Origin of the sequence: Bradyrhizobium sp. MOS003, assembly GCF_003020125.1 — a bacterium.
Taxonomy (GTDB): domain Bacteria; phylum Pseudomonadota; class Alphaproteobacteria; order Rhizobiales; family Xanthobacteraceae; genus Bradyrhizobium.
On the sequence record NZ_PYFW01000001.1, the window covers coordinates 1,803,680 to 1,861,350 of the forward strand.

Consider the following 57,671-nt stretch of genomic DNA (forward strand, 5'->3'; position numbering starts at 1 on the left):
GCGTCAGCGAGGACCCGCGCGCGGCCGGGCTCGTGCGCTACACCAAGCGGCTGGCCGACCGGCTGCATGCGCCGTTCACCGCGGTCTCGATCGAGACGCGGCGATCCCTGCAATTGTCCGACGAGCAGCGCGACCGGCTGGCCGATACGCTGCGTCTCGCGGAATCGCTCGGCGGCGAGGCGCTGACCATTCCCGCGGTCGGCCGCCGCATCGCCGACGATGTCGTCAGCTTCGCTCAGGGCAACAACGTCACCCAGATCGTGATCGGCAAGTCCACGCGCTCGCGCTGGTTCGAGATGACGCGGGGCTCGGTCGTGCACGACCTGGTGCGTCGGGCCGGCAATATCAGCGTTCACGTCATTCCAGGTGACGAACTGACGAGCGAGCCGGCGCCGAAGACGACGGTACAGACCGCTGCACGGTCCGAGCCATTCGACGCGGTTCCTTACCTGAAGGCGCTCGGGATCACCGCGCTCGGCCTTGCCGCAGCGGTGGCCATCAAGCCGTATTTTGGCATCGAAAACGTCGATCTCATGTTCCTCACCGCGGTGGTTGCCGTGGCCGTCCGCTATGGGTTATTGCCGTCGCTGCTGGCGAGCCTTGCGGCGTCGCTGGCGTATAATTTCTTCTTCCTGCCGCCGGTCTACACCTTCACCATCACCGATCCGACCAACGTCGCGGCGTTCTTCTTCTTCATGCTGATCGCATTCCTGGTGTCCAATGTCGCCGCGCGCGTGCGCACCCAGGCCGATGCCGCCATCGGCCGGATCAGGATGAGCGAGCAGCTCTACGCCTTCAGCCGCAAGCTCGCCGGCACAGCGACACTCGACGACGTGCTGTGGGCGAGCGCCTACCAGATCGCCTTGATGCTGAAAGTCCGGGTGGTGCTGCTGCTGCCGGAAGAAGGCCTCCTTACGGTGAAGTCCGGCTATCCGCCCGAGGACGAGCTCGATCAGGCCGATCTTGCCGCCGCCAACTGGGCCTGGAGCAACGACCGCCCCGCCGGCCGGGGCTCGGATACGCTGCCGGGTGCCAAACAGCTGTTCTTGCCGATGCGCACCGGGCGCGGCCCGATCGGCGTGATCGGCATCGACAACGATCGCACCGGGCCGCTGCTGACGCCGGACCAGCGCCGGCTGCTGGATGCGCTGGTCGACCAGGGCGCGCTGGCGATCGAGCGCGTGCTGCTGGTCGAGGACATGGACCGTGTCAAGCGCACGGTCGAGTCCGAGCGGCTGCGCTCCGCGCTCCTGACCTCGATCTCGCACGATTTGAAGACGCCGCTCGCCTCGGTGCTGGGGGCGGCTTCCACCATGCGCGATCTCGCCGGGGCGCTTTCCGACACCGAGAAGCGAGATCTGCTTGCCACCGTGATCGACGAGTCCGAGCGGCTCAACCGCTTCATCGCCAATCTGCTCGACATGACCAAGCTCGAATCCGGAGCGATCGTGCCTAACACGGCGCTGCACGATCTCGGCGAGATCGTGGGCAGCGCGCTGCGGCGCGCCAGCAAGATCCTGACCGCCCACAAGGTGGAGCTGCTGCTCGCGGCCGATCTGCCGATGCTTCAGCTCGATGCCGTCCTGTTCGAGCAGGTGCTGTTCAACTTGCTGGACAACGCGGCAAAATACTCACCGCCGGACACCACGGTCTCGATCAAGAGCAGGCGCGAGCGCGATCAAATCGTGCTTGATGTCGCCGACGAAGGCGGCGGCATCCCGCCTGACGAGCTTGAGAGCGTGTTCGACAAGTTCTACCGCGTGCAGAAGGGCGATCACGTCCGTCCCGGCACGGGGCTCGGCCTCGCCATTTCCCGCGGCTTCGTCGAGGCGATGCGCGGCACGATCTCGGCCGCCAACCGCCGCGACCGCAGTGGCGCCGTCCTCACCATCCGTCTTCCCGTTCCGGCAGACAGCCGCGCATTGGATACCGCCGCATGAGTGCTGCCCCGATCAAGGTCCTGGTCATCGACGACGAGCCGCCGATCCGGAAGTTGCTGCGGATGGGGCTGACGACGCAAGGCTATGAAATCCTGGAAGCGTCGAACGGCAGGATGGCACTGGAGAAGCTGGTCGAGGAGCCGGCGCTGATCATCCTCGATCTCGGCCTGCCCGACGTGCAGGGACACGAGCTGTTGCGCACGATCCGCGCCCGCAACGAAGCCGTGCCGATCGTGGTGCTGTCGAGCCGCGGCGACGAAGCCGGCAAGGTGCAGGCGCTCGATCTCGGCGCCGACGATTATCTGACCAAGCCGTTCGGCATGGAAGAGCTCCTGGCTCGCCTGCGGGCGGCGCTCCGGCACCAGCTCCAGATCCAGGGCGAGCGGCCGGTGTTCCGCACCGGCGATCTCTCGGTCGATCTCGTCCGCCGCATCGTCAAAGTCGGCGAGCGTGATGTGAAATTATCGCCCAAGGAATACGACCTGTTGCGCGTGTTGGTGCAGCACGCCGGCAAGGTGCTGACGCATCGTTTCCTGTTGAAGGAGCTCTGGGACGAATTGACCGACGCTCAATATCTGCGCGTCTATGTCCGCCAGCTTCGCCAGAAGATCGAGGCCGATCCGGAGCGGCCGCAATTTGTGCTGACCGAGACGGGGATCGGGTATCGGTTGAAGGCGGGGGATTGACGCTTACAGGGCCGTAGGGTGGCAAAGGCGCAGAGCGCCGTGCCCACCATTTTCTCGTTCCGATCAAGTGGTGGGCACGCTTCGCTTTGCCCACCCTACGATATCCCGTGCCGGGCGAGCAGTTAGCCCGCCTTGCGATGCCGCGCCGTTGAACGAGTCGATTTTTTCGCGGCCTGCCGCCGCCCGGTACCACGGCGCGCGTGCGGCTTCGCCGCCGCCTTCTTGCCGCCGCGTCCCTTCAGGCTTTGCTTCAGCGCATCCATCAGGTTGACGACATTGCTCGGCCGCTCCTCGGGCTTCGGCAGCTCGATAGTCTTGCCGCTGGCCTTACGCTTCACCAGCGCCTTCAGCGCGGTCTCATATTCGTCCTTGAATTTGCCGGGATCGAAATGTGCCGCCTTGGTGTGGAGGATGTGGCCGGCGAACTCGACCATGTCCTTGGTGATCTTCGGGCTCTTGATGTCGTCGAAGAACTCGTCCTCGTCGCGCAGCTCGTAAGGAAAGCGCAGCGTGGTGCCCAGCAGGCCCTTGCCGAGCGGTTTGATCGCGATGATGTGCTCGCGGTTGGTGAGCACGATCTTGGCAAGCGCCACGCGGTCCTGGTCCTTCATGGCGTCGCGGATCACTGCGAACGCATCCACCGCGGCCTTGCCGTCGGGCGCGACGTAATAGGGGTGGTTGAGGTAGCGCTCGTCGATCTCCTCGCTCGGCACGAAGCTCTCGATGTCGATGGTGTGGTTGCTCTCGATCTGCACCGCCTTGAGCTCCTCCGGCTCGATCTCGACATATTTGCCCTTGCGCAATTCGTAGCCGCGGCCCTTCTGGTCACTCTCGACGACGTCGCCGGTCTCGGAATCGATCATCTGCTGCTTGAGCCGGTTGCCGGTCTCGCGATTGATCATGTGAAACCGCGTCTTCTCGGCCGACGTGGTCGCCGGATAGAGCACGACCGGGCAGCTGACCAGCGACAGCCTCAACGTTCCCTTCCAGTAGGCGCGCGGTGCCATTCCATTCTCCGGTGTTTGCAGGGCGAATTGGAACCCCAACCGCCCCGTGGGGTTTTGGTTCCGGATGGGACTTGGGCCGTGATAGGCTTGAATCCCCGAATGAAAAGCGGGACAGGCCGTGCTGCAGAAGCTCTCAACCTATCGAAAGAAGCGTGACTTCGAGAAGACACCGGAGCCGTCGGGCAAGACGGCGGTGACGCCCTCAAAGCAGCGACGCTTCGTGATCCAGAAGCACGATGCCACCCGGCTGCATTACGATCTCAGGCTCGAATTCGACGGCGTGTTCAAGTCCTGGGCGGTGACCAAGGGTCCCTCGCTCGATCCGCACGACAAGCGGTTGGCGGTCGAGGTGGAAGACCATCCCTTGGACTATGGCGATTTCGAAGGCACGATCCCGGAAGGCCAGTACGGCGGCGGCACGGTGATGCTGTGGGATCGCGGCACCTGGGAGTCGGAAGATCCCGAACGCGGCTTCAAGAAGGGCGATTTGAAGTTCACCCTGCATGGCGACAAGCTGCACGGAAGCTGGGTCCTGGTCCGCATGCGCAACGACCGCACCGGCGGCAAGCGCACCAATTGGCTCCTGATCAAGCACCGCGACGAATTTGTCCGCGAAGGTGCCAAGAACGACATTCTCGATCAGGACAAGTCAGTCGCCTCCGGCCGAGCCATGGAGCAGATCGCCGAGGGCAAGGGACGCGCGCCAAAGCCGTTCATGCTGGCCAAGGGCGCCAAGACCAAGGCCGATGCGGTCTGGCAATCCAACCGCTCCGAGGAAACGAAGGGGCAGACGGTCAAGCCGGCGCCGCGCAAGGCGTTGAAAGGCAGCAATATCGTCAAGACAAGGGCGGCGAAGAAGAAGGCCTCGACAGCGACGAATGCCAAGAAGGTCGCCGAGATGCCGGACTTCGTGCCGCCGCAGCTCTGTACGCTGGTCGAACGGCCGCCGGCCGGCGAGGGCTGGTGCCACGAGATCAAGTTCGACGGCTATCGTGTGCAGCTCCGGGTCGAGGATGGCAAGGCGACGCTGAAGACGCGCAAGGGTCTCGACTGGACCGGGAAGTTCGGCTCCATCGCTGAGGAGGCCGCCGCGCTGCCGGACGTGGTGATCGACGGCGAGATCGTCGCACTCGACCACAATGGCGCGCCGAACTTCTCCTCGCTTCAGGCTGCGTTGTCCGATGGCAAGACTGACGACCTGATCTTCTTCGCGTTCGACCTTCTGTTCGCCGAGGGGCAGGATTACCGGCGGCTGCCGCTTGCCGAGCGCAAGGCGCAGCTCAAGAAGCTGCTGGAGAAGCGCAAACGGAAATCGACCCAGATCCGCTATGTCGAGCATTTCGAGAGCGGCGGCGATGCGGTGCTGCAATCGGCCTGCAAGCTCGAGCTGGAAGGCGTGGTCTCGAAGAAGCTGGACGCGCCCTATGGTTCCGGCCGCTCCGAGAGCTGGGTCAAATCGAAATGTCGCGCCGGCCATGAGGTCGTGATCGGCGGCTACAAGACGACCAACGGCAAATTCCGTTCCCTGATGGCCGGCGTTCAGCGCGGCGATCATCTCGCCTTCGTCGGCATGGTCGGCACCGGCTTCGGCGCCGACAAGGTCAAGCGGCTGATGCCGTCGCTGAAGGCGATGGCGGCCAAGGCAAGTCCGTTCGGAGGCAAGAACGCGCCGAAGAAAGGCCGCGAGGTGTACTGGCTGAAGCCGGAGCTCGTCGCCGAAATCGAGTTCGCCGGCTTCACCGCCGACGGCAATATCCGCCAGGCCGCGTTCAAGGGCTTGCGGCAGGACAAGCCGGCCGAGGAGGTCGAGGCGGAGACACCTGTCGATACCGAGCTCGCCAAGCCCACAACCGGTAAGCGCGCGGCAAAGACGGCGAAGCGATCGAAGGACTCCGGCCCGGCCGAGGTGATGGGCGTCGTCATCTCCAAGCCGGACAAGGAGCTGTGGCCGGACGGCGGTGACGGCGCGGGCGTGACCAAGCTGGATCTCGCGCGCTATTTCGAGGCGGTCGGGAGCTGGATGATCGAACACCTGAAGGGGCGTCCGTGCTCCATCGTGCGTGCGCCCGACGGTATCGGCGGCGAGACGTTCTTCCAGCGTCATGCCATGCAGGGCACCTCGAACCTGCTCGAACTCGCCAAGGTCTCGGGTGATCGCAAGCCGTATTTGCAGATCGATCGCGTCGAAGGGCTTGCCGCGGTGGCACAGATCGGCGGCGTCGAACTGCATCCCTGGAATTGTGCGCCTGATGCCTACGATACACCGGGCCGGCTGGTGTTCGATCTCGATCCGGCGCCGGATGTCGGATTTGCCGATGTGGTCGAGGCCGCCAAGGACATGCGCCAGCGGCTCGTCGACCTCGGCATGGAGAGCTTCTGCAAGACCACGGGCGGCAAGGGCCTGCATGTGGTGGTGCCGCTGCTTCACGGCGCGCGCGACAAGGTGAGCTGGAAGGAGGCCAAGGCCTTTGCCCAGGGCGTCTGCCAATGGATGGCCGACGACGATCCGGAGCGCTATCTCCTCAACATGTCGAAGAAGCTGCGCGAGGGAAAGATTTTCCTCGACTATCTCCGCAACGACCGGATGTCGACCGCGGTGGCGCCCCTGTCGCCGCGGGCGCGGGCCGGTGCCACGGTCTCGATGCCCGTCACGTGGGCCCAGGTGAAGAGCGAGCTCGATCCGAAGCGATATACGGTGCGAACCGTGCCGGGCCTGCTGGCGCGCTCGAAGGCGTGGGATGGCTATGACGAGGCGGCCGCCTCGATCAAGGCGGCGATCAAAAAGCTTGCGGCGAAAACGAAGTAGGGTGGTTTCCCGAGACCGCGATCTTTTCCTCACGACGAATAGGTGGGCGCTGGCGCAAAAGCGCTTTTGCCCACCTACAAGCCCAAGCGGTCGTGCTTGCTAGATGCGTCCCATCAGGAGCAGGATCAGCAGGATGATGATGACGAGCCCGAGGCCGCCGCCGCCGTAATAGCCGGTGCCGTAGAACGGACCGCCGCCGATACCGCTGAAGCCGCCAAGCAGGGCGATGACGAGAATGATCAGAATGATCGTACCGATAGACATGCGAAACTCCTCCAGCCCTTCCTCAAAAGGGTCGTTACAAACCTGTCTCGTTGTGCGAGGGCAACTTGCCGCAGGTTTTAAAGTTCCATCTTTGAAACACGGCCGGCGCATCAACTTGCATGGAACCCTTGGGTACGCCGCCGGCATGACTATGTGAGTATCCGTCACCATAGGGCAGGGCCATGTCAGCACCGCTTGTTGTTTCAATTCCGCACCGTCTTGGCCGGGAGGAGGCGGTACGCCGGCTCAAGACCGGGCTTGGTCGCGCCGCCGCCAGCATTCCCGTGATGCAGGTCGAGGAAGAGCGCTGGACCGGCGACAGCATGAATTTCCGCATCCGCGCGCTCGGGCAGATCGCGAGCGGACAGGTCGACGTCGGCGATGATCAAGTCCGGGTCGAGGTGGTGCTGCCCTGGCTGCTGCAGCGTTTCGCCGAAATGGCGCAGGCCACGATCAGGAAGCGCGGGCAGTTGCTGCTGACCAAGGACGGGGGGAAGTAGCTTCAGCCGCGCACGCGCGGTCGCGAGGGCCTGATGGCGGTTGCCGTGCGAGCCTCGATGACGGCAGCGGGAAAATCACGGAAGGCCTGAGTGACCGGCAGTTCGTGGCTCTCATGGCCCGTGACGGCATAACCTGTGATATCGACGGCCGCATCAAATCCATCCAGCGCAGGCCAATCCCGGCCGGCCTCGGTGAACGGCGCGAAATGGCGCCCGACCACGACGATCGCCGCAGCGCGGCCATGGCGGCGGGCGAAAGCGATGACATGGTCGGCATGTGCGCCGCGCACCGCCAGCGGCTGATAGTCGCCTTCCGCGAAGACGTCGCCGAGTTCATTGCGCAGCTTGAGCAGACGCCGTGTCCAGGCCAGCTTGATCAGGCCGTCGGGCCAGCTCGGGGTCAGGCCACGCCAATCGGGATCGTCCAACGCGTTCAGCGCCGCGTGCCGCGCGCCAAAGTCGACCGGGCGGCGGTTGTCGGGGTCGACCAGCGACAGGTCCCAGAACTCGGTGCCCTGGTAGAAGTCGGGCACGCCGGGCAGCGTCGCCTTGAGGGTGAGCTGGCTTAGAGAGTTCAGGGCGCCGAGCAGCGCGACGCGCCGGGCCAGCGTTTGCAGTGACTCCAGGAATTCGCCTGATAGTGCGGGATCGAGGATCTTCGCGATGAAGCCGTTGACACCGTTCTCATAGGCTTCATGCGGGTTGAGCCAGCTGGACTCTTCCTTGCCCTCGCGCGCCGCCTTCAGCGCATAGGCCTGGATGCGTTCGACGAAGCCGGCATCGACCGGCCCCTGCAGCGGCCAGGCCCCGAGCAGGGTCTGGTAGAGCATGTATTCGAACGTCGCCGACGGCGCGCGGTAATTGCCGTGAAGCGTGAGGTGTGGCGCGTTCAACACCTTCCAGCGCGAAACCGCGCTGGTCCACTCGCCCGAAATCTCGCTGAGCGCGGCGATACGGGCGCGGGCGTCCTCGCCGCGCTTGGTGTCATGCGTGGCGGTCGCCGTCATTCCAAGCGGCCATTCCCTGGCGCGGGCCTGCATGGTCTCGTGGAAGTCGGAAATCGTGAGACCGGAACTGGCGGGATCGCCGCCGACTTCGTTCAGCGCGAGCAGCCGATGGAATTGATAGAAGGCGGTGTCCTCCAGCGACTTCGCCATCATCGGCCCGGTGAATTGCTGCACCTTCAGCGCGAAGCGGCGCACGCGCGGGGCGCTGTGCGGAGGGCGGCCGGGCTTGAGCAGGTCCATGGTCAGGGCATCGCGCAAGAAGTCGAAGATGCCCTCATCCGCGGCGAACCATTCCGCTCGGGCGCGCGCGATGGTGTCGTCGATCAGCTTGCGATCGGACGCCGTCGGTCCGCTGTTGGTCAGATAGGTGCGGTACATCGGGAAGTGCAGCACATAGAGCTCGAGCGCCTGCCGCAGACTGTCCGCGGAGAAATCGCGAGTCGAGTAATGCCCGTTGGCGATGCGCGCGAGCAGGCGGGTCAACACGGTGAATTCGCTGGTGAGCAGGGTTTCCAGCACGCGCCGCTTGGCGTCCTTGACGTAAGGCGCAAGCTGCGGCGACCGGTTGCTGACCTGCCGCCAGGTCTCGTCCAGCGGCTCCAGCCCCTTTGGGTCGACGAGCACTTGCGTAATGACGTTCATCCACTCGTAGCCGGTGGTGCCCTGAACGCCGGCGAAATGCGGCAGGCGTTCGTGCTCGCACAGGATCTTCTCGATCACGGTGTAGAACGGCTTGGTGTTGCCCTGCGCGTCGCGGACCAGCCGGCGCAGCCGCTGGCAGTATTGCGCGGGGTCGCGCAAGCCGTCGATGTGGTCGAGACGAATGCCCTGCAGCTTGCCGCTGGCGACAAGCTGCTTCACCAGCCGGTGCGTGGCGGCGAAGGTGCTCGCGTCCTCCACGCGCAGGCCGGCGAGCCCGTTGACGTCGAAGAAGCGGCGGTAGTTGATATCGCTGGAGGCGAGCCGCCAGTGGCCGAGCTTGTAATGTTGACGCTCGAGCAGATGATGCAGCGCCAGCGTCTGCGCTGGCCGATCTTGAGCGGCACGATAGGCGCCAAGGCCGCGTGCGATGATTTCGGCGGCACCGGAGATTTCCCTGAGTTCGGCCTTGAACGCAGGGGCTTCCTTGCGGTTGGGACGACGCAAGCCCGTATAGCGCGCCGCAAGCGAGAGCAGGCGTTTGCCCGTGTCCGTCTCGCCGGCGTCGGCCTCCTTCACGATCATGCGCAGCATCTCGCCATAGCGCTCCGGCGCGATCGGCAAGCGATGCTCGAAATACCAGGCGGAAAAGCTTCCCTCATCGGGATCGTAGCGCAGCCCGATGTCGCCGCGCTCGAGCGCCTCGCCATAGGACGCGCCGAGGATCGGCAGAAACACGCCGCCGCGAGCGCGGTAGGGCAGCAGGTCCCAGTCGATGTCGAACGACACGGCGTGGGGCGAAGCCTGGCCCCATTCCAGCACGTCAAGCCACCAGGGATTGTCGGCGAAATGCACACCGACATGATTGGGCACAAAGTCGATGATGAGGCCGATGTCGTGCCTGGTCAGCGCTTCGCTCAGCCGGGCGAAGCCGGCTTCGCCGCCGAGCTCCGGATTGAACTGGCCGTGGTCGACAGTGTCGTAGCCGTGGGTCGAGCCCTTGCGCGCCTTCATTACCGGCGAGGCGTAGAGATGCGTGATCCCGAGCCCCTTCAGGTAAGGCACGACCGCGGCGGCCTTGTCGAAGTCGAACTCCGCGGTGAGTTGAAGCCGGTATGTCGCGAGCGGAATGGCCGGGGGCATGCTAACCTCCGAGCAGCCAGATGACCGACCAGGGCGGAAGCCGGTCGCCGGTCTCTTCGCCCCAGATCGCCGTGCCCGCGCTGACACTGAATGCGATCTCGTGGTCCGAGAGATTGGCGGTCAGGCGCAGCTCTGTGCCGTCGCCCATGCGCCAATGCGCGGTGAGCAGGCCGTTGTCGGCCGCCTCGGCCGCGCCGAAGCTCGCGCCCTTCAGTCGCGGCATGATCTCCTTGCGGCGGAGCGCGAGCAGCTCCCGGACCATTGCGAGCCTTGCGTCCTGCTGCTGCGTGCGGCCGGTCCAGTCGAGCACCGCCGATTGCAGCGTGGCTGGATCGAGCGGGTCGGGTACCTCGTCGCCGTAGGTCTCGTAGGCCCAGGCATATTCCTGCTTGCGCCCCTTGCGGACGGCGTCGGCAAGGCCGCCCTGGAAATCGCAGAAGAACGGGAATGGTACCGTCGAGCCCCATTCCTCGCCCTGAAACAGCATCGGCACCATCGGTGCGAGCAGGGTCACGGCGAGCGCCGCTTCGATCTGCCGCGGCGGTGCTAGGCTTTCGAGCCGGTCGCCGAGTGGGCGGTTGCCGATCTGGTCGTGGTTCTGCAGGAAGTTGACGAAGGTCGCCGGCGGCAGCCCGCCGCTCGGCTCGCCGCGCGGTTGCTTGCCCCAGAACTCCGAAATTTCGCCCTGATAGACGAAGCCGGAGGCCAGTGCGCGCGCGAGATCGAGGCGCGGCGTTTGATAATCCGCGTAGTAACCGGCGAGCTCGCCGGTCAGCATCACGTGCCAGGCGTGATGATAATCGTCGTTCCACTGCGCCCGATATTTCCCGTTGGGGGGCTCCTGCGCCGCGTCGAGCAGGCTGGCGCGATTGTCGCCGTTTTCCAGCACGAGATGGATGTGCCGGCCCGTCGCCTTCGAAAGCTCGCCGGCGGCAGCGCTGAGATCCTGCAGCATCGATACCTCGCCCGGGATCGCCACGATGTGGTTGGCGGCATCCAGCCGGAGGCCGTCGAAGCGATAGTCGGTGAGCCAGGACAGCGCGTTCTCCACCGCGAAGGCGCGCACCTGCGGCACGCGGTAGTCGATCGCGCTGCCCCAGGGCGTGTGCGCATCGGTGAAGAAGGCCGGCGCGTAGCGGCCGAGATAATTTCCCTCGGGGCCGAAATGATTGTAGACAACGTCGAGGAAGACCATCAGCCCGCGCAGATGCGCCTCGTCGATCAGCGTCTTCAGGTCTTCGGGCCGGCCATAGGCGCTGTCAGGCGCATACCACAGCACACCGTCATAGCCCCAGCCGCGGCGGCCTGCAAAATCAGCCAGCGGCATCAATTCCAGTGCGGTGATGCCGGTTGCGACGAGATGATCGAGCTTGTCGATCATGGCGCGGTAAGTGCCTTCCCGCGTGAACGTGCCGACATGGGCCTCGATCAGGACCGTCTCTTCCCAGGGACGGCCGCGCCAATCGCGCGCACGCCATGCAAAGGCGTCGTGATCGATCACTTCGCTCGGACCGAACACATCTTCGGGCTGGAAAGCCGAAGCGGGATCCGGCACGTCGATCTCGTCGTCGATCCTGAACTTGTAGGCGCTTCCGGCGGCGAGGCCGGAAATCTCTGCCACGTACCAGCCATCCTGCCGGCGCTGCATCGCGTGCCTTCGTTCGAGCAGGAGGTCGACGCGGCGCGCGGCAGGCGCCCAGAGGCGGAATGACACGCCGTCCTTCGTCGGCTTCGCCCCGAAGGACGGCCTCATAGCGCCCCCGCGAAGGCGAGCACGGACCGCGGCGGCGCCTTGCTGTCGCTGCCGGGCAGAAAGTCGATCGTAGTCAGCTTGGTATCCGTCGTGTTCAGGATCTGCTGCCAGCCTTTGTATTCGGTCATTTTGGGCAATTTGAATGCGATCTCTTCGGGGGCGGCGTTCAGTACGATAAAGATTGCAGCCCCGCCCGGTTCCACCGGCCCCATCACGTAGGAGAGGAATCTCCCTTCCGGGAATTTCCAGTCGTTCTCCGTCATTTCGTCGCCCGCAGGCGTGAGCCACAATGCGCCGTAGGACACGCCGTCGGCCGGGCGGCCGTCGAGCCAGCGATGGCTGCGAAGTTGCGAGAACCGGCGGCGGATGTCGGCGAGATGGCTGACGAAATCGATCATGTCGTCGCCCTCCTTGCCGAGATTGTCCCAGCCGACCCAGCCGATCTCGTTATCCTGGCAATAGGCGTTGTTGTTGCCGGACTGCGAGTTGCCGACCTCGTCGCCGGCGAGGATCAGCGGAACGCCCTGCGCCAGCATCAGACAGGCCAGCACGTTCTTGCGAAGCTGGCGGCGCAGGCTGAGGATCTTCGGATCGTCGGTCGGGCCCTCGACACCGCAATTGTTGCTGTGGTTGTCGTTGGAGCCGTCGCGGTTGTCCTCGCCGTTGGCCGCGTTGTGCTTCTCGTTGTAGCTGAAGAGGTCGGCGAGCGTGAAGCCGTCGTGGACGGTGATGTGGTTGATGCTGGCGCGCGGCCGTCTTCCGTCGTGGTTGAACAGGTCGGAGGACGCCGTCATCCGGCTGGAGATGTCGCCGATCAGGCTGCCTTCACCGCTCCAGTAGCGGCGCATGGCGCTGCGATAGCGATCGTTCCATTCCGACCATTGCGAGGGGAATGCGCCGACCTGGTAGCCGCCGAGGCCGAGGTCCCACGGTTCGGCAACCAGCTTGACTGTCGCCAGCACCGGATCCTGCCGGATCGCGGTCAGGAACGAGCTGCCTCGGTCATAACCGTTCGGTCCGCGTGCCAGCGTTGTGGCGAGGTCGAAGCGGAAGCCGTCGACGTGGCAGACCTCGACCCAGTACCGCAAGGAATCCATCACCATCTGCAGCACGCGCGGATGGGTGAGGTTGACCGACGAGCCGCAGCCGGTGAAGTCGTCGTAATAGCGCGGGTTCTCGCGATTGAGCCAGTAATAGGAGGCGTTGTCGATGCCGCGATAGCACAGCGTCGGGCCCAGATGGTTGCCTTCGGCAGTGTGGTTGTAGACGACGTCGAGCATCACCTCGATGCCGGCATCGTGCAGCCGCGCCACCGTGGTTCGGAAGGAGTCGAGCGCGTTGTCCTGGGCGTAACGCGCCTCGGGCGCGAAGAAGGACAGCGTGTTGTAGCCCCAATAATTGGCGAGCTTCTTCTCCACCAGGATGCGGTCGTCGACGAAGCTGTGCACCGGCAGCAGCTCGACCGTGGTGACGCCGAGCTTCTTCAGGTGCTCGATCATCGCCGGAGAGGACAACCCGCCATAGGTGCCGCGCAGGTTCGGCGGCACGTCGTCGCGCTTCTGGGTCAGACCCTTGACGTGCGCCTCGTAAATGACGGTGTCTTCCCATGGGATGTTGGGACGGATCTCGCGGCGGCCCCAGTTGAAGGTCTCGTCGACCACGACGCCCTTGGGCATGCCGCGGGCATTGTCGCGGCGGTCGAACGATAGATCCTCGCGCGGGCTCCCGGTGCGGTAGGCAAAATGCGCATCGCTCCAGACCAGCCGCCCGGCGAGACGCTTGGCATAGGGATCGAGCAGCAGCTTGTTGGCGTTGAAGCGGTGGCCGTGTTCGGGCTCGTAAGGGCCGTGTACGCGGTAGCCGTAGAGCTGGCCGGGCGAGACGTCGTTGAGGTAGCCGTGCCAGACGTCCTCGGTGCGCTCCGGAAGTTCGACGCGCTCGAGCTCGCGGCGGCCCTGGCTGTCGAACAGGCATAGCTCGACCTTCCGCGCGTTGGCCGAGAACAGCGCGAAGTTGGTGCCGCGTCCGTCCCAGCTTGCGCCGAGACGTGCGGGCGATCCGGCAGTCAGGCGCATGTCTCAGCTTTCCGGAACGAGGAAGATCGCGGCGAGCGGCGGAATGGTGAGACGAAGCTCGCCGTCGGCGGCCTGGACCTCGCCGATATTGCCGACATTGGTGCCGCCGTAATGGGCGGAGTCCGAATTGAACACCTCTTTCCACTTGCCGGCAATGGGCACGCGCACGCGATAGTCGCGATAGACGTTGGGTGAGAAGTTGACGATCACCAGACAACGGGAATGGTCGTCAAAGCCCTTGCGCAACCAGGCGAACACGTTGCGGTTGGCATCGTCCGTGATGACCCATTCGAAGCCGGCCTGGTCGCAGTCCATCTGGTGCAGCGCCGGCACCGCGCGATAGACCCGGTTGAGGTCGCGGATCAGCGACTGGATACCGGAATGGGGCTTGTATTCGAGCAGGTGCCAGTCGAGCGACTGGTCGTGGTTCCATTCGCGGCTCTGGGCGATTTCCGCGCCCATGAACAGCAGCTTCTTGCCAGGATGGCCGAACATGAAGCTGTAATAGGCGCGCAAATTCGCAAAGCGCTGCCACTCGTCGCCGGGCATGCGGCCGAGGATCGAGCGCTTGCCGTGCACGACCTCGTCGTGTGAGAGCGGCAGGATGAAATTTTCCGAGAAGGCGTAGTGCAGGCCGAACAGGATGTCGCCGTGGTGGTGCTTGCGGTGGATCGGGTCCTTGCTGATGTAGTTCAGCGTGTCGTGCATCCAGCCCATGTTCCACTTGTAGCCGAAGCCGAGCCCGCCGAATTCGACCGGGCGCGAGACCTGCGGCCAGGCAGTGGACTCCTCGGCCGCCGTGGTCGCCTGCGGGAAGCGCGCGAAAACCTCGGTGTTGACGCGGCGCAGGAAATTGATCGCCTCGATGTTTTCACGGCCGCCATACTGGTTCGGAATCCAGGCGCCGGGCGGCCGGCTGTAGTCGAGATAGAGCATGGACGCGACGGCATCGACGCGCAGGCCGTCGATGGCATAGCGCTCCATCCAGAACAGCGCGTTCGATACCAGGAAGTTTGTCACTTCGGTGCGGCCGTAATTGTAGATCAAGGTGCCCCAGTCGAGATGGCGGCCCTGCAGCGGGTTGGCGTGCTCGTAGACGGCGGTGCCGTCGAAGCTGCCGAGCCCGTGCGGATCGTCGGGGAAGTGACCCGGCACCCAATCCAGCAGCACGCCGACTCCTTCGCGGTGGCAAGCATCGACGAGAGCGGCAAAATCCTCCGGCGTGCCGAAGCGGCTGGTCGGCGCATAGAGGCCGGTCGGCTGATAGCCCCAGGAGCCATCGAAGGGATGCTCGCTCACGGGCAGGAATTCGAGATGGGTGAAGCCCATGTCACGGGCATAGGCCGGCAACTGTTCGGCGAGCTCGCGATAGGTCAGCCATTCATCGCCGTTCTTGCGACGCCACGAGCCAAGATGGACCTCGTAGATCGACATCGGCGCCGACAGCGCGTTGATGCCGTCAGGCGCCGGGCGTGGCCGCGGCAAATGCGCTTCGTCGAACACGATGGAGGCCGTCTTTGGACGGACTTCGCTCGCAAATGCCAGCGGATCGGATTTCAGCGGCAGCAGATGACCGTGCGGCCCGATGATCTCGAACTTGTAGTGGTCGCCGGCCTTGGCATGCGGAACGAACAATTCCCAATAGCCGGCGCCGCGCACCCGCATCGGATGGCGCCGCCCGTCCCAGAAATTGAAATCTCCGACCACGGACACGCGCCGTGCGTTCGGCGCCAGCACCACGAAGCCGATGCCGTCGACGCCTTCGAGCCGCATCGGATGCGCCCCGAGCTTGTCGTAGAGGCGCTGATCGGTGCCTTCGCCGAGGAGATACAGGTCGAAATCGGTCAGGATCGGCGGAAACCGGTAGGCGTCCTCGAACTCGACGACATTGCCCGCGAATTTCGCGCGTAACTGATAGTGCTTCGAGCCATTGGGCAGGGCCCCGATGAAAAGCCCGGCATCGTGCACGCGGTCGAGCGGAGCGACTTCGCCATGTTCGCCGACCGCCTCGACATTCGAGGCTTCGGGGAGAAAGGCACGCACCACTCTTTTTTCGCCCTCGGGATGCAGCCCAAGATAGTGGAAGGGGTCGGAGTGGCGGCCTTCGATGATCGCGTAGGCCTCGGCAGGCAGTTTAGGCATGGGCTTCGCTCCCGGTGCTGGACAGAATGCGAAGCAGTCCGGTCAGCGGCGCATGGAGCCCCTCAGGCCGGTTGGACAGCTCGTACTCTACTTCATTGAACGCTTGATCAACCAGGAAGAACCTTAACAGGCCTTCCGCGGATTTCCGATCCTCCGGCCACAGCCGTCGATCGGTCATGGCCTCGCGATAGGCGGACAGGAAGGTCGCGGCGGCCCGCTCGCGCCATTCGTCGAGCGCGGCTGTGATCCGGCCCTGCTCGTCGGAGGCACCCGTGAGCGCGCGGCTCAGTGCCGCGTTGACCGAAAGGTCGATCGAGCGGATCAAGCCGGCGACGTCGCGCGCGGCAGGCAGCTTGCGCCGCTTGTCGGCCAGCGGCAGGCGCGGATCGCCGTCGAAGTCGATGATGAAGATATCGTCCTTCACGATCAGAGTCTGCCCGAGGCGGAAGTCGCCATGATGACGGATGTTCAGCCCGCCGATCCCGGAAGGCAATAGGGCATCCAGGTGGTCGGGCAGGGATGCGCGCGCGGCGGCGAGCTGCTCGATCAGCGGCCGGTCTGCTTCCCGCAGGTCGGCGCGGCCATCGGCCAGCCGTTCGAAAACCCGCTCGGCCCGCGCCTTGAGGTCGGACACAAGTCGCTTCACGTGCGCAGGGCCGATCGGCTCCGGGGCGAGATCGTCCGGCTTTGCCGCCGCCAGGGCAACATGCAGCTCGCCGAGCCGCCTGCCGATCTGCGCGAGGAAGTGCAGATAAGGCGCTTGCTCCTGGGTCTCGCGGGGGGCTTCGCCTGCCGATAGCACGCGCTGCTCGTCGATATAGCGATCGAGATAGCCCGTGGTCACGGCCCAGCCGTCGCCCTGGTTCTCGACATAGGCATGCATCACGCCGAGCGCGCTGCGCTGGTCGCCCTCGACCAGCTCGACGCTGCCGAGCAGCGCCGGCGTATTCGCAAAGCGCGCGACCTCGGTAAGATAGTTGCCGATCTCGATCTCGGGATTGATGCCGCTTTCGAGCTGGCGATAGATCTTGGCGACGTACTGGTTGTCGACCAGCGCGGTGCTGTTCGCCTGCTCGATCGCGCGGATGCGTTCGGGCTCCTTGATGGTGTAATCGGCGAAGCGGCTGGTCGCCTTGAATTCGAGCCGCATATTGTTTTCATCCACCACCAGATTCTGCGACAGGTTGCGGAGGAATAGGCCGATGAAGATCTGGTCGGTGGCGACGTCGAGCAGCGTACCTTCGCGCGCGCCCTGGCGCACGGCGGCCAGCGCCCTCGGGTTGAAGCGCTCGCGGTCGAAGCGTACCCACTCGATCTGCATTGGCAGCACGTAGCGCGACGCGACGTCCTGCTCTGTCGCCTGAAAGAATGCGATCCAGGGCCTGTTGTCGCCGATGTCGCAGAATGGCACCGCCGAGGTCAGCGTGGTCTTGATCTGCTTGGGATTGTGTTCGGGATACCACCGTGTCCGCGACAGGAATCCCGGCAGCACGTCGCGCTCGAACACGCCGCGTTCGCGGGCGAGCGACACCCAGTTGGAATTCACAGGCACCACCAGCGTCTCGAACTCCGGCACCGCGCGCGGCGTCACCGGCTCGGACTTGTCGCGCTCCTGAAGCTGGAACCAGTAGAAGCCGTAGGGCCCCAGCGTGATCATGTAGGGCAGTTCGCCGATCGCCGGGAAGCGGGTGCGGCCGAGCATCTCCTGGGGAATGCGGTCCTTCCAGGGCGACAGATCGAGCTCGGTGGCCTGTGCTGCGCGCGACAAATTGGCGACGCAGAGGATCACCTCGTCGCGATATTGCCGGACATAGGCGAGCACGGCGCGGTTGGCCGGGCGGATGAAGGTCATGGTGCCGCGGCCGAAAGCGAGCGTCGACTTGCGCACCGAGATCAGCCGCTTGGTGGCGCTGAGCAGCGAGGACAGGCTGCGCGACTGCGCCTCCACGTTCACCGATTCGTAGCCGTAGACCGGGTCCATGATCAGCGGCGCGTAGAGGCGGGCGGGGTCGCAGCGTGAGAAGCCGCCATTGCGGTCCGGGCTCCATTGCATCGGCGTGCGCACGCCGTTGCGGTCGCCGAGATAGATGTTGTCGCCCATCCCGATCTCGTCGCCGTAATAGATGATCGGCGTGCCGGGAAAGGAGAGCAGCAGCGAGTTCATCAGCTCGATCTTGCGCCGGTCGTTGTCCATCAGCGGCGCGAGGCGCCGGCGGATGCCGACATTGATGCGGGCGCGGGGATCGTTCGCGTAAGTGGTCCAGAGATAGTCCCGTTCGACGTCGGTGACCATTTCCAGCGTCAGCTCGTCATGGTTGCGCAGGAACAGCGCCCATTGGCAGCTCGCGGGAATGTCGGGCGTCTGGCGCAGAATGTCGGTGATCGGGAAGCGGTCTTCCTGCGCGATCGCCATGTAGATGCGCGGCATCAGCGGGAAGTGGTAGGCCATGTGGCATTCGTCGCCACGGCCGAAATATTCCTGCACATCCTCCGGCCATTGATTGGCCTCGGCCAGCAGCAGCTTGCCCTTGGAGTAGGAATCGAGCTCCTGACGCAAGCGCTTGATGATCGCATGCGTCTCGGGAAGGTTCTCGTTGTTGGTGCCGTCGCGTTCGCAGAGATACGGAATGGCATCCAGCCGGAAGCCGTCGACGCCGGCGTCCAGCCAGCGCTTCATCACCTGGATCAGCGCGCTGACGACGCGCGGATTGTCGAAATTGAGGTCCGGCTGGTGCGAGAAGAAGCGATGCCAGTAGAATGCGCCGGCCTCGTGATCCCAGGTCCAGTTCGACTTCTCCGTGTCGGTGAAGATGATCCGCGTGCCCTGGTATTTCTGGTCGGTGTCGCTCCAGACATACCAGTTGCGGGCGCTCGAGCCTGCGGGGCTACGGCGCGCGCGCTTGAACCAGTTATGCTGGTCAGAGGTGTGGTTGACGACGAGCTCGGTAATGACGCGCAGGCCACGCTTCTGCGCTTCCTGGATGAAGCGCTTGAAATCCTTCATGGTCCCGAAATCGGGATTGACCGAGCCGTAGTCGGCGATGTCGTAACCATCGTCGCGGCCCGGCGAAGGATAGAACGGCAGCAGCCACAGCGCGGTGACGCCGAGCTCCTGCAGATAAGGCAGCTTCTCGGTCAGGCCGGCAAAGTCGCCGATGCCGTCATTGTTGCTGTCGGCAAAGGCCTTGACGTGGAGCTGGTAGATAATGGCGTCCTTGTACCAGAGCTCGTCCACGATCTCGGCAGCCTCGGCTTTATTGGTGTCGACGGAAGACAGAACATTCATGGCGTGAACCCTTACGCCAGGCAGCGGAACAGGAGCGCGGGATCGAGGTCGGGATCGATACGCAATTTGATCCCGCCCCATTCGATGCGGGACTGTTCGCCGGTGACAAGGTTTTCGAGTGTCGTGATAGGGTGCCGCTGACCGCTCGCGCCAACCGTGACCTCGCCGAGCGGCAGCCAGAATTCGCGCACATGGCGCGACAGAGCGATCACCACCACGACGGTGTTGGCGGGATCGGCAGCGTCCTTGACGAAGGCGATCGTCTCGCCGTCCTCGATGCCGATGAAACGCAAGTTCGCCGTTTGCTGAAGCGCGGCATTGTCGTTGCGGGCGCGGTTGAGCGCGGCGATGTAGGACTTGATGTTGCCGGGCCGGTCCCAGTCGCGATGCCGGAGCTGGTATTTCTCTGAATCCAGATATTCCTCGCGGCCGGGGATCGCCTCATGTTCCAGCAGTTCGAACCCGCTATAGAGGCCGTAACTGCCCGACAACGTCGCCGCCAGCGCAACACGCGACTTGAAGGCCCAGGCCTCGCCGCTCTGGAGATGATAGGGCAGCAGGTCGGGCGTATTGACGAACAGGTTCGGGCGATAGAAGTCGCGCTCGGGATAGCGCGTCAGCTCGCCGAGATATTGCTCCAGCTCCCATTTTGTCGTGCGCCAAGGGAAATAGGTGAAGGACTGCGCGAAGCCGAGCTTGGCGAGGCCCTTCATCAATTTCGGCCGGGCAAACGTCTTCGAGAACAGGATCACCTCGGGATGCCGGCGGCGGATGTCGCGGATCAGCCAGTCCCAAAACGGGAAGGGCGCGGTGTCGTGATTGTCGAGGGCGAAGATGGTGACACCATGGTCGATCCAGAACAGCATGGCGTCGCGAAATGCATTCCACAATCCAGCCCGATCGACCGATGCGAAATCGGGAATCACGATGTCCGAATAAGGGCCATCGCCCGCCCGCACCGAACGGTCCGGTCGCCATTTGAACCACTCCGGATGCTGCGTCAGCCAGGGATGGTCCGGCGAGCACTGCGCGGCGAAATCCAGCGCGAGTTCGAGGCCATATTCGAGGCAGGTTGCAACCAGCGCGCGGAAATCCTCGATGGTGCCGAGCTCGGGATGTAGTGCATCGTGGCCGCCCTCGGCGGAGCCGATCGCATAGGGCGAGCCGGGATCGCCTGCGGTCGCCACCGGCGCATTGTTGCGGCCTTTGCGCCGTGTTTTGCCGATCGGGTGGATGGGAGAGAAGTAAAGCACGTCAAAGCCCATCGCAGCGATATCGGGCACGCGCGCGATGCAGTCGCGCAGCGTGCCGTGCTGGCCTGCGACCTGGCTCTGGCCGCGCGGCATCATCTGATACCAGGCGCCGAAGCGCGCCTTGTCGCGGTCGACGGTCAGCGGAAAGAGCTGCGAGCGGGTCAGGTCAGACCGGGACTGGCTTTCCGCCATGGCATCGCCGAGCTCGGCCGCAAGCAGCGGGGCGACATCGCCGGTCTGAAGATAATCCTCGCACTGCCTGACGATGACCGTCGCGGCGTCCTGTCCCGCGCCATGCGCTTTGGTCAGGAGTCCGGCCCCCTCGATCGCATCGAGGCTGACGTCAGCACCCATGCGCTGCTTGCGCGCAACTCCGTGCGACCAAGTGGCGAACTCGTCGGTCCAGGCCTCGATCGCATAAAAATACTGGCCGGGCTCGACCGGCGTGAATGCGGCGGACCAGCGGTCATTGCCGTGATGGATCATCGGCTCGCTCCGCCATTCCCGGTTCTGCTCCTGTCGCCAGATCAACGCGGCTCCGACCACGGCGTCGCCGTCGCGATAGATGTCCGCCCAGACCTCGACCCGTTCGCCCGCGATCCGTTTCACGGCGAAGCGGCCGCCATCGATCAGGGGATAGATGTCTTCGATGAGGAAAGCGCTGCCGGCAGCGGCGCTCTCGACAGTTTGAATTGTCTTGTTCACGGTGATGCCATTGACAAGAAAGCAGGAGCCCGTTTCCCTTGCCGGGAACCACGCTTGGTACCACAATAGAAAGCCGCTTGTGTGTCATTGGTTCCCAAGGGAACGGCAGGCGCGGCTCGCGACTTAACCCCGACTAACCTCTTCCGCGACCTCTAGAATCGATGCCCCCGGCCAGAGAACGGCCTGCAAGCTGCGTGCCGAATGGATCTTTTAGCTCAAGCCCAGATCAAGGGCGTTCAATCCGAATTCGTCGATGCCCTCGGAAAGCTGCGGGTCACCGATCCCGTGGCCCTCAAATCCATCCTCGACGCCCTGCCGGAAAAGCGGGTCTATCGCTTCGTCGAGGGACCCGTGGTGCTTCGCGCCTTGAGGCATTCGCGGACCGAGCTGGCGGCCACCGGCCGGGTGCCCCTCAAATGGACAATCACCGGCAACGCGAAGGTGATCGCGCAAGGCGAGACGCGCGAGCCCGTGATCGCATGGCCTTCTGACCTGCCGCTCGGTTACCACCGGTTGACCTTGACCGACGCCGAAGGTGCGACGGAAGAAGTCCCGATGATCGTGGCGCCCGAGCGGGCCTACGGCGGTGATTTCGACCGTGGCTGGCTGCTCGCCGTGCAGCTCTACAGCATTCGCTCCGGCCGGAATTGGGGCATCGGAGATTTCACCGATCTGGCTGGTCTCGTCCGGCTTGCCAAGCAGCTCGGGGCGGACGGCGTCGGACTCAATCCGCTGCATGTCCTGTTCGACGACCATCCGGCTGATTGCAGCCCCTATTCGCCCAACAGCCGGCTGTTTCTCAACCCGCTCTATATCGACGTCGAGGCGATCCCCGAATTCTCGGCAGACCTCGTGCCGGATGCCGCAGCGACCGCCGCGCGGCTTCGCGAGGGCGACCGGGTCCCCTATGCCGACATGGCGGTGCTGAAATGGCGGGCCTTGCGCGCCGCCTTTGACGCTTTCGTGACAAAGGCGAGCGGCGCCCGCCGCAATCAGTTCGACGCATTCCGCGCCGACCGCGCGCCGCTGTTGTCCCGCTTTGCCTGCTTCGAGGTGCTGCGCCATCGTTTCTTGTCGCCGTGGTGGGAATGGCCGGTGGAATGGCAGCAGCCGGACGACGCCAAATGCGCGGAGCTGCGCAACGGTCCCGACAAGCGCGAGGTCGAGTTCGTCGAATTCGTGCAATGGACGGCCGACAATCAATTGCGTGCGGCCAAGGAGCTTGCGAGCCGGCTCGGTATGAGGGTCGGATTGTATCTCGACGTCGCCGTCGGCGTGCAGTCCAACGGCTTCGATGCCTGGAACGAGCAGATTGCGATCTCGCGTCATCTCGCGGTCGGAGCGCCGCCCGATGTGCTCAACACCGCCGGTCAGGACTGGGGTCTCGCCGGCTTCAATGCCGGTGGCCTGGAAGCGCAGTCCTTCGTGCCCTTTGCCGATATGTTGGCGGCCTCGATGCGCCATGCCGGCGCCATCCGGATTGACCATGTCCTCGGGCTGAAGCGGCTCTATCTGGTGCCGCGCGGCTTCAAGCCTGACAACGGCGCCTATGTGCAGATGCCGTTCGAGGCGCTGCTCGGCGCCATCGCGCGCGAGAGCGCGGCGCATAAGTGCATCGTGATCGGTGAAGATCTCGGCACCGTGCCGGAAGGTTTCCGCGAAACCATGCAGGATTTTGGCATCTGGTCCTATCTCGTCATGATGTTCGAGCGTGACGATGTCGGACATTTCCGCAGTACCGACTTCTACAGGCCGAACGCGCTGGTAACGCTGAACACGCACGATCTGTGCACTTATGCGGGCTGGCGCTCCTTCAGCGATCTCAAGGTAAAGCGCTCGCTCGGGCTCGATCCCGGCGAGAACGAGCAGGACCGCTGGGACGCGCTCGGCATGCTCGATGAGATCCTGCGCCAGAACGGCATTACCGCCAACGACCTCTATTCGGTGCTTGCATTCCTGTCGCGCACGCCGTCGCGGCTATTGGCGGTGTCAATGGAGGACCTGCTCGGCGTGCTCGACCAGCCCAATATTCCCGGCACGATCGACGAGCATCCGAACTGGCGCCAGCGTCTTCCCGTCGCGCTCGACAAGATCGCCTCGAAGGTCGACCTCACGGCCTTGCGAGCGGCAACGCGGGAACGTTCGCGGAATGGCGGGAGTTGATCGGGCGGGGATTTCCAGGCGCGAAAGACATTGACCCAGAGAATCGAAGACTATGCGCTGATCGGCGATTGTGAGACCGCGGCGCTGGTCGGGCGCGACGGCTCGATCGATTGGCTGTGCTGGCCCGCCTTCGATTCCGACGCCTGCTTTGCCGCCATCCTCGGCACCCACAAGAACGGGCGCTGGCTGATTGCCCCTGGCGAGGGCGTCACGAAGATTTCGCGCCGCTATCTCGGCAACACTCTCATCCTCGAAACACGCTTTGAAACTGAGAGCGGGACCGTCGCGCTGATCGACTTCATGCCGCCGCGCGGCAAGGCGTCCGACATCGTGCGGCTGGTCCGCGGCGTCAGCGGCACGGTGAAGATGCGGATGGAGCTCGTGATCCGCTTCGGCTTCGGCGTGGACATTCCCTGGGTGCGACGGATCGACCATTCGCTGCTGGCGGTGGCCGGCCAGGACATGACGGTGCTGCGGACGCCGGTGAAGACCCGCGGCGAGGACTTGACCACGGTCGCCGAGTTCGAGGTGAAGGCGGGCGAAACCGTGCCGTTCGTGCTGACCTACGGCCCCTCTCATCTCGATCCTCCTGAAGCGATCGACCCGGAGATCGCGCTCGAGGAGACCGAAAAATTCTGGACCGAATGGTGCAGCCGCTGCACCCACGATGGCGAGTATCAGGACCTGATGCTCCGCTCGCTGATCACGCTGAAAGCGCTGACCTTCGCCCCGACCGGCGGCATCGTCGCGGCGCCGACGACCTCGTTGCCGGAAAAACTCGGCGGGGCCAGGAACTGGGACTATCGCTTCTGCTGGCTGCGCGACGCGACCTTTACGCTGCTGGCGCTGATGAACTCGGGCTATACCGAGGAAGCCCTGGCCTGGCACAATTGGTTGCTGCGCGCGGCGGCCGGCGCGCCGGCGAACATGCAGATCATGTACGGCATCTGGGGCCAGCGACGATTGCTGGAATGGGAGGCCGGCTGGCTCGCCGGCTATGAAGGCGCCAAGCCGGTGCGCGTCGGCAATGCCGCGCATGCCCAGCTACAGCTCGACGTCTATGGCGAGCTGATCGACGCCTTCCACCAGTCCCGCATGGCCAAGCTCGAGCTCGAAAAAGAGACCTGGGCGCTGGAATGCGCCGTGCTCAAGCATCTGGCCGAAGTCTGGGATCGGCCCGACCACGGCATCTGGGAGCGGCGCGGCGAGCCGAAGCATTACGTGTTCTCCAAGGTGATGACCTGGGTCGCCTTCGACCGCGGCATCAAGAGCGCCGAGACCTTCGGCTTCAAGGCGCCGCTGCTGCACTGGCGCGCCCTGCGTGAGGCCATTCATCGCGACGTCTGCAACAAGGGATTTGACGCCGAGGAAAATGCCTTCGTGGAATCTTACGGCTCGAAGATGCTGGACGCCAGCGTGCTGCTGCTGCCGGCCGTCGGCTTCCTTCCGCCCGACGATCCGCGCATCCGCGGCACCATCGCCGCAGTCGAACAATACATGATGCGCGACGGCTTCGTGTTACGCCACGATCCGCGCGAAGTTTCCGAGGAGACCCAACCGATCGAGGGCGCGTTCCTGGCCTGCAGTCTGTGGCTCGCCGACGCCCATGTGCTGGCCGGCCGTCTCGACAAGGCACAAGTGCTGCTCGATCGCGTGGTCGGCATCGCAAACGATGTCGGGCTCCTGGCCGAGGAATATGATTCGGTCGCGCGGCGCCAGACCGGCAATTTCCCGCAGGCGCTGACTCACATCGCGCTGATCAATACCGCGCATAATCTGTCGGCGGCGCGGCAGGAGTGCGACAAGCCGGCGGTGCAGCGGTCGAAGTAGGGACGGCCGCTCAGGTCCTAGACCCCGAGCCATTCCAGGCCGCCGGGGAGCTCGCCAACGGCAAAATCGACCTGCAAAACGCGGCGATGCATCGGCGTGGCCGCTGCATCCGAAGCATGGAGAATGGTCGTCGCGTAGAGCCAGATGTCGCCAGCGTCAGCCAGGCACGCAATCGTGCCGCAACGCCTGACGACGTCCCGTACGTCATTTTCGCGAATCCGTCCCAGTTTGTGGGAGCCCCGAGCGATCAGGAGCGGCGCGTTGCTTGCCGGGACCGGATCGATATGAACCCTCAGGGTCGCCATGCCCGACAACAATGCAAAGGGCGGCTCAACATGCAGCATGCCGCACTTGACACTCCAGGTCTCAAAACCATCGATGGAGACACGCTCCTTTACGGCGATGGTCCGATCCTGATGCCAGCCGAGAGCCCAGTTTGTTGCGGCCGTCTTGTCGAACAGGATGGCTCTGACGGGGCGACAGCCGTGGCCGAGCACTGACGCGGCGCAGCGACCAACATGCCCACTTGAAACGAGGAACGGCGCGAGACCTTCGACACCTCTCAGCCTGAGTCCGGCCTGATCGGGCGGCAAATGGGACAAGGTTGCTTCAAGCTGATGGAGCTGATTGGACGTCAGCGCCTGCCGGAACAGCTGCGCACCGTCATCCTGAAAGGTCGGGTGTTCAGTCGTCATTTCGTGCACCGATTGAGGGCTGATCGCCCTAGCCCGCCCCATTCCGCTTCAGGATCATCTCCATCGCCTCGGCAAAACCGTCCTGCTCGTTGCTGGCCGTGACGTGTGTGGCCTGGTCCTTGACGCTGTCGGTGGCATTGCCCATGGCGATCGAGACGCCGCTGACGGCGAACATCGCGAGGTCGTTCTGCATGTCGCCGATGGTGGCGACCGCGTCGGTGGTAATCCCCAGGCGCTTGGCCATCGCCTGGACGAAGGTGCCCTTGTTGAAGCCTGGCGGGGTGATGTCGAGATAATAGGTCTGCGAGCGCACCGCGGTGGCCTCACTTCCGAGCGCCTGCTGCATCGCCTTCTCGCAAGCCTCCAGGCCTGCCGCATCGGCGCTGGCGCCGACGATCTTGCAGGCGCTCGACAGGTAAGGAGAAAAGTCCGTCACGATGGTGGGGTCGGAGCGGATCGTGTGCTGCTCATGCGCGACGTATTTGCCGCTGGGGTTGTCGATCAGCCATTTGTCGTAGGTGAACAGCCAGATGTCCGCGCCGAACTCGCGCAGGATCTGCAAGGCGCGCTCGGCGGCAGTTGCGGGGATCAGGTGCTGTTCGACCGGGTTCATCTCGGGATCGACGATCGAGGAACCGTTGAACGGGCCGACCGGCAGCCACAGCGCCAACGGCTCGATCAGGAAGCGCATGCCGATCGCGGGACGGCTGGAGGTGATGGTGAAGCCGATACCGGCTTGGTGCAGCCGCTGCACTGCAGACCTCGCGCGATCCGTCAGCGTCTTGTCCTTGGTCAGCAGCGTGCCGTCGACGTCGGACACCACGAGGGAGATTTGCGTCATGATAGAGCCTTCAGCTTTCCAGGTCTCAGCGCTTCGTCCCGCTTGAATTCAATTGCCGCACCACGCCGTCCACGATCGCTTCGACGGTTTCGTCGATCGAGACGGTGATGACGTGCTCGCCCGCTTCCGGCGGTTCCAGCGTGTCGAACTGGCTCGTCAGCAGCCCGGGCGGCATGAAATGGCCTTTACGCTGCGCGAGCCGCTCGGCGATCAGCTCCTTGGTGCCCTTCAGGAACACGAAGCGGACGTCGTCGCGCCCTCGCAGCAAGACGTCGCGATAGGTGTGCTTCAACGCCGAGCAGGCGATGATGACATGCCCGCCCTTGTCGCAGACCCGCGCGATCTCGTCGGCGATGGCGTTGAGCCAGGGCCAGCGGTCTTCGTCGGTGAGGGGATGGCCGGCCCGCATCTTCTCGACATTGCTGGGGGGATGGAAGCTGTCGCCGTCCTCGAAACGCCAGCCGAGCCGCTCGCCGAGTGCTTCCGCAACCGTGCTCTTACCCGAACCCGACACGCCCATCACGATCAATGCACAAGGTGCTTCAACGCGGCCCACGAATTCCCTCCGGAAGCGCGGCCTGGTCGACCAGCCAGACGGTCTCACCATTCGAGCGCGCGCGTAATGCCGGCAGAGTCTCGCCATTGAGGAGGCGCGTCAAGATCGGCTGCTTGTCGTGCCCGGCAATCTCGAACAGCATTTCGCGGCAGGAGGCGAGAGCGGGCAGGGTGAGCGAGACCCGCGGCACGAAAGGCGCGACATTGGCCTTGGGCACGCCCACGACCCAGCGTTCGGTCTCCTCGATTGCGGGGAAGCCCGGGAAGAGCGAGGCGGTGTGGCCGTCCGGGCCTGCGCCCATCAGAACCACGTCGAACAGAGGCTTGGCCGGATCCAGGCTTTCAGCACCGTAGAAGGCTTGCAGCTCGCGTGCGTAGGCTTCCGCGCTTCGGTCCGGATTGTCAGCAATGGTCGGGATCGGGTGGATATGGCCGGCGGGCGCATTGCCATCGAGAAATGTCGCGCGCGCGGCCGCCATGTTGTTGAGGGGATCACTCTCGGGCACGAATCGCTCGTCGCCGATGAACCAGTGCACGCGGTCCCACGGGATCTTGCCGCGCCAGGAATCGCTGCCGAGAAGTTGATAAAGTTTCCTCGGGCTCGACCCGCCGGTGAGGCAGATGGCGATCCGTCCGGGATTGGCCGATATCCGCGTCGTCACGCGCTCGGCTGCGGTCTGCGCCAGCGCCTCGGAATCGGCCGCGACGATCAGCTTCGGCAGGCCCGCCGTTGCCATCACGAAAATTTCCGCCAGCTTCGGCCCTCGCGCCGCAGCAACTCATCGGCGCAGGCCGGGCCGTCGCTGCCGGCTTCATAGGTCTCGATGCCGTTGGTGCCCGCCTTCTTCCAGGCGTCCAGGAACGGCTGCACCGCCTGCCATCCCGCCTCGACGCCGTCGGCGCGCTGGAACAGGATGTTGTCGCCGATCATGCAGTCGTAGATCAGCGTCTCGTAGCCCGTGCTGGGGTCCGCTCGGAAAAAATCGCCGTAACGGAACTTCATCTCGACGCCGTCGATGGTGATGCTCGGTCCCGGAATCTTGGCGTTGAACTGCAGCTCGATGGTCTCGGTCGGCGCGATGCCGATGGTGAGGAAATTCTGTGACAGGCGGTCGACATCCGTGCCCGAGAACATCGACAGCGGCGCCTGCTTGAATTTGATCGCGACCTCGGTGCGCTTGTGGCCGAGCGCCTTGCCGGTGCGCAGATAAAACGGCACGCCCGCCCAGCGCCAATTGTCGATCAGGAGCTTGAGCGCGACATAGGTCTCGGTGGTGCTGTCGGGCTTGACGTCCTCAGTCTTGCGATAGTCCGGAATCTCGTCGTCGCCGATCTGCCCCGCGAGATATTGCCCGCGCACCGAACGCCGCAGCGCTTCCTCTTCGGTGGGCTGCTGGATCGCCGAGAGCACGTCGGCTTTTTCGGAACGCACGGAATGGGCGTCGAATCGGGTCGGCGGCTCCATTGCGACCAGCGACATCAGCTGAAACAGATGGTTCGGCACCATGTCGCGCAGCGCGCCGGTCGCGTCGTAGAAGCCGCCGCGATGACCGACGCCGAGCTTTTCCTCGACGGTGATCTGGATGTGGTCGATATGGTTGCGATTCCAGATCGGCTCGAACATGCCGTTGGCGAAGCGCAGCACCAGGATGTTCTGCACCGTCTCCTTGCCGAGATAATGGTCTATCCGGTAGATCTGGTGCTCGTCCATGATCTTCAGCAGCTCGGCGTTCAGCGCGCGCGCCGAGGCGAGGTCGGTGCCGAACGGCTTTTCGATCACGAGCCTGCGCCAGGCGCCGTTTTCCTTCATCATGCCGGTGCGGCCGAGTTCGCGCGCGGTCGGCGCGAACGCGGCGGGTGGGGTTGCGAGATAGAACAGGCGATTGCCGCCGGTACCTTGCGCGCATTCCAGCGAATCCAGATGTTCGCGCAAGCGATCGAACGACGGCGGGTCCTTCGGATCAGCCTCGACGAAGGTGACGCATTGCAGCAGTTGCTTGGCGATGTCATCGTCCACGGGACGCGTCGCGAACTGCCGCAAACCCTTCATCAGGCTCTGGCGCAACTCGTTATCCGACTGGCCCTTGCGGGCGACGCCGACGACGCAGAACTTTTCCGGCAAGAGGTTCTCGGCGGCGAGATTGTACAGCGACGGCATCACCAGGCGATGGGTGAGGTCGCCGGTCACGCCAAAGATGACGAAGGCGCAATTTTCGGGCTTGCGCTTGGCTTGCGGGTCTTTTGTCACGAATTGTCGGCCTTCGCTTTTGTTACTGACTACTTTGGCTTCGGCGCGCCCGGCTGCTTCGGCTCCCTGTGGCCGCCAAACCCCGCGCGCATCGCGGAGAGAATTTTTTCGGCGAAGGTGTGTTCCCGGCGGGAACGGAAACGTGTGTAGAGCGCCGCTGTTAGAACTTCGGCCGGCACGGCCTCGTCGATCGCGGCGTTGACGGTCCAGCGTCCCTCGCCGGAATCTTCCACGAAGCCGGAATATTCCGTGAGCTGGGGGCTGTCGGCGAGTGCGGTCGAAGTGAGGTCGAGCAGCCAGGACGGAATCACGGAGCCGCGCCGCCAGACTTCGGCGATGTCGGCGAGATCGAAATCGTAGCGGTGGTCCGCCGGCAAGGCCTCGATGTTGGCATTCTTGAGAATATCGAACCCCTCGGCATAAGCCTGCATCAGGCCGTATTCGATGCCGTTATGGATCATCTTCACGAAATGCCCGGCACCGACCGGGCCGGCATGGATGTAGCCCTGCTCGATGCGGGGATCGCGGCCCTCGCGGCCTTCGGTGCGCGGAATGTCGCCGGCGCCGGGCGCGAGCGCGGCGAAGATCGGATCGAGCCGGTCGACCACCTGCTTCTCGCCGCCGATCATCATGCAATAGCCGCGGTCGAGACCCCAGACGCCCCCGGACGTGCCGACGTCGACATAGTGGATGCCGCGTTCTTTCAGCGCCTTGCCGCGGCGGACATCGTCCTGCCAGAAGGTGTTGCCACCGTCGATGATGACGTCGCCGTTCTGCATCACGCCCGCGATCGTGTTGATCGTGGTCTCGGTGATGTGCCCCGCGGGCAGCATCACCCAGGCCGTGCGCGGCCGCTCGAGCTTCGAGATGAAGTCTTCCAGCGTCGCCGAGCCGACCGCGCCGTCTGCGGCGAGGCCAGCTACAGCCTTGGCGTCCTTGTCGTAGACCACGGTCGAATGTCCGTGGCGCATCAGGCGGCGAACGATGTTGCCGCCCATTCGGCCGAGGCCGATCATGCCGAGTTGCATCTGCAATATTCCCTTAGTTCAGCGCGTCGTTGAGCGCCGCATTGAGTGCCGCGAGACCCTTTTTGAGGCCGCCCTTGAGGTGCACGCGCAGCGCGCGCCGGCCCCGCTCCGTGAGCACGTCGAAATCGCCGCGTGCCTGCGCCGCCTTGATCACGCCGAAGCTGGCCTTCTGGCCCGGCACCGCGAGGTCCTGGCCATCGTCGGCGGTGATCTGCAGGAACACGCCGCTGTCGGGTCCGCCCTTGTAGGCCTGGCCCGTAGAGTGCAGGAAGCGTGGGCCGAACTCGGCGCAGGTCGCGACCTGGCGCTTTTCGCGCACCTCCAGCCGCATGGCTTGAAGCGCGTCGATGGTCGCTTTGTCCCGCGCGATATAACCGAGCAGGGCGACATAGTCGCCGTGGTTGGAGCGCGACAGATGCGCCTTCAGCCACGAGGTGAGGTCGCCATTGGCGCCGGCGGCGCGCAGCGCGGTCGCGTTGGCCTCGTCGGTGTAGAGATCGGCCTCATCGGTGCTGACCACCGGCTGCTCTTCCGGCAAGGTGCCGGTCTTCTCGAACGACGCCGTGAGCTCGCGGGTCTTGATCTTGGCAGCCTCCACGTCCGGCTGGTCGAACGGGTTGATGCCGAGGATGGAGCCCGCCACCGCCGTCGCCATCTCGAAGCGGAAGAACTCCTGGCCGAGATGGTCGATCGACTTCATCACGATGCGCACCACGGGGTGGCCGGCCGCTTCGACTGCGGCGAGCTGGGAATCATGGGCGGCGTCGGCTTCGCCTTCGACGCGGATGTCGATGAAGAACCGGTCGTTGCCGTAAACCGAGGGATCGCCCAGCGGCTCGCCCTCGATCGGGATCAGGCCCTTGCCTTCTTTGCCGGTCGATTCCGCGATGAGCTGTTCGGCCCAGGCGCCGAAATCGGCGATCTTTTTCGACGACAGGATCGTCACCTTGTCGCGGCCTTCGAGGCCGGCGAGACCGATGGCGAGGCCGAGCTGCACGCCCGGGTTCTCACTCGGCGGCACGTCCGGTCCGCAGGAGCGCGCCATCGAGAGCGCATGCTTGACGAAGGTCTTGACGTCGATGCCAGCGGTCGCCGCCGGCACGAGACCGAATGGCGACAGCACGGAATAGCGTCCGCCGATCGAGGGCTCGCCGTGGAAGATGCGGGCATAGTTCAGTTTCCTGGCGGCCTTTTCCAGCGATGAGCCGGGATCGGTCACCGCGATGAAGCGGAAGCCGGTCTTCGCCTTCGGGCCGAGCGCTTGCGCAACGCGCTCATGGAAATAGTCCTTCATCGCGTTCGGCTCGGTGGTGCCGCCGGACTTGCTGGAGACGATGAACACGGTGTTGGCGATGTCGATCTTCGCCTCCATCGCCCGCACCTGCGCCGGGTCTGTGGAGTCGAGCACATGCAGCTTCGGAAAGCCGGGCTTCTTCCCAAACGTCTCGGCCAGTACCTCCGGCCCGAGGCTCGATCCGCCCATGCCGAGCACGACGGCGTCGGAGAATTTCTGGCCCTTCACGCGCCCAGCATAGTCCTCATAGTCGGCGACGTTGGCCTTGGCGGCGCTGTCGAGCCAGCCGAGCCATTTGTCCTCGTCCGCGCCGGTCCAGACCGATTTGTCGCGCTGCCACAGCCTGCGGATCTTGGCGGAGGCACGCCATTCCTCGGTGCTCTTGGCGACCGCCTTGCCGAGCCCGTCGCCGAGCGAAAGTTGCTGGCGGTCGATCGCGGCGCCGAGCACGGTCACCCGCTTATGCGCGACCGCGCCGTAGAGCTTGTCGGCGGCGTCGGCGAATTGCTTGACGCCGTCCTTGACCAGCTCTTCGGTGATGGCGTCGAGCGAGACGCCGGAGCGCTCCAGCTCTTCCAGCACGCGGTAGGCGTACTCGACGTTCTCCTCCAGGCTGTCGCGCGGCTTGCCGTGGTCGCGGAACGCATCCAGCGTAGCCGGCGGCACGGTGTTGATGGTGTCGGGGCCGATCAATTCTTCGACATAGAGGACGTCGCGGTAATCCTTGTTCTTGGTGCCGGTCGAGGCCCACAGCATCCGCTGCGGCTTGGCGCCCTTGGCGGCGAGCTTGTCCCAGCGGGCACCCGAGAACAGGCGCTTGTAATCCTGGTAGGCGACCTTGGCGTTGGCGATCGCGACCTTGCCCTTGAGCGCGGCCAGCCGCTCCTTCTCGGATGGGTCGTTGGCGCGGGCGATCTTGTCGTCGAGCTGTTTGTCGACCACGGAGTCGATGCGGCTGACGAAGAAGCTGGCCACGCTCGCCACATGCGAGGGGTCGCCGCCGCCGGCGACGTATTTTTCGAGCCCGGCGATGTAGGCTTCGGCCACCTGGAGGTAGACCGCCTTGGAGAACAGCAATGTGATGTTGATGCTGATGCCGTCGCCGATCAGCTCTTCGATCGCCGGCAGACCCTCGGGCGTCGCCGGCACCTTCACCATCAGGTTCTTGCGAGCGACGCTCTTCCAAAGCCGCCGCGCCTCGGTGACGGTGCCGGGCGTGTCGAGCGCGAGGTAAGGCGAGACCTCCAGGCTGACATAACCGTCGCCGCCCTTGAGGCGGTCATAGACCGGGCGCAGCACGTCGGCCGCGTTCTGGATGTCCTCGACCGCGACGGCCTCGAACAAATCGGCCACGGTCCGGTCGCCGCGCTTCAGCGCCTTGCCGATCGGGGCGTCATATTCGTCCGAGCTGCCGATCGCCTTCTCGAAGATCGAGGGGTTGGAGGTGACGCCCTTGACGCCGTCGGTCTCGATCAGCCGCTTCAGGTCGCCCTTGGCGATGAAGCCACGAGCCAGGAAGTCCAGCCAGACGGCTTGTCCGTGCTTTTCCAGTTCTTTGACGGGATTCATGATGCTTATTTATCTCCAAGCCTGCGGGCGAGGGGTTTCCGCGCCGGTCCTGACGCGCTATCCTCTAGCTTACATGCGCGCCTGAGGGAACCAATCAAGGGTACAGGCGTCATACCCTCCTGTGTAACTCCGTCGCGATCATGGCGATCCAGGCGGCAGTAGCGGTTGTTGCGTAAAAAGTCGCTGGCCGGAAGTTTGGCCGGGTCTGGTTGCGTAACGTCGGCCGCTCGTCGTCAGCCAGTGGCTGCGTGGAGTGCCACCAGCGGATTCCGATCCGTCTGGTACATCATGGCTCGGTCGCGAATGGCCATGCTGGGGAAAAGCATGCACGCTCATCCTGATGGTTTGGCGTTTGCTGTTGCCGACAGCCGGCAATCGGCCGCGAGCATCGACGTATCCCGCGATCTAGAGATCAGTCGATGCGTGACGCAGTTGCGGCTGCTGGTCGCGTCGGGCTTTGCGATGACCCTGCTCAGCGCGAGCCTCGCCTTCGATTGGTGGGACGGTTTCGGCGACTACGACACGACGCTCGGCTATGCCGGTGTCGCACTGTTCGGCCTGGTGACATGCTGGCTGATCTGGATGCTCCCCGCCGAACGGGGAGCGGTGGTGGTGGTCACCCCCTACGGCATACGGGACCTCCGTATCGGCAATGAATTTCTGCTGTGGGATTCGATTGCGGAGATTTCGGCTGAGGAGAGCCGCGGCCACCGCATGATCGTGCTGACCCCGACGCCGGCCTTGCGGCGGCAGCTCCGCTGCATCCCCGATTTGGCCCGTTGCGCGCAAAACGATCGCATTGTCATCCCGTCGGAGGGCCTGGCGACCGATTTCGAGACACTGCTGCGCGCTTGCCGCGATTGTCATGCTGCGAGCGGTCTCCGCGCCGCACTGCAGCAGGAGAAAGATGAACGCGGCACCCAGGGTGGCGCTCAGGGCTTCGCCGTACAAGCGTCATAAGATCGCCGCTCGCGGATCGCTCACTGCGGCAGTGCCGAATGGACTCTTCCTCCGGTAATGCCCGGATGTTGCGAGCGAGTGACATTTTCTGGAAATGAGCGATGATGGATATAGATTCGCACAAATAACAGGCAGGTGCCTGTTCGTAACTCAACGAGTGCCTACGTTGTGCGTTGCGTCAAGTCGGCACCCGGGTGTCCAATGATCGTCATGTGCTCACGCTGATTCGAGAGTGGCGCTACGGAACGGTCCAGTCGCTGCTTTAGTTCAGTTGTGTAGCGGAACTCACGCGGAGAGGGATCATGTACAACGATTCTCTATTCAACGCTTTCGCTCGGTCGTTCGAGGCGAGAAGCCAGCACGACATGTCGATGGCGGAATATCTGGAGTCGTGTCGAAGCGATCCCATGAAATACGCCAATGCGGCGGAGCGATTGCTAGCGGCGATCGGTGAACCCCAGACGATTGACACGGCCAAGGACCCACGCCTTGGCCGTATTTTTTTGAATCGCACGATCCGCACCTATCCGGCCTTCGCCGGCTTCTACGGCATGGAAGAGACCATCGAGCGCATCGTCGGTTTCTTCCGTCATGCGGCGCAGGGCCTCGAAGAGCGCAAGCAGATCCTCTATCTGCTTGGCCCGGTCGGTGGCGGTAAATCCTCGCTGGCCGAGCGGCTGAAGTCGCTGATGGAAGTGCATCCGATCTACGTGCTCAAGGCCGGTGACGAACTCTCGCCGGTGTTCGAGAGCCCGCTCAGCCTGTTCGATCCCGATCAGTTGGGTCCAATGCTGGAAGAGAAATACGGCATTCCGCGCCGCCGTCTCACCGGCCTGATGAGCCCGTGGTGCTACAAGCGGCTGGAGGCCTTCGGCGGCGATATTTCCCAGTTTCGCGTCGCCAAGATCCAGCCGTCGCGGCTGCGCCAGATCGGCATCGCCAAGACCGAGCCCGGTGACGAGAACAACCAGGACATCTCTTCGCTGGTCGGCAAGGTCGACATCCGCAAGCTCGAGACCTACGCGCAGAACGATCCCGACGCCTATAGCTATTCCGGCGGCCTCAACCGCGCCAACCAGGGCGTGCTCGAGTTCGTCGAAATGTTCAAGGCGCCGATCAAGATGCTGCATCCGCTGCTCACGGCGACGCAGGAAGGCAACTACATCGGCACCGAGAACATCGGCGCGATCCCCTTCACCGGCGTGATCCTCGCGCACTCCAACGAAGCCGAGTGGTCGAGCTTCAAGGCCAACAAGAACAACGAGGCCTTCATCGACCGCATCTGCGTGATCAAGGTGCCCTACTGCCTGCGGATCACGGAGGAGCAGAAGATCTACGAGAAGCTGATCCAGGGCTCCGAGCTCGCGGCCGCGCCCTGCGCGCCCTCGACGCTGGAGACGCTGGCGCGGTTCTCGGTGATGTCGCGTCTGCGCAAGCACGAGAACTCCACGACGTACGCCAAGATGCGGGTTTATGACGGCGAGAGCCTGAAGGAATCCGATCCGAAGGCGCGCAGCGTCCAGGAATACCGCGATGCCGCCGGTGTCGACGAGGGCATGGACGGCGTCTCCACCCGCTTCGCGTTCAAGATCCTGGCTGCAACCTTCAACCACGATCCCCAGGAGGTCGCCGCCGATGCCGTGCATCTGATGTACGCGCTGGAGCAGTCGATCAAGCGCGAGCAGCTGCCGGAGGAAGTCGAGAAGCGCTATCTCGAATTCATCAAGGCGGACCTGGCGCCGCGCTACGCCGAGTTCGTCGGAAACGAGATCCAGAAGGCTTATCTGGAGTCCTACTCGGATTACGGCCAGAACCTGTTCGACCGCTACGTCGACTATGCCGATGCCTGGATCGAGGACCAGGACTTCAAGGATTCCGATACCGGCCAGTTGCTTGATCGCGAACTCTTGAACCAGGAACTCACCAAAATCGAGAAGCCGGCCGGCATCGCGAACCCCAAGGACTTCCGCAACGAGGTGGTCAAATTCTCGTTACGGTCCCGGGCCCAGAACGGCGGCAAGAATCCGAGCTGGATCTCCTACGAGAAGATTCGCGAGGTGATCGAAAAGAGGATATTCTCCCAGGTCGAGGACCTGCTTCCGGTCATCTCCTTCGGGTCGAAGAAGGACGGCGAGACGGAGAAGAAGCACGGCGAGTTCGTCGCACGCATGGTGGAGCGCGGCTACACCGAGCGTCAGGTTCGCCGGCTCGTCGAATGGTACATGCGCGTGAAGCAGGCCGGGTGAGGCGGATGGGAGGCGGATGGTAAAGTGCCCATTCACATTATTGACAGGCGCCTGAATCCGGGCGGCAAGAGTCTTGAGAACCGCCAGCGGTTCTTGCGTCGGGCCAAATCCCTGGTGCAGGGCGCCGTCAAGAAGACCTCGCAGGAACGCGACATCAAGGACGTCCTGGAGGGAGGGGAAGTCACGATCCCCCTCGACGGCATGCACGAGCCGCGCTTCCGCCGCGAAGGTGGAACGCGCGACATGGTGCTACCCGGCAACAAGAAGTTCATCGAGGGCGACTATCTGCAGCGCTCGGGCCAGGGCAGCGCCAAGAATTCCGGCCCCGGCGAAGGCGACGGCGAAGACGCCTTCCGCTTTGTCCTTTCCCGCGACGAATTCGTCGACCTCTTTCTCGACGATCTCGAACTGCCCGATCTTGCCAAGCGCAAGGTCGCGCAGACCGAGAGCGAAGGCATCCAGCGTGCCGGATACACCACGTCGGGTTCGCCCGCCAATATCTCCGTGAGCCGGACTGTGCGGCGCGCGCTGGCGCGCCGTATCGCGCTCAAGCGTCCCAGCAAGGAGGAGATCGAAGAGCTGGAAGCCGCGATCGAGGCCTGCACGGACGACGACGAACGTCTGGTGCTTCTTGCCCAGCTCGAAAAGCTGAAGGCGAAGTCCAAGCGCATTCCCTTCATCGATCCGCTCGACATCCGCTATCGCCGCTTCGAGACGGTGCCGAAGCCGGTGGCGCAGGCCGTGATGTTCTGCCTGATGGACGTCTCCGGCTCGATGTCCGAGCACATGAAGGATCTCGCCAAACGCTTCTACATGCTGCTCTACGTGTTCCTGAAACGCCGCTACAAGCACGTCGACATCGTCTTCATCCGCCACACCGACCGCGCCGAGGAAGTCGACGAGCAGACTTTCTTCTACGGCCCGGCCTCGGGCGGCACGCTGGTCTCCAGTGCGCTGCAGGCGATGCACGAGATCGTGCGCGAGCGCTTCAACCCGTCGGACTGGAACATCTATGCCGCGCAGGCCTCCGACGGCGACAATTCCTATTCCGACGGTGAGCTCACGGGGCTCCTGCTGACCGACAAGATCCTGCCGGTCTGCCAGTTCTTTGCCTATCTCGAGGTTGGGGAATCCGGCGGCAGCGCCTTCGATCTCTCCGACTCTTCGCTCTGGACCCTCTATGAGCGCCTGCGCAACAGCGGCGCACCGCTCTCGATGCGCAAGGTCTCGGAGCGCAGCGAGATTTTTCCGGTGTTCCACGATCTGTTCCAGCGCCGCGACACTGCCCAGGAGAAAGCCGCTCCATGACGGAACGATTGTTCGAAGGCGCGGATTGGGATTTCCACACCTTGCAGCGCATCACCGACGCCTGCGAGACGGTGGCGATGAAGGATCTCGGGCTCGACGTCTATCCGAACCAGATCGAGGTCATCACCGCCGAGCAGATGCTGGATGCCTATTCTTCCGTCGGCATGCCGCTGTTCTACAAGCACTGGTCCTTTGGCAAGCAGTTCGCCTACCATGAAGCGTCCTACCGCAAGGGCCTGATGGGCCTCGCCTATGAGATCGTGATCAACTCCTCGCCCTGCATCTCCTACCTGATGGAGGAGAACACGGCGACGATGCAGACGCTGGTGATCGCGCATGCTGCCTTCGGCCACAACCACTTCTTCAAGAACAACTATCTTTTCAAGCAGTGGACCGATGCCGACGGCATTCTGGACTATTTGGATTTCGCCAAGAATTACGTCATGCAATGCGAGGAGCGTCACGGCCGCATCGAGGTCGAGCGCACGCTGGATGCCGCGCATGCGCTGATGTCACACGGCATCGATCGCTATCCCGGCAAGAAAAAACTCGATCTGCGCGAGGAGGAGAAGCGGGCAGGGCGTCGCCGTCAGCACGAGGAGGAAGTCTTCAACGACCTCTGGCGCACCGTGCCCAAGGGCGCCTCGAAGACCCGGTCCGCGATCTCGCTCGAACGGCGCCGCAAGCTGCTCGGCCTGCCGCAGGAAAACCTGCTCTACTTCCTGGAGAAGAGCGCGCCGCGGCTGGCGCCGTGGCAGCGCGAGCTGTTGCGCATCGTCCGCCACATCGCGCAATATTTCTATCCGCAGAGCCAGACCAAGGTGATGAACGAGGGGACGGCGACCTACGTCCACTATCGCATCATGACGCAGCTGCACCAGCAGGGCCGCATCAGCGACGGCAACTTCCTCGAATTCCTGGGATCGCACACCAATGTGGTATTCCAGCCCGAATTCGACGATCCGCGCTTCTCCGGCTTCAATCCCTATGCGCTCGGCTTCGCGATGATGCAGGACATCGAGCGCATCGTCACCAGTCCGTCGGACGAGGACCGCGAGTGGTTCCCCGATATCGCCGGCAAGAACGACGTGATGGGCGTGCTGCGCGACGTCTGGGCCAATTATCGCGACGAAAGCTTCATCGCCCAGTTCCTCAGCCCCAAATTGATGCGGCAGCTCCGCATGTTCCATCTGCACGATGATCCCGAAGAGCGCGCCGGCATCCGGGTCGATGCGATCCACGACGAGCGCGGCTTCCGCCGCGTGCGGCGCGAGTTGGCGCGGCAGCACGATGTCGGCTACATCGACGCCAACATCGAGGTGGTCGACGTCGATCTCTCCGGTGACCGCCGCCTGATCCTGCACCACCATGTCATCAAGGGCGCGCAGCTCAACGAAACCGACGCCAAGCGGGTGCTGCAACATCTCGCCGATCTCTGGACCTACGACGTGTCGCTGATCGAGGTCGATGCCAACGACAAGGTCCTGCGCGAATATGTCGTGAGCCCGCGCCCGATCACCGCGGCGGCGTGATCTGGTCGGCGACTCCTGGAACGCGATGGAATTCCCGCGAGTGCGGTGCGCTCCCTCCCCCGCCCGCGGGGGGGGAGGGCCCCGGCGCTATGCGCCGACCTCTCCCGCAAGCGGGAGAGGTTACAGCCAGCCCGAGGCTGATAAGGGCATGAACGTGAATCGATAGCACCTAACTCGATCGCTTCGCCGCCTTCTTCACCTTGCTCGCATTCAGCTCCACCGCCGCGCGGATCAGCGCCTTCAACGCTTTCTCGTTGATCGTCTCGCCTTCGCGAATATCGATTGCGCGCCGGACGTTGCCGTCGAGGCTGGAATTGAACAGGCCGGCGGGATCATCCAGCGCGGCGCCTTTGGCAAAGGTCATCTTCACCACTTCCTTGTAGGTCTCGCCGGTGCAGATGATGCCGTCGTGCTCCCATACGGGAACGCCGCGCCACTTCCACTCTTCGACGACCTCAGGATCGGCCTGCTTGATCAGGCCGCGGACGCGCGCCAGCATTTCGCCGCGCCAGTCGCCGAGCTCCTTGATCCTGCCGTCGATCAACTTGGAGGGCGAGGGTCCGTCCGTCACCTTCGCGGCGTTCTTCTTCGCCTCCGCTTTTTTCATGGCCTGGCCTCACCATGCGTACCACGCCGGGCGAGATACGGGAGCGCGAACAGATAGAGCCCGGTCGCGAGCAGCGGGATCAGCGGCACCAGCGCCAGGAAACCGATCCAGGCCGCATCGAGCTGCATTATCATGGCGACGATGTTGGCGATCACCGCGAGGGTAAAGGCGATGGATAGCCAGCGATGAGTTTGTCGAATCCACATGTTCAACGGACCTCCTTGCGATGGTTGAATGGATGCGCTTACGCGGCCCGCGCCAGCACCTCGTCCAGCTTGGCCAAAAACTGCTTCCAGCCGGCGTGGGCGCCGCCAAAAGCCTGCTTCTGTGTCGGGCCAAAGCCCGCCTGCTCGACACGCAGATGCGTGCCTGCACTCGTCGGCGTCAACGTGAAGGTCACGACGCTCTTGAGGTCGAAGGCGGCGTCTTCATGCGAGAAATTCCAAGTGTAGGCGAGGGTCTTCTGCGGCTCGATGGTGAGCACCTCGCAATCCAGCACGCCGCCCCACTCACCGCGAAGGTTGAAGCGATGACCGACGGATGGCTTGAAGTCGTTCTTCATCAGCCATTCCTCGATCAGATGCGGCTGCGTCAGCGCGCGCCAGAGCCGCTCGGGCGGAAAGGCAAATTCGCGCTCGATCACGACGGAGCGCGTTTGGCTCGAAGCCTCAGTCATTGGTCCATCCTCTTCAGGAGATCGTCGAGTGCGTCGAGCCGCCTCTGCCAGAAGGAGGTCATCTGGCTGGTCCAGTCGATCAGCGGATCGAGTGCGCCGGGCTGCGCGCTGTAATGCGTCTGCCGTCCCTCATGGCGGTCGCGCACCAGGCCCGCCTGCTTCAACGCGCCGAGATGCTTCGAGACGGCCGGCTGGGAAACGCCGGAGCGTGCCGTCAGTGCCCCGACGGTTTGCTCGCCTTCGCGGCACAGCCGCTCGAAGATCGCCCGCCTCGTGGGGTCGGCGAGCGTTCTGAACAAGAGATCGGGGGCCGGAGACATGGATGATCCATAACTATAAAGTTATGGATTAACTCATAGCCGTGGGGTTATGGGTGTGTCAAGCAAGATATCTCTATGGTCGTTGCGCGCCTCAAGGCCGCAAGTACAAATACCCTTGCGACTGCAGCTCAGCCAAACGAACCACGCCGCCTCTTTCCGCGCTGACGAAGCCCGGCAGCAACTCCTTCAGCGTCACGTTCTGCGCTTTCATCGTGTTGCCGCAGGCGGCGAGCTCGACGCCGTCCTTGGAGAATTCGCCGACCCGCTTGCTGATGTCAGGGTTGGCCTGCGCCGCGTGGAACGCCTTCAGCGCCGGCCCATGAATCACCAGCGCGATCGTGACGTGGTCGGGACCGCCGACGCCGTCGATGTGGTTCTGGATGTTGCCGAGCACGAAGTTGACCTTCTCGGCATCGCTGAGATGGTAGACGACCTTGAGCTTATCCGACTTGGCCGGGTCGGCCGCCGCCTTGGCGCGCGAGGCGGCCAACGCTGCGCCGAGCGCCGAGACGGTGCTCCAAAGGATGTTGCGGCGGTTCATGATGATCTCCTTCAACTTGCCGCAGGCATATCATTTGTGGCGCAGCGCGGCGAGTTCCTTGCGATCGGTCACGAGCGCGGCGCACTCGCTGTTGTCAGTCCGGTCGAGCCGGAAGATCCCGTCGTCGCTGCCCGCGACCAGCGATCTCTCGGCCTCGTCATCAGGCTTGTTATGCAGCCAGACCCTGATGCTTTCGAGCCGCACGATGACTGACTTGTCGTCCTTCGACAGCGCAATGCCGATGCCGCCGCCCTCGCAGTCGACGCCGCATCCGAGGCGGACCTCGTTGCCCTCTCTGGTAAAGACCGTGTGGCGGCAAGAGCCGCTGGAGTCGAAATCACCACTCCGGTCGCGATAGCGGAAGCCGAGCCTGAAGGAATTGTGCAGCTGCATGTCCGCTTCAAAAGTCTCCGCCGAGACCAGGAGTTTCATCGTGGCGACCCGCTGCTTGGGGTGTCGTGCCAGGTGCTCGGCATCGTAGCGGCGGACGAAGCAGGCATAGGCGGTCTTGCCTGGCGTGCCCGCATACACGCGCGCATTGAAGGCATCGGCCTCGGCCTTCGTTGTCTCGCGGACCGGGTCAGCCTCGTCGGCATGGGCGACGCCGGTGAATGCGGCAAGGACAAGCGGCAGGATGAGGGTAAGCTTCATGGTCGCACCGAACGCGTGAGCCGTTGACGGCCCGCGGCGGGACGATCGGGGCCGATTGGCAGTTAGTCGCGGGCCAGGCGCGGCGCGTTCACGTTCGCTGCTCCTCGGCATCGTCGTCACCGGATCGACCTGAGACGGATGTGCGGGCGATGCCTTAGTCGCTCCTGGGGCCAGAGCGGTTCAGGGCTCTCGCTCTCTGGAACTCGATATTGGCAGTCCTTCGACGTTGTTCCAGTTCGTCAATGTGATAGCCTTCACAAGCGATCGCGTCTCGAGGTCGTAAGGTGGGGCTGCCTTTGCAAGTTTGTGGAGTCCCTGCGCAATGGGCGAAATTCGCAACTTCAGATCCGAGAATCAGGACGAGCCGCCTCCGCACGGCGTTATGCCTCGTCGTCTCGCAGCAATCATTGTCGGTGACATCGCTTCCTACAGCCGCTTGATGCAGGCCGACGAGGAAGGCACGCATGTTCGCGTCAAGCGGATCGAGCGGGACCTCATTCAGCCCAGCATCGTCGAGCACCATGGAGCTCTGGTGAAGACGACGGGCGATGGTTTCATCGCCATTTTCGACAGCCCCGTCGAGGCGGTTCGCTGCAGCATTGTCATTCAACAGAACTTGATCGGTCGCAATGCCACGCTTCCGAAGCACTCGCGGCTGGAATATCGGATCGGCGTCAATCTCGGCGATGTGATCGTAGAGCCCGACGACGTCTATGGCGACGGCGTCAACATCGCCACGCGTATTGAGGGCATTGCCGAGCCCGGCCAAGTCTACATTTCGGGCGCGATCTACGAGCAGATCAAGCACAAGGTGGTGTGCGGCTACGAGTCGCTTGGAGACCGCAAGGTCAAGAACATCACCGATCCGGTGCGCATCTATCGCGTGCTACCGGATGCAGATGCCGTCGGTAAGACGAGAAGCCGGCGCGAGAACGCGTTGATCTTTTTCCTGGCCATCACGCTGCTCGTCATCGCTGCCGGCGCGCTCTGGTATTTGCTGGCGCAATCCGGCGGGAAGGGCGAGCGGGCCGCCGCGCCAACCGCTCCTTCCGCTGCCCCAACAGCAGCTCCGGCCAGGCCACCGATCCCGCAGCCTATGCCCAGCGAGGCAGCGACGCAGATACCGCAACCATCTACCTCACTGGCCTCGGCCCCTTCCTCGCCGACACCGGCGCCAAGTCCGTCCTCAACGCCGCTGCGCGAGCCCGAAATGATCTCCATTCGGGGCGGCAGTTTCGCGATGGGAAGCAATGACGATCCAACCGAGCGCCCCGTCCACCAGGTCACGATCAAGCCGTTCTCGATCGGAAAATATCCGGTTACGGTGCAGGAGTGGAACGAATGCGCCGCCGCCAAGGCGTGCGGATTCACGGCCATCGGCAGGGACGATAGCCCGGTCAGCAATGTGAGCTGGGCGGACGCGCAGCAATATGCCGCCTGGCTCGCGCAGGCGACGAAGAAGCCGTACCGGCTTCCGAGCGAAGCGGAATGGGAATATGCGGCGCGCGGCGGAACGCAGACAAAATATTGGTGGGGCGACAAGCTCCAGCCGGGCATGGCCGGATGCAAGGATTGCGGCGACCTCGCGGCCGAGCAGCCGGCGAAAGTGGGCAGCTTCAGGCCGAATCCATTCGGGCTCCACGACATGGGCGGTGGCATCGACCAGTGGGTCGAAGACTGCTGGCACAAGAACTATCAGGGTGCGCCGCTCGATGGTTCGGCATGGAGCGGTGGGGACTGCTCATCGCACGTCCTGCGCTCGGGCTCGTGGAAGAACGATTCGAGATATGTGCGGCCGTCCAACCGCGATGGTTACGACACCAACGTCCGTTACCCAACGCATGGATTCCGCGTCGTGCTCAGTCCGTAAGTGCTGGAGTAGCTTCGATGAAGATCATTCATGGCGTGGCACTGGCGACGACGATCGCATTGCTCCCGGGCGCAGCCTACTCGCAAGGGAAGGCCGCGCCAAAGGACGCGAAGCTCTATTTCATCACGCCGCACGATGGGCAGAAGGTGCGCGGCGGATTCTGGGTCCGGTTCGGCTTGCGCAACATGGGCGTGACACATGCCGGCGACGACTACCAGAATGCCGGCCATCATCATCTGCTGGTCGACGTCAGCGAGCCCATCGATCCCAAGGAGCCGATCCCGCAGGACAAGTCACACCTGCATTTCGGGGCCGGGCAGACCGAAACCATGCTCGACCTTCCGCCGGGCCCTCACACCTTGCAGCTCGTGCTCGGCGACGCCAAGCACTATCCGTTCGAGCCGCCGGTCGTGTCGGAGAAGATCACGATACGCGTCAGGCCGCCGGCTTCGGCGCGGGGCAAATGATCACCGCAGGCTGGCGTTGAACTTGTCCAGCGCCGCCGAGCCCGGGCACAGCGTATCGGCTTCCAGCGTGTTGAGCGGGGTCTCGACGGTGTTGAGATGCTCGTGCAGATCTTCCGCATCGGGGTCGACGTACAAAAGCCCGGTGACGATCTGTCCCTTGGCGGCGTGCCTGGCGAGGAAAGTCTGAGCCCCTAACCGGTCATGCGGATCGTAGTCCGCGTCGATCTTGCGGAGCGCGATCTTGCTGCCGTCGTGCTGCTCGACCATCTGCACCGTGCCCGGCGCATAGTCCACCGCGATCGGATCGCGGCCGACCAGCACGTCGAGCCGATTCACGGCGTCGTTGTGCTCGCGGACATAGTCGAAGCTCTTGGTCGAGCCGGCGTGATTGTTGAAAGCGATGCAGGGGCTGATGACGTCGATGAAGGACGCGCCCTTGTGGCGGATCGCGGCCGCGATCAGCGGCACCAGCTGCGTCTTGTCGCCCGAGAACGAGCGCGCCACGAAGGTGGCTCCGAGCTGGAGCGCGATCGCGACGAGGTCGATGGCGTTGTCGGTGTTGGTGACGCCCTTCTTGGACTTCGAGCCGCGGTCGGCGGTCGCCGAGAACTGGCCCTTGGTCAGGCCGTAGACGCCGTTGTTCTCGACGATATAGGTCATGTTGACGCCGCGCCGGATCGAATGCGCGAACTGGCCGAAGCCGATCGAGGCGCTGTCGCCGTCGCCCGAGACGCCGAGATAGATCAGATCGCGGTTGGCGAGATTGGCGCCGGTCAGCACGCTGGGCATGCGGCCGTGCACGGAGTTGAAGCCGTGTGAATTGCCGAGGAAATAATCCGGCGTCTTCGACGAGCAGCCGATGCCGGAAATCTTCGCCACCCGGTGCGGCTCGATCGAGAGTTCGTAGCAGGCCTCGATGATCGAGGCCGTGATCGAATCGTGGCCGCACCCCGCGCACAGCGTCGAGATCTTGCCCTCGTAGTCGCGGTGGGTGTAGCCGAGCTCGTTCTTCTTCAGCCCGGGATGATGGAATTTCGGCTTTGCGATGTAGGTCATGACACGGCCTTGCGGAGCGGGGTCACCTTGAGGTGATCCTGGTGGTCGCCAATGGCTTTTGCGATGTAGCGGGCGGTGATCGGGGTGCCGTCGTAGTGCACGATCGGCACCAGCCGCACCGGATCGATGCCGTTCTCGTTCACGATCAGCTGGCGCAGCTGGCTGTCGCGGTTCTGCTCGACGACATAGACGAAATCGTGCTCGGCGAGGAAGCTTGCGACGCTGGAGTGGAACGGGAACGCGCGGATGCGCAGACGGTCGAGCTGATGCCCGCGCGCTTCCAACAGGCCGATCGCCTCGTCCATCGCCGGCGAGGTCGAGCCGAAATAGATCACGCCGTATTTGGTCGGCCGTTCCGCATTCGCCTGCAACGGTCGCGGCACCAGGTCCTGCGCGGTCTCGAACTTGCGCATCAGGCGCTGCATGTTGTCGGCGTAGACCGAGCCTTCCTCGGAGTAGCGCGCATAGCGGTCGCGCGAAGTGCCGCGCGTGAAGTAGGAGCCCTTGGTCGGATGCGTGCCGGGATAGGTACGATAGGGGATGCCGTCGCCGTCGACGTCAAGATAGCGGCCGAAGTCGCGGCCTTCGTCCAGCATCTCCGCAGTCATCACCTTGCCGCGGTCGTACTGCTTGGAATCGTCCCACTTCAGCGGCCGGCAGAGGCGATGGTTCATTCCGATGTCGAGATCGAGCATCAGGAAGATCGTGGTTTGCAGCCGTTCGGCGAGATCGAACGCGGCGGCTGCGAACTCAAAGGCCTCGGCGGGATCTTCGGGGAACAGCAGCACGTGCTTGGTGTCGCCGTGCGAGGCATAGGCGCAGGCGATGATGTCGCATTGCTGGGTACGGGTCGGCATGCCCGTGGAAGGGCCGGCGCGCTGGATGTTCATGATCACGGCCGGGATCTCGGCGAAGTAGGATAGGCCGATGAACTCGGTCATCAGGGAGATGCCGGGTCCTGACGTCGCGGTGAAGGAGCGTGCGCCGTTCCAGGATGCGCCAATGACGATGCCGATCGAAGCCAGCTCGTCCTCGCCCTGTACAATCGCGTATTTCGCCTTGCCGGTCTGAGGATCGTGCCGGAATTTCTTGCAGTGCGCGGTGAAAGCCTCCGCCACCGATGAGGATGGTGTGATCGGGTACCACGCGCATACGGTCGCGCCGCCATAGACGGCGCCAAGCGCGGCGGCGCTGTTGCCTTCGATGAAGATGCGGTCGCCGACCTTGTCGGACTTCTTCACCCTGAGCCCGATCGGGCACTTCAAGTTCTGCAGCGCCCAGTCGCGTCCGAGATGCAGCGCGTGGACGTTGGAGGAGAGCAGCTTTTCCTTGCCCTTGTACTGCTCGCCGATCAACTGCTCGATCAGCTTCGGGTCCATGTCGAGCAGCGCCGAGAGTGCGCCGAGATAGATGATGTTCTTGAACAGCTGGCGCTGGCGCGGATCGGTATAGGTCGAGTTGGTGATGGCGGTGAGGGGGACGCCGATCACGGTGATGTCGTCGCGAAATTTGGTCGACGGCATCGGCTTGGTGGAATCGTAGAACAGATAGCCGCCGGGCTCGATGCCGGCGACGTCCTTGTCCCAGGTCTGCGGATTCATCGCCACCATCATGTCGACACCGCCGCGGGCGCCGAGATGGCCGTCTTCCGTCACCCGCACCTCGTACCAGGTCGGCAGCCCCTGGATATTGGAGGGGAAGATGTTGCGAGGGGAGACCGGCACGCCATGGCGCAGGATCGCGCGCGCGAACATCTCGTTGGCGCTGGCCGAGCCCGAGCCGTTGACGTTGGCAAAACGAACGACGAAGTCGTTTACGCTGCTGAGCGGCTTTTTGTCGGACATGATGATCCCGCGTGAGTCATTTCGATGAGATATTTCTGCATGTCCCAGGCTCCGGTGGGACAACGCTCGGCGCACAACCCGCAATGCAGGCAGACATCCTCGTCCTTGACCATCACACGCCCGGTCTTGAGGTCGCTGGAAACGTAAAGGTCCTGGTCGGGATGCAGCGATGGCGCCTTCAGCCGCTGGCGTAGATCTGCCTCCTCGCCATTTTGCGTGAAGGTGATGCAGTCCATCGGGCAGATGTCGACGCAGGCGTCGCACTCGATGCAGAGCGAGGTCGAGAACACGGTCTGGACATCGCAGTTCAGGCAGCGCTCGGCTTCGCCAAGCGCGAGCTTGACGTCGTAGCCGAGCTCGACTTCGGTGCGGATGTCCTTCAGCGCGATCACCTTGTCGCGATGCGGCACCTTGAAGCGCTTGTCGTTGGAGATGTCGTTGTCGTAGCTCCATTCGTGGATGCCCATCTTCTGCGAGGAGATATGCACCTCCGGCAGCGGTCGCTCGGTGATGTCCTCGCCCGAGAGCATCTTGTGGATCGACAGCGCGGCATCATGGCCCTGCGCCACCGCCCAGATGATGTTCTTCGGCCCGAACGCGGCGTCGCCGCCGAAGAACACTTTCGGATTGGTCGAGACGAAGGTCTTCGAGTCGACCTTGGGCATGTGCCACTTGTCGAACTCGATGCCGCAATCCTGCTCGATCCAGGGGAAAGCGTTCTCCTGGCCGACCGCGACGAGCACGTCGTCGCATGCGAGGGTTTGGTCGGGCTCGCCGGAGGGAACGAGGTTGCGGCGGCCCTTGGCGCCGTATTCGGCCTTCACCTTCTGGAAGGTGATGCCGGTGAGCTTGCCGTTGTCGTGAATGAAGGCAACGGGGACGAGGAAGTTGAGGATCGGAATGTCCTCGTGAATGGCGTCTTCCTTCTCCCAGGGCGAGGCCTTCATCTCCTCGAAGCCGGAGCGCACGATCACCTTCACGTCCTCGCCGCCGAGGCGGCGGGCTGTGCGGCAGCAGTCCATCGCGGTGTTGCCGCCGCCGAGCACGATGACGCGCTTGCCGATCTTGTCGGTGTGGCCGAACGACACCGACGACAGCCAGTCGATGCCGATGTGGATGCTGGCGGCGGCCTCTTTCCGGCCGGGAATGTCGAGCTCGCGGCCGCGCGGCGCGCCGGTGCCGACGAAGATCGCGTCGTATTTCTCCGCGAGCAGCGCCTTCATGCTCTCGATGCGGTGCCCGCCCTTGAACTCGACGCCGAGACCCAGGATGTAGCCGGTCTCCTCGTCGATCACCGAATCGGGCAGGCGGAATTTCGGGATCTGCGAGCGCATCATGCCGCCGGCCCGGGGATCGCCATCGAACACGGTGCAGTGATAGCCGAGCGGCGCGAGATCGCGCGCCACCGTCAGCGAGGCCGGGCCGCCGCCGACGAAGGCGACGCGCTTGCCGTTCTTCGCCGAGGGGCGCGGCAGGCGCTGCGTGATGTCGTCCTTGAAATCAGCTGCAACGCGCTTGAGCCGGCAGATCGCGACCGGTGTCTCCTCGACGCGCCCGCGCCGGCACGCCGGCTCGCAGGGACGATCGCAGGTGCGTCCCAGAATTCCGGGAAACACGTTCGATTTCCAATTGACCATGTAGGCGTCGCTGTAGCGGCCTTGTGCGATCAGTCGGATGTATTCGGGAACGGGAGTGTGCGCAGGACAAGCCCATTGGCAATCGACCACCTTGTGAAAGTAGTCGGGGGCCGCGATATCGGTCGGTTTCATTCCTACCCTGTCCGCGCAGGCTCAAAGACCCGGCGGCCTCTTTTGTTTGAGCTTGGCGAGCGCTTAACGCGCTTTGATCTGGTTTCTGAATGACGTCATTGGGTTAGCTTATTAGAACCTTTCCGAAGTACAACGGCAAAGTTCTGCGCCTCCCCGCTTTCATGGGAGCCAAGCGCGCACAGCATTAACGGCGGCACGATGCGTGCGGTGCAATATGTGCGATGCGCTCCATCCGCGTCATTGCGAGGAGCCCTTGCGACGAAGCAATCCAGGGTGTCGCTGCGGTGGCAGTCTGGATTGCTTCGTTGCGCTCGCAATGACGGCTGATGTCAGCCGCGCCCGATGTCGCTCTTCGCGAGGTCCCACATCAGGCTGTAAGTGCCGACCGAGACGGGCAGCGGGAAGGGCGATGCAGCAGGGCCTGTGAAGCGTTCGGCGATCACGGCCGAGACCGCGCCGACATGCGTACCGTCGATCAGCACGAACCAGTCGCGCGCGCCCTCGTTGCGCACCGCCGGAATGTCTGCCGTTGCGCCGGACAGTTCGGGCTCGCTCTCCAGTAGATGCATGGAGATGACGCCGTCGCGTTGCTCCGGCGCCAGCTTTTCTTGCAGTGCATCACGCCATGCGCCTGCATTGTCGGGCGTCGGACGCAGGCGAACCACGCCGAGCGCCGCGCCCCGGCCGGTGCCGTTGCTGACGGTGATGCGCGCGACCACGCGCAGCATGTCCTTGAAATGCGCCATGCTCCGGCGCGACCATTTGGTCTGATTGGCGAGCCGCGCCCGGTAAGCGGGGCTGTCGAGCACGTCGAGCGTCACGGTCGAGTACAGCGAGAGATATTTGGGATCGGCGGCGTGCGCGACATAGCGCCGCGCTTCCAGAAAACCGTCGATCGCGACGCGCTCTTCCAGATGCTCGCGATCGTACCAACGGTTGAAATCGGCCTCATCGGCCGCGTCGATGTTCATCGACGTCAGCAGCATGCCCTTTCCGGCGAGCGGCATTTTCTTGTTGTCCTTCTTTCGCGCATTAACGCGCGGCCTTCGACGCGAGGTCCGCGATCGACTTCATCACCGCATCCCTCACGCCGGCATCATAGAGCGAATGTCCGGCTTCTTCCACGAGGCGAATTTCGGAACTCGGCCACGCTTTCGCGAGCGCGTGGGACGTCCGGGGAGGGCACAACATGTCGTAGCGGCCCTGCACGATAATGCCGGGAATGCCGGCGAGCCGGTCCGCGTTCCGCAGCAGTTGGTCTTCGCTCATGAAGCTGTCATTGATGAAGTAATGCGCCTCCATGAACGGCGTCGCCGGCAGCGTGCGCCAGACGTTCAGCGACGCCAGGTCCAGCCGCGTCTTTGCCGGCTTGTGCTCCGACAGGGCACGCTCGGTGTCGTGCCAGGCGCGGGCCGCCGGTCCGTGCACGGCCGGATCGGCATCGAGGATGCGGCGATAATAGGCTTCGACCGGGTGCTCGCGCTCCTCTGGCGGCAGCACGCTGAGAAAATCCTCGTAGAGCGCAGGATAGAACTGCGACAGGCGCGAAGTGAAGGCCGTCTCGACTTCCGCTCGGGTCCCGAGGAATGTCGCGCGGAGCGCAATGCCGGAGACGCGCTCGGGATGCGCTTGCGCATACGCCAGCGCCAATGTCGCGCCCCAGGAGCCACCCACCACCATCCAGCGATCGAAGCCGAACTTTTCGCGAATCTTCTCCATGTCCGCGATCAGATGCGCCGTGGTGTTGTGCTGGCGCGATCCCTTGGGCCGGCTGCGGCCGCAGCCGCGCTGGTCGAACAGTACCGCATGCATCCGCTCGGGATCGAACAGCCGGCGATGGTCGGGCTGGCAGCCGCTGCCGGGCCCGCCATGCAGATAGACCGCGGGAAGGCCGTCGCTGCGGCCGACGCTCTCGACATAGACCTCATGGCCGTCGCCGACATCGAGCATGTCGGAGGTCAGCGGCGCAAAGGGATCGGCACGTCTAATGGAAGCGGCCGCGTCGGCGTCAGGTCCCATTCTCGGATTCCAGGGTGCCGCCGGCGAAGTTGCGATAGAGGAAGCGGCTGGTCTCGCCCTCGGCCTCGGCCTCCGCCTGCTTGAAGATGGTCTCGTGCAGCGGTGACAGCGCACAGGCGGGGTCGGTGTTGGCGGCATCGCCCGTCAGCGCGAAGGCCTGGCAGCGGCAGCCGCCGAAATCGATCTCGCGGAATTCGCAGCTCTTGCACGGCTCCTTCATCCAGCCGGTGCCGCGATAGCGGTTGAAGGCCTCGGAGTTCTGCCAGATCCAGGCGATCGAATGATTGGAGCGCACCGACAAGAAGTCGAGCCCGGTGATGCTCTCGGCGGCGTGGCAGGGCAGCACCTTGCCGGCCGGCGAGATGTTGAAGAACTGCCGACCCCAGCCGCCCATGCATTTCTTCGGCCGCAGTGCGTAGTAATCAGGGACCACGTAGTCGATCGTCAGCCGGCCCTTCAGCCGCTCGCGCGCCGCCTCGACGATCGCCGTGCACTCATCCAACTGCGCCACCGTCGGCATCAGCGCGGCGCGGTTCTTCAGCGCCCAGCCATAATACTGGACATTGGCGACCTCGAGCCGGTCGGCGTCGAGATCGACGGACATCTGGATGATGTCGGGCAGCTGATGCAAATTCTGGCGATGCATTACCGCGTTCACGGTGAGCGGCAGATCGAGTTCGCGCGTCCATTTTGCGACTTCGAGCTTCTTGCGGTGCCCGCCCTTGTAGCCGGCGACGCGATCGGCGAGGCCTTCCTCGATGCCCTGGAAAGAGATCTGCACATGGCAGAGCCCGGCATCGGCGAGTTCGCTCAGCTTCTCGCGCGTCAGCAGCACGGCCGAAGTGATGAGGTTGGTGTAGAGGCCGACGTCGCTGGCATGCTTGACGAGGTCGACGAGGTCCTTGCGCGCCGTCGGCTCGCCGCCGGAGAAATGCACCTGCAGCACGCCGATCTCGGCGAGCTCGCTCAGCACCTTCTTCCATTCATCGGTGGTCAGCTCCTTGCCGGAGCGGTCGAGTTCGACCGGGTTGGAGCAGTAGGGGCATTGCAGCGGGCAGCGATGGGTGATCTCGAGCAGCACGGCGAGCGGAATGCCGAACGTCTCTGCCGTCGAGCGGCTCTTCTCCAGCACCGCGAGGCTGTCGCTGGTGTCAGGCGGGATGGTCGGGAGCACATCGCTCATGGCGTCTTCTCCCTGAGCTCGGTGAGGAAGCCCTTGTCGGCGAGATCCTGCAGCATGACGATGACGTCGGCGAGGATCGCCTCGCGTGGCGCCGCGTATTTTGCTGCCAACAGGTCGGCAATGTCGCCGACATTGCGCTCGCCATTGCAGAGCTGCAAGACCTCGACCGCGATCTCGTCCGGCGCCAGCACGCGTTCCGGCGCCAGGATGACCCAGACCTTGCGCGTCTCGTCATATTTCAGCTTGGCGTGCCGCGGCAGCACCGGGCGGCTCGCCTCGCTGACGCTGATGTTCCGCGGCCCGGCCATTCCAGCTCCTCTTCAGCCGGCTTTGGGCACGAACGCGCCCGGCGGAATATTGCCCTCGACATAGGCGTGCTGGAGCGCATCCAGCTGCACCCACAGCACGTTGGTCTTGAAGATCAGCGCATTGCAAACCAACGCGCGCTCCTCCGGCGTTCTCGCGTGAGTCCTGACATAGTCGAGAGCGAAATTGGCGTCGCGCGGCGCTTGCGCCAGGCGGCGCTTGAAGTAGCTCATGATGTCGGGATTGACGAAGTCGTAGTGCTCCAGCATGCCGGCAATGCGCTCCTCGTGCAGGTTCGGCGCAAACAGCTCGGTCAGCGAGGAAGCGATCGCCTCCAGCGGGCTCTTCTCGCGACAGTAGTGGACGTAAGCCTCCACTGCAAAGCGCGTCGCCGGCAGGATGCCTTCGGTGGATTCCACGTAAGCCGTGTCGAGGCCGAGGCCGTCTGTCAATTTCAGCCAGCGCTCGATGCCGCCCTCGCTGCCGACGTCGCCGTCATGGTCCTCGATGCGGTGACGCCATTCCAGGCGCGTGGCGCGATCGCGGAAGCGCGAGATCACCACCGCGTCCTTGATCGGGATCGTGCTCTGGTAATAATAGCGGTTCAGCGCCCAGGCCTGCACCTGGCCCTTGTTCAGCTTGCCGCCGTGCAACAGCTTATGGAACGGATGCAGGCTGTGATAGCGCGTCGCGCCGATATGGCGCAGCGTCGCCTCCAACTCCCCGGCGGAGTTGAGCCTGATGTCCTTGCCAACAGAGAGCGCGGTCATTCCTGTCATGGACGCGGCATTCACAGCACGATCTCCGTTCCGTCGGCGGGTATCTGCCAGCCCGCCTGTTCAGCGGCCTTGCGCTCGGGTGAAGCGGGCAGCAGCGCCGGGTTCGAGTTATTGATATGCAGAAATATCTTCCTGTCGATACTAAGGTCGGCCAGCCGCGCGATGGCGCCGTCCTGCCCGGACATGGCGACGTGTCCCATGCTCCTGCCGGTCTTGTGGCCTAATCCGGCCTTGATCATCTCGTCGTCCTGCCAGACCGTGCCATCGAAGAACACCAGCGAAGCGCCGTCGATCTCGGCCTTGAGCGCGTCGGTCACCTCGGCGCAGGCGGCGATGAAGTAGAAACACTTCCCGGTCGTCTTGTCGGTGATCTTCAGGCCCAGTGTGTCGCCGTCGCCGCTCTCGCCGCCGGGATGCGCCTTGCCTTCCAGATACCAGGCCGACTTACCCGACACGGCGAAGGGCAGCACTTCCAGTCCGGAGCGCGCACCGTCGGGGAGGCGCGGCTCGAACGGCTCATTGATGCCGATCGGTTGGCGCCGCACGTGCTTCTCGTTCAGCACGTTGAAGATGCTGTTGCTGGCAAGGATCGCCAGCACCTTGTCGTGCGCGTAGATCGTGAACGGCGAGCTCTCGCGCATCGACAGCAGGCCGGCCACCGCATCCACTTCGCTGTTGGTCAGGATCACGCCCGCGACGGGCGTATGGCGCAGCGCCCCGGCCTTGGGGTGCAATTGCGGCGTGGCATTCAATTGCTGGCGCAGATCCGGGGAAGCATTGATCAGGAACCAGTGCTCGCCGTCGCCGCTGAAGGCGACCGAGGCCTGGGTTCTCTGGAGTTCGTGACCGTTCGCACGGGCCGCCCGGCAGCCCTCGCAGCCGCAATTCCATTGCGGCACTCCGCCGCCAGCTGCGGCGCCCAGGACGACGACGCGAAGCATGATCCGTCTCCTGGAAGCAACGTCGCCAGGTGGATCTTACGCCAACACGCTTCTTATCTTCCGGAAACCTATCGTGACCGAAAGAACGCGGGCCGGAAGATCCACCTGCGCAGAACGCAAACTCACCAACCGCTTACTTGCGGGTGGCGCTCACATACATGTTGATTTCCATGCCGCAGGGCACTTCGACGATCTTCGGGGCTTTCCAAGCCATTTTTGGCACTCCATTTTCGCGAATTCGGACGTATCCGCCCACCCGTTAAGTTAGTGCGCGCTGAGAAGTTCGCCAGTGAAATTTTCCCGAGAAGTCCATGTTGCGCCGCGAAAAATAACTTCGGGAACACCACTTCTGAGGCACTGCCTTGCGTCCGGCGCATTCGGTCGTGAACCCTGTCCTGATAAAGCAATTGTGAGTGCAGTGCAGCTTTCATTCCGGTACAGGCGACCCAACTGGATCTCGATGATGCCCAGATATTTCTTCAACACCCGTATCGACGACGAATTGATCGTGGATCCTGAAGGCGAGGACCTGCGCAATCCCGACCACGCCTGGGAGGTCGCCCGCCAGATGATCCTGGAGGTGGTGAAGTCCGAGGGTACCCAACGCGCCCTGTTGGACGCCGTGATCGAGGTGACTGACGGCGAAGGCGAGGTCGTGCTGGAGTTCCCCTTCACCGAGGCCCTGCTGGACATCCCCGACAAGTCCGCGACGCGCCATTAGCCGGACCGGTCTGCGACGCGAAGAGAGGCTCGCCGCTTCCCCCCGTCATTGCGAGGAGCCCTTGCGACGAAGCAATCCAGGCTGCCCCTCCGGAGGCAGTCTGGATTGCGTCGCTCCGCTCGCAATGACGGAGGTATCCCTGCGAAATCCGCATGGCTTTGCCGCGTTCCCGGCGCTAAAAGACGCCGGTTACACGGAGCAAGCCATGCAAGATCTCTGGCGCCTGTCGGCCGCCGACCTCGCCACCCTCGTCAAGTCCAAAAAGGTGTCCGCCAGGGAGGCCGCCAAGGCTGGGCTCGCCCGGCTCGATGCCGTCAATCCCAAGCTCAACGCGGTGATCGACCACCGGCCGGAGGACGTGCTCAAGCAGGCCGACGCCGTCGATGCCGCCATCGCCAGGGGCGAGGACCCCGGCGTGCTCGCCGGCGTGCCCGTCACCATCAAGGCCAATGTCGACCAGGAAGGCTTTGCCACCACCAACGGCCTGAAGCTCCAGCGCGATCTGATCGCGCGCGAGGACAATCCGGTGGTCGCCAACTTCCGGAAAGCGGGCGCTGTCCTCCTGGGCCGCACCAATTGCCCGGCCTTCTCCTATCGCTGGTTCACGACCAATCTGGTCCATGGCGACACCAAGAACCCCCGCGATGCCTCGCTGACCCCGGGCGGCTCCTCCGGCGGCGCCGGTTCGGCGGTCGCGGCCGGCATCGGCCATATCGCCCACGGCACCGACATCGCCGGCTCGATCCGCTACCCCGCCTATGCCTGCGGCGTGCATGGCCTGCGCCCGACGCTGGGCCGCATCCCCGCCTTCAATCCGGCGCTGCCGGAGCGGCCGATCGGGCCGCAGATCATGGCGGTCTCGGGCCCGCTGGCGCGCACCGTCAACGACATCAGGATTTCGCTGGCCGCGATGTCGGCCCGCGACATCCGCGACCCCTGGTTTGTGCCGGCCCCGTTGGAAGGTCCCGCACGGGACAAGCGCGCCGCGCTCTGCCTCAATCCGGACGGCCTTGCCACCACGCCTGAGGTGAAGGCCGCGGTGATCGATGCCGGCAAGCGGCTCGAGCGTGCCGGCTGGACGGTCGAGACGATCGAAAACACGCCGTCGATGCGCGAAGCCGTCGAGTGGCAGATCAAGCTCTGGCTCGGTGACGGCTATGAGGCCCAGCTGGAAATGGCTGAGCGCGAGGGCGATCCCGGCGCGCTGGCGTGCCTGCGCGGCAACCGCGCCAGGGTCACGCCGATGGATCAGGCCAATTACGCAAAGGCGCTGACCCGAAGAGCCACGCTGACCCGCGACTGGATGCTGTTCTTCGAAAAATACGCCGTGCTGCTGACGCCGGTGTCCGGCGAGCTGCCGTTCCCCGATCATCTCGACCGCAAGGACGAGGAGTCCTTCAAGCGCGTCTGGGAAGCGCAGCTGCCGCAGATTGCGATTCCCTTCATGGGGCTGCCAGGCCTCGTGGTCTCCACCGGCCTCGTCGGCAAGGCGCCGGTCGGCGTGCATATCGTCTCCGGCCGCTATCGCGAGGATCTCTGCCTGCTTGCGGGCGAGGCGATCGAGGCCGGCGGCGTGCCGCCGTCGCCGATCGACCCCGTGGGTTAGCGATGTCCGCCATCTACGACTTCAAGGCCAACTCGCTCGCGGGCGAGGAGGTCGCCCTGAAACGTTTCGAAGGGCAGGTGCTGCTGATCGTCAACACCGCGAGCAAATGCGGCTTCACGCCGCAATATCGTGGTCTGGAGGATCTGCATCGCGATCTCTCGCCGCGCGGCCTCTCCGTGCTCGGTTTTCCCTGCAACCAGTTCGGCGCGCAGGAGCCGGGGCCGGCAGATGAGATCCAGGCGTTCTGCTCGACCCATTACGACGTCACCTTTCCCCTGTTCGAGAAGATCGACGTCAACGGCGCCAACGCGCACCCATTGTACGAGTACCTGAAACGCCAGCAATCGGGCCTGCTGGGCGCCTCCATCAAATGGAATTTCACCAAATTCCTGGTGGACCGTGCCGGAAAGGTGATCGCGCGCTACGCACCGACCGCACGGCCCGAAGGATTGCGCAATCAAATCGAGGCCCTGCTATGAGCGAGACAATCATGAGCGACGAATTTCCGGACCGCCTGTCGGTCGATCCGAACAGCCCCTATTACAACGCGGATATTCTCTCCCGCGACGTCGGCATCCGCTTCAAGGGCGTCGAGAAAACCAACGTCGAGGAGTACTGCATCAGCGAAGGCTGGGTCCGCGTCACTGCAGGAAACGCCAAGGACCGCCACGGCAACCCGCTGACCATCAAGGTGCATGGTCCCGTGGAGCCGTATTTCAGGGACAAGAAGTAAGCGCCGCGCGCTTCCTCCTCGTCATTGCGAGGAGCTCAGCGACAAAATTGCGTAGCAATTTTGCGCAGATGCGACGAAGCAATCCAGACTATTTCCGCGGAGACAGA

The 57,671-nt window shown here is 63.9% G+C and carries 47 protein-coding genes (1 of these 47 cut by a window edge); 16 read left to right on the plus strand and 31 right to left on the minus strand.

Features of this window, described 5'->3' with window-relative positions:
• Together C7G42_RS08755 and C7G42_RS08760 are read left to right on the plus strand one after the other, a co-directional pair.
• Positions 1-1,940, plus strand: the 3' portion of a protein-coding gene (locus C7G42_RS08755) for a DUF4118 domain-containing protein (protein ID WP_106948520.1). Its footprint begins 784 nt before the window's first position; 1,940 of the gene's 2,724 nt are visible here — the last part of the coding sequence; its start codon lies beyond the left edge, outside the window; it ends in the stop codon at positions 1,938-1,940.
• Entirely contained in the window at positions 1,937-2,626 is a 690-nt protein-coding gene (locus tag C7G42_RS08760; RefSeq protein ID WP_106948521.1) for a response regulator, read from the plus strand. The genes C7G42_RS08755 and C7G42_RS08760 overlap by 4 nt, the downstream gene beginning before the upstream one ends.
• 122 nt (positions 2,627-2,748) lie before the next feature.
• Here C7G42_RS08760 and ku read toward each other — a convergent pair whose 3' ends face one another.
• The gene (ku, locus tag C7G42_RS08765; protein WP_106948522.1) at positions 2,749-3,633 is read right to left on the minus strand and encodes a non-homologous end joining protein Ku; all 885 of its coding nucleotides are present in this window, start codon (positions 3,631-3,633) and stop codon (positions 2,749-2,751) included.
• 118 nt (positions 3,634-3,751) lie between these two features.
• Here ku and ligD point away from each other — a divergent pair, with 118 nt between their 5' ends.
• The gene (ligD, locus tag C7G42_RS08770) at positions 3,752-6,439 is read left to right on the plus strand and encodes a DNA ligase D (RefSeq protein ID WP_106948523.1); all 2,688 of its coding nucleotides are present in this window, start codon (positions 3,752-3,754) and stop codon (positions 6,437-6,439) included.
• 99 nt (positions 6,440-6,538) lie between these two features.
• Here ligD and C7G42_RS08775 read toward each other — a convergent pair whose 3' ends face one another.
• A complete protein-coding gene (locus tag C7G42_RS08775) occupies positions 6,539-6,703 on the minus strand; it encodes a DUF3309 family protein (protein ID WP_084298933.1) in 165 nt (54 codons plus the stop codon).
• 182 nt (positions 6,704-6,885) lie between these two features.
• Here C7G42_RS08775 and C7G42_RS08780 point away from each other — a divergent pair, with 182 nt between their 5' ends.
• Entirely contained in the window at positions 6,886-7,203 is a 318-nt protein-coding gene (locus C7G42_RS08780; protein ID WP_106948524.1) for a polyhydroxyalkanoic acid system family protein, read from the plus strand.
• 2 nt (positions 7,204-7,205) lie between these two features.
• Here C7G42_RS08780 and treY read toward each other — a convergent pair whose 3' ends face one another.
• From treY to C7G42_RS08810, 6 genes are read right to left on the minus strand one after another with little or no spacing between them, the layout of a single operon-like run.
• Positions 7,206-9,992 (minus strand): malto-oligosyltrehalose synthase, encoded by a 2,787-nt coding sequence (gene treY, locus C7G42_RS08785; protein WP_106948525.1) that lies wholly within the window; start codon positions 9,990-9,992, stop codon positions 7,206-7,208.
• 1 nt (position 9,993) lies between these two features.
• Positions 9,994-11,745, minus strand: a complete 1,752-nt coding sequence (treZ, locus tag C7G42_RS08790; protein WP_106948526.1) for a malto-oligosyltrehalose trehalohydrolase — start codon at positions 11,743-11,745, stop codon at positions 9,994-9,996.
• The gene (gene glgX / locus C7G42_RS08795) at positions 11,742-13,820 is read right to left on the minus strand and encodes a glycogen debranching protein GlgX (protein ID WP_106948527.1); all 2,079 of its coding nucleotides are present in this window, start codon (positions 13,818-13,820) and stop codon (positions 11,742-11,744) included. The genes treZ and glgX overlap by 4 nt, the downstream gene beginning before the upstream one ends.
• 3 nt (positions 13,821-13,823) lie before the next feature.
• Positions 13,824-15,962: a 1,4-alpha-glucan branching protein GlgB gene (gene glgB / locus C7G42_RS08800; RefSeq protein WP_106948528.1), complete on the minus strand. Its 2,139-nt coding sequence runs from the start codon at positions 15,960-15,962 to the stop codon at positions 13,824-13,826.
• Positions 15,955-19,248: a maltose alpha-D-glucosyltransferase gene (gene treS, locus C7G42_RS08805; RefSeq protein WP_106948529.1), complete on the minus strand. Its 3,294-nt coding sequence runs from the start codon at positions 19,246-19,248 to the stop codon at positions 15,955-15,957. Before treS ends, glgB begins: the two co-directional genes overlap by 8 nt.
• Positions 19,249-19,259: 11 nt before the next feature.
• Positions 19,260-21,206, minus strand: a complete 1,947-nt coding sequence (locus C7G42_RS08810; protein WP_106948530.1) for a maltotransferase domain-containing protein — start codon at positions 21,204-21,206, stop codon at positions 19,260-19,262.
• A 201-nt stretch (positions 21,207-21,407) separates the two neighbouring features.
• On the opposite strand from C7G42_RS08810, the gene malQ reads away from it, so the two are divergent.
• On the plus strand, positions 21,408-23,369 hold the full coding sequence (gene malQ / locus C7G42_RS08815) for a 4-alpha-glucanotransferase (RefSeq protein WP_106948531.1): 1,962 nt from the start codon (positions 21,408-21,410) through the stop codon (positions 23,367-23,369).
• 30 nt (positions 23,370-23,399) lie between these two features.
• Positions 23,400-25,199 carry a glycoside hydrolase family 15 protein gene (locus C7G42_RS08820; protein WP_106948532.1) on the plus strand — a complete coding sequence of 600 codons (1,800 nt, stop codon included), beginning with the start codon at positions 23,400-23,402 and terminating at the stop codon, positions 25,197-25,199.
• A 17-nt stretch (positions 25,200-25,216) separates the two neighbouring features.
• On the opposite strand, the gene C7G42_RS08825 is transcribed toward C7G42_RS08820, so the two are convergent.
• Genes C7G42_RS08825 through C7G42_RS08855 form a run of 7 tightly spaced genes read right to left on the minus strand, consistent with a single transcriptional unit; the run spans position 25,217 to position 33,429 of the window.
• Entirely contained in the window at positions 25,217-25,894 is a 678-nt protein-coding gene (locus C7G42_RS08825; protein ID WP_106948908.1) for a phytanoyl-CoA dioxygenase family protein, read from the minus strand.
• A gap of 28 nt (positions 25,895-25,922) precedes the next feature.
• Positions 25,923-26,735 carry an HAD family hydrolase gene (locus tag C7G42_RS08830; RefSeq protein WP_106948533.1) on the minus strand — a complete coding sequence of 271 codons (813 nt, stop codon included), beginning with the start codon at positions 26,733-26,735 and terminating at the stop codon, positions 25,923-25,925.
• Positions 26,736-26,760: 25 nt separating this feature from the next.
• Positions 26,761-27,291: a gluconokinase gene (locus tag C7G42_RS08835; RefSeq protein WP_106948534.1), complete on the minus strand. Its 531-nt coding sequence runs from the start codon at positions 27,289-27,291 to the stop codon at positions 26,761-26,763.
• Positions 27,278-28,027 carry a 6-phosphogluconolactonase gene (gene pgl / locus C7G42_RS08840; protein ID WP_199580718.1) on the minus strand — a complete coding sequence of 250 codons (750 nt, stop codon included), beginning with the start codon at positions 28,025-28,027 and terminating at the stop codon, positions 27,278-27,280. The genes C7G42_RS08835 and pgl overlap by 14 nt, the downstream gene beginning before the upstream one ends.
• Positions 28,027-29,538, minus strand: coding sequence for a glucose-6-phosphate dehydrogenase (gene zwf / locus C7G42_RS08845; protein ID WP_106948536.1), 1,512 nt, complete (start codon positions 29,536-29,538; stop codon positions 28,027-28,029). The genes pgl and zwf overlap by 1 nt, the downstream gene beginning before the upstream one ends.
• Before the next feature lie 29 nt (positions 29,539-29,567).
• Positions 29,568-30,566: a phosphogluconate dehydrogenase (NAD(+)-dependent, decarboxylating) gene (gnd, locus tag C7G42_RS08850; RefSeq protein WP_106948537.1), complete on the minus strand. Its 999-nt coding sequence runs from the start codon at positions 30,564-30,566 to the stop codon at positions 29,568-29,570.
• A 13-nt stretch (positions 30,567-30,579) separates the two neighbouring features.
• Positions 30,580-33,429 (minus strand): bifunctional transaldolase/phosoglucose isomerase, encoded by a 2,850-nt coding sequence (locus tag C7G42_RS08855; protein ID WP_106948538.1) that lies wholly within the window; start codon positions 33,427-33,429, stop codon positions 30,580-30,582.
• Between the two features lie 303 nt (positions 33,430-33,732).
• On the opposite strand from C7G42_RS08855, the gene C7G42_RS08860 reads away from it, so the two are divergent.
• The 4 genes from C7G42_RS08860 (at position 33,733) to C7G42_RS08875 (ending at position 39,475) form a co-directional block, all read left to right on the plus strand.
• Positions 33,733-34,389: an STM3941 family protein gene (locus C7G42_RS08860; protein ID WP_106948539.1), complete on the plus strand. Its 657-nt coding sequence runs from the start codon at positions 33,733-33,735 to the stop codon at positions 34,387-34,389.
• A gap of 302 nt (positions 34,390-34,691) precedes the next feature.
• On the plus strand, positions 34,692-36,635 hold the full coding sequence (locus C7G42_RS08865; protein WP_106948540.1) for a PrkA family serine protein kinase: 1,944 nt from the start codon (positions 34,692-34,694) through the stop codon (positions 36,633-36,635).
• Between the two features lie 30 nt (positions 36,636-36,665).
• On the plus strand, positions 36,666-37,943 hold the full coding sequence (locus C7G42_RS08870) for a YeaH/YhbH family protein (RefSeq protein WP_199580809.1): 1,278 nt from the start codon (positions 36,666-36,668) through the stop codon (positions 37,941-37,943).
• Entirely contained in the window at positions 37,940-39,475 is a 1,536-nt protein-coding gene (locus tag C7G42_RS08875; protein ID WP_106948542.1) for a SpoVR family protein, read from the plus strand. The genes C7G42_RS08870 and C7G42_RS08875 overlap by 4 nt, the downstream gene beginning before the upstream one ends.
• A gap of 169 nt (positions 39,476-39,644) precedes the next feature.
• Here C7G42_RS08875 and C7G42_RS08880 read toward each other — a convergent pair whose 3' ends face one another.
• From C7G42_RS08880 to C7G42_RS08905, 6 genes are all read right to left on the minus strand, one after another.
• A complete protein-coding gene (locus C7G42_RS08880) occupies positions 39,645-40,082 on the minus strand; it encodes a DUF1801 domain-containing protein (protein WP_106948543.1) in 438 nt (145 codons plus the stop codon).
• Positions 40,079-40,288: a hypothetical protein gene (locus C7G42_RS08885; protein WP_106948544.1), complete on the minus strand. Its 210-nt coding sequence runs from the start codon at positions 40,286-40,288 to the stop codon at positions 40,079-40,081. Before C7G42_RS08885 ends, C7G42_RS08880 begins: the two co-directional genes overlap by 4 nt.
• 38 nt (positions 40,289-40,326) lie before the next feature.
• Positions 40,327-40,758: an SRPBCC family protein gene (locus C7G42_RS08890; protein WP_106948545.1), complete on the minus strand. Its 432-nt coding sequence runs from the start codon at positions 40,756-40,758 to the stop codon at positions 40,327-40,329.
• On the minus strand, positions 40,755-41,078 hold the full coding sequence (locus tag C7G42_RS08895) for an ArsR/SmtB family transcription factor (RefSeq protein WP_094893749.1): 324 nt from the start codon (positions 41,076-41,078) through the stop codon (positions 40,755-40,757). Before C7G42_RS08895 ends, C7G42_RS08890 begins: the two co-directional genes overlap by 4 nt.
• 91 nt (positions 41,079-41,169) lie before the next feature.
• The gene (locus tag C7G42_RS08900; RefSeq protein ID WP_106948909.1) at positions 41,170-41,619 is read right to left on the minus strand and encodes a DsrE family protein; all 450 of its coding nucleotides are present in this window, start codon (positions 41,617-41,619) and stop codon (positions 41,170-41,172) included.
• A 30-nt stretch (positions 41,620-41,649) separates the two neighbouring features.
• Positions 41,650-42,270 (minus strand): hypothetical protein, encoded by a 621-nt coding sequence (locus C7G42_RS08905; protein WP_106948546.1) that lies wholly within the window; start codon positions 42,268-42,270, stop codon positions 41,650-41,652.
• 322 nt (positions 42,271-42,592) lie between these two features.
• Here C7G42_RS08905 and C7G42_RS08910 point away from each other — a divergent pair, with 322 nt between their 5' ends.
• Together C7G42_RS08910 and C7G42_RS08915 are read left to right on the plus strand one after the other, a co-directional pair.
• A complete protein-coding gene (locus C7G42_RS08910) occupies positions 42,593-44,140 on the plus strand; it encodes an SUMF1/EgtB/PvdO family nonheme iron enzyme (protein ID WP_106948547.1) in 1,548 nt (515 codons plus the stop codon).
• Between the two features lie 17 nt (positions 44,141-44,157).
• Positions 44,158-44,607, plus strand: a complete 450-nt coding sequence (locus C7G42_RS08915) for a DUF4399 domain-containing protein (protein ID WP_106948548.1) — start codon at positions 44,158-44,160, stop codon at positions 44,605-44,607.
• Here C7G42_RS08915 and C7G42_RS08920 read toward each other — a convergent pair whose 3' ends face one another.
• The 10 genes from C7G42_RS08920 to pqqA form a co-directional block, all read right to left on the minus strand.
• Positions 44,608-45,663 (minus strand): 2-oxoacid:ferredoxin oxidoreductase subunit beta, encoded by a 1,056-nt coding sequence (locus tag C7G42_RS08920; protein WP_106948549.1) that lies wholly within the window; start codon positions 45,661-45,663, stop codon positions 44,608-44,610.
• Positions 45,660-47,507, minus strand: coding sequence for a 2-oxoacid:acceptor oxidoreductase subunit alpha (locus C7G42_RS08925; RefSeq protein ID WP_199580720.1), 1,848 nt, complete (start codon positions 47,505-47,507; stop codon positions 45,660-45,662). The genes C7G42_RS08920 and C7G42_RS08925 overlap by 4 nt, the downstream gene beginning before the upstream one ends.
• Positions 47,477-49,276 (minus strand): FAD-dependent oxidoreductase, encoded by a 1,800-nt coding sequence (locus C7G42_RS08930; protein WP_106948551.1) that lies wholly within the window; start codon positions 49,274-49,276, stop codon positions 47,477-47,479. Before C7G42_RS08930 ends, C7G42_RS08925 begins: the two co-directional genes overlap by 31 nt.
• Before the next feature lie 329 nt (positions 49,277-49,605).
• A complete protein-coding gene (locus tag C7G42_RS08940; RefSeq protein WP_106948553.1) occupies positions 49,606-50,283 on the minus strand; it encodes a DUF4286 family protein in 678 nt (225 codons plus the stop codon).
• Positions 50,284-50,308: 25 nt separating this feature from the next.
• Positions 50,309-51,295 carry a prolyl aminopeptidase gene (pip, locus tag C7G42_RS08945; RefSeq protein ID WP_106948554.1) on the minus strand — a complete coding sequence of 329 codons (987 nt, stop codon included), beginning with the start codon at positions 51,293-51,295 and terminating at the stop codon, positions 50,309-50,311.
• Positions 51,285-52,478: a pyrroloquinoline quinone biosynthesis protein PqqE gene (gene pqqE, locus C7G42_RS08950; protein WP_106948555.1), complete on the minus strand. Its 1,194-nt coding sequence runs from the start codon at positions 52,476-52,478 to the stop codon at positions 51,285-51,287. Before pqqE ends, pip begins: the two co-directional genes overlap by 11 nt.
• The gene (gene pqqD / locus C7G42_RS08955) at positions 52,475-52,786 is read right to left on the minus strand and encodes a pyrroloquinoline quinone biosynthesis peptide chaperone PqqD (RefSeq protein ID WP_106948556.1); all 312 of its coding nucleotides are present in this window, start codon (positions 52,784-52,786) and stop codon (positions 52,475-52,477) included. Before pqqD ends, pqqE begins: the two co-directional genes overlap by 4 nt.
• A 12-nt stretch (positions 52,787-52,798) precedes the next feature.
• The gene (gene pqqC / locus C7G42_RS08960) at positions 52,799-53,578 is read right to left on the minus strand and encodes a pyrroloquinoline-quinone synthase PqqC (protein ID WP_106948557.1); all 780 of its coding nucleotides are present in this window, start codon (positions 53,576-53,578) and stop codon (positions 52,799-52,801) included.
• Positions 53,575-54,504, minus strand: a complete 930-nt coding sequence (pqqB, locus tag C7G42_RS08965; RefSeq protein WP_106948558.1) for a pyrroloquinoline quinone biosynthesis protein PqqB — start codon at positions 54,502-54,504, stop codon at positions 53,575-53,577. The genes pqqC and pqqB overlap by 4 nt, the downstream gene beginning before the upstream one ends.
• 133 nt (positions 54,505-54,637) lie before the next feature.
• Positions 54,638-54,718: a pyrroloquinoline quinone precursor peptide PqqA gene (pqqA, locus tag C7G42_RS08970; protein ID WP_007595659.1), complete on the minus strand. Its 81-nt coding sequence runs from the start codon at positions 54,716-54,718 to the stop codon at positions 54,638-54,640.
• Between the two features lie 249 nt (positions 54,719-54,967).
• Here pqqA and C7G42_RS08975 point away from each other — a divergent pair, with 249 nt between their 5' ends.
• From C7G42_RS08975 to C7G42_RS08990, 4 genes are all read left to right on the plus strand, one after another.
• Positions 54,968-55,225, plus strand: a complete 258-nt coding sequence (locus C7G42_RS08975; protein ID WP_199580721.1) for a DUF6894 family protein — start codon at positions 54,968-54,970, stop codon at positions 55,223-55,225.
• A gap of 205 nt (positions 55,226-55,430) precedes the next feature.
• Positions 55,431-56,831, plus strand: a complete 1,401-nt coding sequence (locus tag C7G42_RS08980; protein WP_106948910.1) for an amidase family protein — start codon at positions 55,431-55,433, stop codon at positions 56,829-56,831.
• 2 nt (positions 56,832-56,833) lie between these two features.
• Positions 56,834-57,310: a glutathione peroxidase gene (locus C7G42_RS08985; RefSeq protein ID WP_106948560.1), complete on the plus strand. Its 477-nt coding sequence runs from the start codon at positions 56,834-56,836 to the stop codon at positions 57,308-57,310.
• Entirely contained in the window at positions 57,307-57,564 is a 258-nt protein-coding gene (locus C7G42_RS08990) for a DUF3297 family protein (RefSeq protein ID WP_015684132.1), read from the plus strand. Before C7G42_RS08985 ends, C7G42_RS08990 begins: the two co-directional genes overlap by 4 nt.
• Positions 57,565-57,671 lie beyond the last annotated feature (107 nt).

Coding starts and splice junctions, on each gene's coding strand:
- C7G42_RS08760 (WP_106948521.1), top strand. CDS start 1,937: ATGAGTGCTGCCCCGATCAAGGTCCTGGTCATCGACGACGAGCCGCCG.
- ku (WP_106948522.1), bottom strand. CDS start 3,633: ATGGCACCGCGCGCCTACTGGAAGGGAACGTTGAGGCTGTCGCTGGTC.
- C7G42_RS08775 (WP_084298933.1), bottom strand. CDS start 6,703: ATGTCTATCGGTACGATCATTCTGATCATTCTCGTCATCGCCCTGCTT.
- C7G42_RS08780 (WP_106948524.1), top strand. CDS start 6,886: ATGTCAGCACCGCTTGTTGTTTCAATTCCGCACCGTCTTGGCCGGGAG.
- treY (WP_106948525.1), bottom strand. CDS start 9,992: ATGCCCCCGGCCATTCCGCTCGCGACATACCGGCTTCAACTCACCGCG.
- treZ (WP_106948526.1), bottom strand. CDS start 11,745: ATGAGGCCGTCCTTCGGGGCGAAGCCGACGAAGGACGGCGTGTCATTC.
- glgX (WP_106948527.1), bottom strand. CDS start 13,820: ATGCGCCTGACTGCCGGATCGCCCGCACGTCTCGGCGCAAGCTGGGAC.
- glgB (WP_106948528.1), bottom strand. CDS start 15,962: ATGCCTAAACTGCCTGCCGAGGCCTACGCGATCATCGAAGGCCGCCAC.
- treS (WP_106948529.1), bottom strand. CDS start 19,248: ATGAATGTTCTGTCTTCCGTCGACACCAATAAAGCCGAGGCTGCCGAG.
- malQ (WP_106948531.1), top strand. CDS start 21,408: ATGGATCTTTTAGCTCAAGCCCAGATCAAGGGCGTTCAATCCGAATTC.
- C7G42_RS08825 (WP_106948908.1), bottom strand. CDS start 25,894: ATGACGACTGAACACCCGACCTTTCAGGATGACGGTGCGCAGCTGTTC.
- C7G42_RS08830 (WP_106948533.1), bottom strand. CDS start 26,735: ATGACGCAAATCTCCCTCGTGGTGTCCGACGTCGACGGCACGCTGCTG.
- pgl (WP_199580718.1), bottom strand. CDS start 28,027: ATGGCAACGGCGGGCCTGCCGAAGCTGATCGTCGCGGCCGATTCCGAG.
- gnd (WP_106948537.1), bottom strand. CDS start 30,566: ATGCAACTCGGCATGATCGGCCTCGGCCGAATGGGCGGCAACATCGTT.
- C7G42_RS08855 (WP_106948538.1), bottom strand. CDS start 33,429: ATGAATCCCGTCAAAGAACTGGAAAAGCACGGACAAGCCGTCTGGCTG.
- C7G42_RS08860 (WP_106948539.1), top strand. CDS start 33,733: ATGGCCATGCTGGGGAAAAGCATGCACGCTCATCCTGATGGTTTGGCG.
- C7G42_RS08865 (WP_106948540.1), top strand. CDS start 34,692: ATGTACAACGATTCTCTATTCAACGCTTTCGCTCGGTCGTTCGAGGCG.
- C7G42_RS08875 (WP_106948542.1), top strand. CDS start 37,940: ATGACGGAACGATTGTTCGAAGGCGCGGATTGGGATTTCCACACCTTG.
- C7G42_RS08880 (WP_106948543.1), bottom strand. CDS start 40,082: ATGAAAAAAGCGGAGGCGAAGAAGAACGCCGCGAAGGTGACGGACGGA.
- C7G42_RS08885 (WP_106948544.1), bottom strand. CDS start 40,288: ATGTGGATTCGACAAACTCATCGCTGGCTATCCATCGCCTTTACCCTC.
- C7G42_RS08890 (WP_106948545.1), bottom strand. CDS start 40,758: ATGACTGAGGCTTCGAGCCAAACGCGCTCCGTCGTGATCGAGCGCGAA.
- C7G42_RS08895 (WP_094893749.1), bottom strand. CDS start 41,078: ATGTCTCCGGCCCCCGATCTCTTGTTCAGAACGCTCGCCGACCCCACG.
- C7G42_RS08900 (WP_106948909.1), bottom strand. CDS start 41,619: ATGAACCGCCGCAACATCCTTTGGAGCACCGTCTCGGCGCTCGGCGCA.
- C7G42_RS08905 (WP_106948546.1), bottom strand. CDS start 42,270: ATGAAGCTTACCCTCATCCTGCCGCTTGTCCTTGCCGCATTCACCGGC.
- C7G42_RS08910 (WP_106948547.1), top strand. CDS start 42,593: ATGGGCGAAATTCGCAACTTCAGATCCGAGAATCAGGACGAGCCGCCT.
- C7G42_RS08915 (WP_106948548.1), top strand. CDS start 44,158: ATGAAGATCATTCATGGCGTGGCACTGGCGACGACGATCGCATTGCTC.
- C7G42_RS08920 (WP_106948549.1), bottom strand. CDS start 45,663: ATGACCTACATCGCAAAGCCGAAATTCCATCATCCCGGGCTGAAGAAG.
- C7G42_RS08925 (WP_199580720.1), bottom strand. CDS start 47,507: ATGTCCGACAAAAAGCCGCTCAGCAGCGTAAACGACTTCGTCGTTCGT.
- C7G42_RS08930 (WP_106948551.1), bottom strand. CDS start 49,276: ATGAAACCGACCGATATCGCGGCCCCCGACTACTTTCACAAGGTGGTC.
- C7G42_RS08940 (WP_106948553.1), bottom strand. CDS start 50,283: ATGCCGCTCGCCGGAAAGGGCATGCTGCTGACGTCGATGAACATCGAC.
- pip (WP_106948554.1), bottom strand. CDS start 51,295: ATGGGACCTGACGCCGACGCGGCCGCTTCCATTAGACGTGCCGATCCC.
- pqqE (WP_106948555.1), bottom strand. CDS start 52,478: ATGAGCGATGTGCTCCCGACCATCCCGCCTGACACCAGCGACAGCCTC.
- pqqD (WP_106948556.1), bottom strand. CDS start 52,786: ATGGCCGGGCCGCGGAACATCAGCGTCAGCGAGGCGAGCCGCCCGGTG.
- pqqB (WP_106948558.1), bottom strand. CDS start 54,504: ATGCTTCGCGTCGTCGTCCTGGGCGCCGCAGCTGGCGGCGGAGTGCCG.
- pqqA (WP_007595659.1), bottom strand. CDS start 54,718: ATGGCTTGGAAAGCCCCGAAGATCGTCGAAGTGCCCTGCGGCATGGAA.
- C7G42_RS08975 (WP_199580721.1), top strand. CDS start 54,968: ATGCCCAGATATTTCTTCAACACCCGTATCGACGACGAATTGATCGTG.
- C7G42_RS08980 (WP_106948910.1), top strand. CDS start 55,431: ATGCAAGATCTCTGGCGCCTGTCGGCCGCCGACCTCGCCACCCTCGTC.
- C7G42_RS08985 (WP_106948560.1), top strand. CDS start 56,834: ATGTCCGCCATCTACGACTTCAAGGCCAACTCGCTCGCGGGCGAGGAG.
- C7G42_RS08990 (WP_015684132.1), top strand. CDS start 57,307: ATGAGCGAGACAATCATGAGCGACGAATTTCCGGACCGCCTGTCGGTC.